At 39.7% G+C, this 57,671-nt stretch carries 42 protein-coding genes (1 of these 42 running past the window's edge); 16 read left to right on the forward strand and 26 right to left on the reverse strand.

From position 1 onward, the window contains the following. The first annotated feature begins 83 nt into the window (after positions 1-83). Genes AC1EU0_RS00005 through AC1EU0_RS00015 form a run of 3 tightly spaced genes read left to right on the forward strand, consistent with a single transcriptional unit; the run spans position 84 to position 3,375 of the window. Positions 84-893, forward strand: a complete 810-nt coding sequence (locus AC1EU0_RS00005; protein ID WP_480299833.1) for a metal-dependent hydrolase — start codon at positions 84-86, stop codon at positions 891-893. Positions 894-914: 21 nt separating this feature from the next. Further along, complete coding sequence (locus tag AC1EU0_RS00010) at positions 915-2,072, forward strand: ATP-grasp domain-containing protein (protein WP_480299834.1); 1,158 nt, start codon at positions 915-917, stop codon at positions 2,070-2,072. Then, complete coding sequence (locus AC1EU0_RS00015; RefSeq protein WP_480299835.1) at positions 2,041-3,375, forward strand: NAD(P)/FAD-dependent oxidoreductase; 1,335 nt, start codon at positions 2,041-2,043, stop codon at positions 3,373-3,375. Before AC1EU0_RS00010 ends, AC1EU0_RS00015 begins: the two co-directional genes overlap by 32 nt. A 94-nt stretch (positions 3,376-3,469) precedes the next feature. Here AC1EU0_RS00015 and AC1EU0_RS00020 read toward each other — a convergent pair whose 3' ends face one another. The 10 genes from AC1EU0_RS00020 to AC1EU0_RS00065 all read right to left on the reverse strand — a co-directional run bounded on the left by AC1EU0_RS00020 (position 3,470) and on the right by AC1EU0_RS00065 (position 17,297). Beyond that, positions 3,470-4,261, reverse strand: coding sequence for a hypothetical protein (locus AC1EU0_RS00020; RefSeq protein WP_480299836.1), 792 nt, complete (start codon positions 4,259-4,261; stop codon positions 3,470-3,472). 313 nt (positions 4,262-4,574) lie between these two features. Further along, complete coding sequence (locus AC1EU0_RS00025; RefSeq protein WP_480299837.1) at positions 4,575-7,175, reverse strand: hypothetical protein; 2,601 nt, start codon at positions 7,173-7,175, stop codon at positions 4,575-4,577. A 682-nt stretch (positions 7,176-7,857) separates the two neighbouring features. Then, positions 7,858-9,108, reverse strand: a complete 1,251-nt coding sequence (locus tag AC1EU0_RS00030) for a phenylacetate--CoA ligase family protein (RefSeq protein ID WP_480299838.1) — start codon at positions 9,106-9,108, stop codon at positions 7,858-7,860. A gap of 9 nt (positions 9,109-9,117) precedes the next feature. Beyond that, positions 9,118-9,939 (reverse strand): ABC transporter ATP-binding protein, encoded by an 822-nt coding sequence (locus AC1EU0_RS00035; protein ID WP_133406114.1) that lies wholly within the window; start codon positions 9,937-9,939, stop codon positions 9,118-9,120. A gap of 219 nt (positions 9,940-10,158) precedes the next feature. Then, the gene (locus AC1EU0_RS00040) at positions 10,159-11,409 is read right to left on the reverse strand and encodes an ABC transporter substrate-binding protein (RefSeq protein WP_480299839.1); all 1,251 of its coding nucleotides are present in this window, start codon (positions 11,407-11,409) and stop codon (positions 10,159-10,161) included. A 48-nt stretch (positions 11,410-11,457) separates the two neighbouring features. Further along, positions 11,458-12,534 (reverse strand): branched-chain amino acid ABC transporter permease, encoded by a 1,077-nt coding sequence (locus AC1EU0_RS00045; protein ID WP_480299840.1) that lies wholly within the window; start codon positions 12,532-12,534, stop codon positions 11,458-11,460. A gap of 11 nt (positions 12,535-12,545) precedes the next feature. Continuing rightward, positions 12,546-13,439, reverse strand: coding sequence for a branched-chain amino acid ABC transporter permease (locus AC1EU0_RS00050; protein ID WP_480299841.1), 894 nt, complete (start codon positions 13,437-13,439; stop codon positions 12,546-12,548). After that, positions 13,436-15,394, reverse strand: coding sequence for an AMP-binding protein (locus AC1EU0_RS00055; protein ID WP_480299842.1), 1,959 nt, complete (start codon positions 15,392-15,394; stop codon positions 13,436-13,438). Before AC1EU0_RS00055 ends, AC1EU0_RS00050 begins: the two co-directional genes overlap by 4 nt. Further along, on the reverse strand, positions 15,394-16,185 hold the full coding sequence (locus tag AC1EU0_RS00060) for an ABC transporter ATP-binding protein (protein ID WP_480299843.1): 792 nt from the start codon (positions 16,183-16,185) through the stop codon (positions 15,394-15,396). Before AC1EU0_RS00060 ends, AC1EU0_RS00055 begins: the two co-directional genes overlap by 1 nt. 71 nt (positions 16,186-16,256) lie before the next feature. Next, positions 16,257-17,297 carry a DcaP family trimeric outer membrane transporter gene (locus tag AC1EU0_RS00065; protein ID WP_480299844.1) on the reverse strand — a complete coding sequence of 347 codons (1,041 nt, stop codon included), beginning with the start codon at positions 17,295-17,297 and terminating at the stop codon, positions 16,257-16,259. A 427-nt stretch (positions 17,298-17,724) separates the two neighbouring features. On the opposite strand from AC1EU0_RS00065, the gene AC1EU0_RS00070 reads away from it, so the two are divergent. Continuing rightward, a complete protein-coding gene (locus AC1EU0_RS00070; RefSeq protein ID WP_480299845.1) occupies positions 17,725-21,174 on the forward strand; it encodes a hybrid sensor histidine kinase/response regulator in 3,450 nt (1,149 codons plus the stop codon). A gap of 17 nt (positions 21,175-21,191) precedes the next feature. Here AC1EU0_RS00070 and AC1EU0_RS00075 read toward each other — a convergent pair whose 3' ends face one another. The 6 genes from AC1EU0_RS00075 to metH form a co-directional block, all read right to left on the reverse strand. Further along, positions 21,192-21,827, reverse strand: coding sequence for a response regulator (locus AC1EU0_RS00075; protein WP_480299846.1), 636 nt, complete (start codon positions 21,825-21,827; stop codon positions 21,192-21,194). A 65-nt stretch (positions 21,828-21,892) separates the two neighbouring features. Next, on the reverse strand, positions 21,893-22,726 hold the full coding sequence (locus tag AC1EU0_RS00080; protein ID WP_480299847.1) for a DNA ligase: 834 nt from the start codon (positions 22,724-22,726) through the stop codon (positions 21,893-21,895). Between the two features lie 84 nt (positions 22,727-22,810). Beyond that, positions 22,811-23,218: a MerC domain-containing protein gene (locus AC1EU0_RS00085; protein ID WP_480299848.1), complete on the reverse strand. Its 408-nt coding sequence runs from the start codon at positions 23,216-23,218 to the stop codon at positions 22,811-22,813. 169 nt (positions 23,219-23,387) lie between these two features. Continuing rightward, positions 23,388-24,098: a glutathione S-transferase family protein gene (locus AC1EU0_RS00090; protein ID WP_480299849.1), complete on the reverse strand. Its 711-nt coding sequence runs from the start codon at positions 24,096-24,098 to the stop codon at positions 23,388-23,390. Between the two features lie 138 nt (positions 24,099-24,236). After that, positions 24,237-25,817, reverse strand: a complete 1,581-nt coding sequence (locus AC1EU0_RS00095) for an AbgT family transporter (protein WP_480299850.1) — start codon at positions 25,815-25,817, stop codon at positions 24,237-24,239. A 148-nt stretch (positions 25,818-25,965) separates the two neighbouring features. Next, a complete protein-coding gene (gene metH / locus AC1EU0_RS00100; protein WP_480299851.1) occupies positions 25,966-29,703 on the reverse strand; it encodes a methionine synthase in 3,738 nt (1,245 codons plus the stop codon). A 181-nt stretch (positions 29,704-29,884) separates the two neighbouring features. Here metH and AC1EU0_RS00105 point away from each other — a divergent pair, with 181 nt between their 5' ends. After that, positions 29,885-30,727, forward strand: a complete 843-nt coding sequence (locus AC1EU0_RS00105) for a sulfurtransferase (protein ID WP_480299852.1) — start codon at positions 29,885-29,887, stop codon at positions 30,725-30,727. A 68-nt stretch (positions 30,728-30,795) separates the two neighbouring features. Next, positions 30,796-31,275, forward strand: a complete 480-nt coding sequence (locus AC1EU0_RS00110) for a hypothetical protein (protein WP_480299853.1) — start codon at positions 30,796-30,798, stop codon at positions 31,273-31,275. 22 nt (positions 31,276-31,297) lie between these two features. On the opposite strand, the gene argH is transcribed toward AC1EU0_RS00110, so the two are convergent. The 5 genes from argH to argC are packed head-to-tail and all read right to left on the reverse strand — an operon-like array spanning position 31,298 to position 37,178. Continuing rightward, entirely contained in the window at positions 31,298-33,142 is a 1,845-nt protein-coding gene (gene argH / locus AC1EU0_RS00115) for an argininosuccinate lyase (RefSeq protein WP_480299854.1), read from the reverse strand. A 1-nt stretch (position 33,143) separates the two neighbouring features. Further along, a complete protein-coding gene (locus AC1EU0_RS00120) occupies positions 33,144-34,382 on the reverse strand; it encodes an argininosuccinate synthase (RefSeq protein ID WP_480299855.1) in 1,239 nt (412 codons plus the stop codon). A 17-nt stretch (positions 34,383-34,399) separates the two neighbouring features. Further along, positions 34,400-35,326, reverse strand: a complete 927-nt coding sequence (locus tag AC1EU0_RS00125) for an ornithine carbamoyltransferase (RefSeq protein ID WP_480299856.1) — start codon at positions 35,324-35,326, stop codon at positions 34,400-34,402. A 36-nt stretch (positions 35,327-35,362) separates the two neighbouring features. Next, positions 35,363-36,133: an acetylglutamate kinase gene (gene argB, locus AC1EU0_RS00130; RefSeq protein WP_480299857.1), complete on the reverse strand. Its 771-nt coding sequence runs from the start codon at positions 36,131-36,133 to the stop codon at positions 35,363-35,365. Then, on the reverse strand, positions 36,126-37,178 hold the full coding sequence (gene argC, locus AC1EU0_RS00135) for an N-acetyl-gamma-glutamyl-phosphate reductase (protein ID WP_480299858.1): 1,053 nt from the start codon (positions 37,176-37,178) through the stop codon (positions 36,126-36,128). Before argC ends, argB begins: the two co-directional genes overlap by 8 nt. A 160-nt stretch (positions 37,179-37,338) precedes the next feature. On the opposite strand from argC, the gene argE reads away from it, so the two are divergent. From argE to AC1EU0_RS00155, 4 genes are all read left to right on the forward strand, one after another. Beyond that, entirely contained in the window at positions 37,339-38,484 is a 1,146-nt protein-coding gene (argE, locus tag AC1EU0_RS00140) for an acetylornithine deacetylase (RefSeq protein WP_480299859.1), read from the forward strand. A gap of 97 nt (positions 38,485-38,581) precedes the next feature. After that, positions 38,582-39,187 (forward strand): peptidylprolyl isomerase, encoded by a 606-nt coding sequence (locus AC1EU0_RS00145; RefSeq protein WP_480299860.1) that lies wholly within the window; start codon positions 38,582-38,584, stop codon positions 39,185-39,187. 268 nt (positions 39,188-39,455) lie between these two features. Beyond that, positions 39,456-40,382 (forward strand): branched-chain amino acid transaminase, encoded by a 927-nt coding sequence (locus AC1EU0_RS00150; protein ID WP_480299861.1) that lies wholly within the window; start codon positions 39,456-39,458, stop codon positions 40,380-40,382. A gap of 122 nt (positions 40,383-40,504) precedes the next feature. Further along, positions 40,505-41,923 (forward strand): patatin-like phospholipase family protein, encoded by a 1,419-nt coding sequence (locus AC1EU0_RS00155; RefSeq protein ID WP_480299862.1) that lies wholly within the window; start codon positions 40,505-40,507, stop codon positions 41,921-41,923. 64 nt (positions 41,924-41,987) lie between these two features. On the opposite strand, the gene mazG is transcribed toward AC1EU0_RS00155, so the two are convergent. Beyond that, positions 41,988-42,770 (reverse strand): nucleoside triphosphate pyrophosphohydrolase, encoded by a 783-nt coding sequence (gene mazG, locus AC1EU0_RS00160; RefSeq protein ID WP_480299863.1) that lies wholly within the window; start codon positions 42,768-42,770, stop codon positions 41,988-41,990. Positions 42,771-42,877: 107 nt separating this feature from the next. Between mazG and AC1EU0_RS00165 the strand changes: the two genes are divergently transcribed. Beyond that, on the forward strand, positions 42,878-44,329 hold the full coding sequence (locus AC1EU0_RS00165; protein WP_480299864.1) for a hypothetical protein: 1,452 nt from the start codon (positions 42,878-42,880) through the stop codon (positions 44,327-44,329). Positions 44,330-44,555: 226 nt separating this feature from the next. Then, positions 44,556-46,064, forward strand: coding sequence for a hypothetical protein (locus AC1EU0_RS00170; protein ID WP_480299865.1), 1,509 nt, complete (start codon positions 44,556-44,558; stop codon positions 46,062-46,064). Between the two features lie 4 nt (positions 46,065-46,068). On the opposite strand, the gene relA is transcribed toward AC1EU0_RS00170, so the two are convergent. Further along, positions 46,069-48,285 (reverse strand): GTP diphosphokinase, encoded by a 2,217-nt coding sequence (relA, locus tag AC1EU0_RS00175; protein WP_480299866.1) that lies wholly within the window; start codon positions 48,283-48,285, stop codon positions 46,069-46,071. 36 nt (positions 48,286-48,321) lie between these two features. Beyond that, positions 48,322-49,647, reverse strand: coding sequence for a 23S rRNA (uracil(1939)-C(5))-methyltransferase RlmD (gene rlmD / locus AC1EU0_RS00180; RefSeq protein WP_480299867.1), 1,326 nt, complete (start codon positions 49,645-49,647; stop codon positions 48,322-48,324). Positions 49,648-49,718: 71 nt separating this feature from the next. On the opposite strand from rlmD, the gene barA reads away from it, so the two are divergent. The 3 genes from barA to AC1EU0_RS00195 all read left to right on the forward strand — a co-directional run bounded on the left by barA (position 49,719) and on the right by AC1EU0_RS00195 (position 53,741). Continuing rightward, positions 49,719-52,517 carry a two-component sensor histidine kinase BarA gene (gene barA / locus AC1EU0_RS00185; RefSeq protein WP_480299868.1) on the forward strand — a complete coding sequence of 933 codons (2,799 nt, stop codon included), beginning with the start codon at positions 49,719-49,721 and terminating at the stop codon, positions 52,515-52,517. 97 nt (positions 52,518-52,614) lie between these two features. Continuing rightward, positions 52,615-53,211, forward strand: a complete 597-nt coding sequence (locus AC1EU0_RS00190) for a YjaG family protein (protein WP_480299869.1) — start codon at positions 52,615-52,617, stop codon at positions 53,209-53,211. Between the two features lie 62 nt (positions 53,212-53,273). After that, on the forward strand, positions 53,274-53,741 hold the full coding sequence (locus AC1EU0_RS00195) for a DM13 domain-containing protein (protein WP_480299870.1): 468 nt from the start codon (positions 53,274-53,276) through the stop codon (positions 53,739-53,741). Positions 53,742-53,804: 63 nt separating this feature from the next. Here AC1EU0_RS00195 and AC1EU0_RS00200 read toward each other — a convergent pair whose 3' ends face one another. After that, positions 53,805-55,871, reverse strand: a complete 2,067-nt coding sequence (locus tag AC1EU0_RS00200; protein WP_480299871.1) for a hypothetical protein — start codon at positions 55,869-55,871, stop codon at positions 53,805-53,807. Positions 55,872-56,000: 129 nt separating this feature from the next. On the opposite strand from AC1EU0_RS00200, the gene recN reads away from it, so the two are divergent. Beyond that, the gene (gene recN, locus AC1EU0_RS00205; RefSeq protein WP_480299872.1) at positions 56,001-57,656 is read left to right on the forward strand and encodes a DNA repair protein RecN; all 1,656 of its coding nucleotides are present in this window, start codon (positions 56,001-56,003) and stop codon (positions 57,654-57,656) included. A gap of 14 nt (positions 57,657-57,670) precedes the next feature. Here recN and AC1EU0_RS00210 read toward each other — a convergent pair whose 3' ends face one another. Then, position 57,671: a 1-nt sliver of a hypothetical protein gene (locus tag AC1EU0_RS00210; RefSeq protein ID WP_480299873.1), read on the reverse strand. The gene runs 581 nt beyond the window's last position; a 1-nt sliver of its 582-nt coding sequence is all that appears in the window; its start codon lies beyond the right edge, outside the window; only part of the stop codon is in view: it crosses the right edge, with 1 base visible at position 57,671.

A 57,671-nucleotide genomic window follows, 5' to 3' on the forward strand; every position in this document is an offset into this window, starting at 1 on the left:
CATCATAACCTATTACAAATATGTATATGACTATCCCTTCATTAAAACATATGATGCTTAAACAATCTCTTTCAATTGAATAAATGACAGTGATTATTAATGTAAGAAGTCCATGCTTTAAGTTAGATACTGAGAACATTAGTACTTGGGTAAATGGCTCGACTATTCACAGCCACTTTTATAATTCAATATGTTCAAACTTCCCGTTGGGGGAGCAGTACTTTGTCGACTCCATTGTTAATTTCGCAAAAAACTTTGAAGGCGAAGATAAAGCTAAAATAATTAACTTTTCTCATCAAGAAGCCTGTCATATGCGACTTCATGTCGAGTGGAATAATATATTAAAAGAGTCAGGCTTTAGGATCGGGTTTACTGAAAAAATACTTCAATTTGAAGTCAAATTTATAAAACGGTTTTGTTCAAAGAAAACCCAATTAGCGTTTACTGTGGTCTATGAGTTTATAACTACGATTATGGCCAAGCATGAGCTATCAACTTACGAAATAACCGGAGGTAAGCAAAACCAATATAAGGCCTTGTTAAGGTGGCATTGTATGGAGGAATATGAACATAAAGAAGTTGCTATGAATGTATATAATGCTGTAAATGGTGGATATTTTCGTCGAATATTAGCAATGATGATAGTATCCGTTTTTTTTACAACTAGAATACTCATTCAGTTTTTAATACTCTCATTTAACCATGATAAACTGTTCTTTTTAAAAGCACACAAAATTTTAAATTTTTTATTGTTTAAACCAGGAGTTTTACCACGAGTTTTCATGCAATCTCTTCAATTCTATCGTTATGATTTCCATCCCTCAAAAGTCAATATTAGCGATAAAAATTACCAAAAGGTGTATTCAGAGTTCGAACGGTTTCTTAAACATTAAATAGCAGTCACATAAGCAACTATGACAAAAATTTTAATTACTGGAGCAAGACTACCTGCATCGCTTTCTCTTGCAAGAACATTAAGCTCTGCTGGGCATCATGTTTACGCAACTGACAGTATTTCATGGTCTTTATTAAAGAAAAGTAATTCAATTAATAGTTATTATCAAACCCATTCGTGTAAATTCAATTGTGATTTATATATACAAGAAATATCCGAAATTTGCACCTTGAATGCAATTGAGTTAATCATCCCCTCTTCTGAAGAAATTTTCTATCTTGCAAAATTCATCAATAAACTTCCAGCAAATACTAAGCTTTTTTCTGATAAATACTTAAAAATAACAATGCTTCATAATAAATATCAGTTCATTCAAACTTTAAAATACTTTGGTTTTAAAACGCCCAAAACATGCCTTTTAGAAAATTCAGATATGTCTAATAAGCATATATTTACCAATGACGTAGTTTTAAAAAAAGTATATTCAAGGTTTTCCGATACTGTAATCATTAAGCCAAGGCAAGAATCAGATCTGTTAAAAGTAAATCCGACTAAAGAGCAACCATGGGTATATCAAGAGTTTATTAAAGGAAGACCGCTTTGTACATACAGCATTGTAAACAATGGTCTTCTCCTCGCTCATGTTACCTATACGAGTGATTTAACATATGGAAAGGGAGCCTCTGTTGCGTTCACTAACATTGAACATAGACCAATATTCTTGTGGGTTAAAAAGTTTGTTAAATGCATTGAATTTACAGGACAAATTGCATTCGATTTTATTGAAAATGAGAATGGTGAATTATTTCCAATCGAATGCAACCCTAGAGCTACCAGTGGGATCTTCTTTTTCCAAAACAATTTTGACTTCACCCACAGCTTACTTAACAACTATTCTTTAAGAACTGTTCTCCCTCAGAAAAACACATCAATCATGCTCGGATTTAGAGTGTTACTTATGTTCTTTGAATCAAAGAAACACAACAAATCCCAAACAAAAAACATTAAAAAAATCCTTAAAAATCATACGGACATAATTTTTGAGAAAAGTGATCTCTTTTTATTTCTTTGGTATATCAGATGTATTTTAATGCTAAGGAAATACGCAAGAAAGTTAAATTTAAATTACTCAGAAGCAGCTACCTATGACATGTCGTACGATGAGTTACTTCAATAAAAATCGCATAAAGCATAACTTTTCATCACTAAATTATTGGAATAATAATTCGAATAATAGAACCTTCGATACGGTTCAAAGTAGTGGGCTATACGATGCCGTTATTGTCGGATGTGGATTTACAGGTATAGCTATCGCTAAACAATTACAAAAGCAGAAGCCAACATGGAATATTGCTCTGATTGATATGCAAAATATCGGGCAAGGCGCATCTGGTGCGAACTCTGGAATTATAGGTACTCCGCCCAGCTCTGAACTGTATAAAGATAAGCAACGGTTTTCATATGAAAATCAGATAACTCTATTCGGGTATGCTCTACTAAAACAATGGATAACGACAACATCTATAGATTGTGAGTTATCAGATAGACATATCTTTATTGGCTCGAGAGCTGAGCCTAACAATACTGAACTCTATCATTATTTCAAAAAAATTAAACATCTTGGAATTGAGTGTGATTATCTCGATAGCGGAAAGAAAATAATCCCGCACTCATTGTCTCATCAAGCATTTTATCGGCAGGCGATTGAGCTATACAACTCAGGAATGCTTAATCCATTTAAATTAATTCACGGATTATTAAACTCATTAGATGAAAAGGTAAGAATTTTTGAAAATTCAAGAGTAAGTCATATCACCACTATAAATGGTCATTATCAACTTGGAGTCAATGGTTACACCATAAACACACCACTCGTGTTTTATGCAACTAATGCTTACGGCTTTCCAAGAGCTAATGAAACAATCCCCCTTCATGCTTACGCCAGTGCCTCGATTCCCATCACTAAACTAGGACTACCTCAATTAGATGAACAGTTTGGAATTATCCCCTTTCGCGCTATAGCGCCAACGATACGTACAACACTCGACAACCGCATTATTGTGAGATACTTTGCACATTTTTTCAGGAGTACGATTAATGACAAATTACGTGAAAAAGTTATCAAAACTCACCTAAAAATTTTAAGTGCCAGATTTGACAACATTAGGTCATTAGAACTTGAATACCTATGGAGAGGTGCGATAAGTTGCTCGGTAAAAGGTGGACATAAAATCAGGCAATTAGGTCCACATGAATATACCGCGTACAACTATAATGGTGTAGGCATTTGTGCAGCAATTACCTATGGAACACTTTTAGTTCAACTTGCCTTAGGTAGTCCCTCATCCATTTTAGGTATTGCACAAAGCTTAAAAACTCATCCTCTATATAGTCCTAAACTACTTCGCCCCTATTTGGTTAGTGCCTATATAAAACAAAAAACCATTTGCAATTTGGGTGAAATTTTTGGTCAACAATGACATAAAGAACAATAATAGGTAAAGGTTGGTGATCTGATCACCATTTTCTAAGAAAGTTTACTTAAATTTCAGAGTATGCTCCTGCCCTAACAACCTATGTACCCGATTGAGTTTGGTAAACACTAAATTCCCGAGTTCTTAATGTATCTCTTTTCAAGTGAAGATCTGACGCAACTCTAATATCCGACTCTTCTAGATTTTGTAGAGCTATAATCAATGGTTCTAAATTTGTACCTTTAAAATTATCAGCATTTAGCAAAACCAATCTTAGCCCTGTACGAGAAATGGTTAGCCAATCTATCGGTATCCTATCAAAAAGCGCCCCTTTAAAATTAACTTGAATAGCATTTAATGGCGTCAACTCTTTGTTTGTAAACGGGCAAACATAAGATGAAATAGCAAACCCCAAATCACCATTAAGGGCTAATGTATTGGTTTCTCTTGGGGCAATTCGGGTGTTCGCGGCCCAACCAATAATCTTCGAAGCTTTTTGTCCATTAAGTGTATCCAAAAACAATTGAACATTGGTTGTGTATCCTAATAGTGATTCGTCAGCATATTCAGAAGTTGACACTTCTTCACTACATAAGTCTTTTACCGGATAAATGCACTCTTCTTTTAACGCAGCTTTTATTTCAGATTTTATCGTAAAAGGGATTTTTCCAAACCTATATGCAAGAGGGAATTTTCGCTGACAACAACTGAAAAACCTACTAGTTGTGTCGGTAATCTCAACTTTCCACTTTTGATTAGAGGTAGGAGTCCAGCGGTAAGAAAATTGACCGAAAGTGACTTCATTAGGAGTTATAGTCTCATTCTTTGACCAGTAATTAGTTGCGATTTGCTCTCTAATAGATTGCCTTGGCTCTTGAAGAAATAAGCTCACAATGCCCTCCTTATTACTGGTGAAAGAACAATCAGGCTAATGAGATCCCCTGAACTTTGTTCGATAAACATTAGGTCATGAATTTTAAATACAAAATCTGTTTATTTGGTGAAGTTAATGTGTTGCATCGGAAGTTGTACCATATTATCTAGAAATGAATAGGAACAATTCACAATATGATATTCATATAGGTTGTTTAATATAATTTTTTGACTCGATTAATCAAAATTAATTGAGTATTTGTAACTCACACGATGAATAATAAATGAAGATGCTACTACAAGTAGCTCTCATAACATCAAAAGCCCAAAGGTTACTTCAATAAATCAAACAAATTTCCGTATCTGTCTTTGACACCTTTCAAGCGCAATTCATTTTTTTCGTGCTGCATTTTCTGACCTAATTGAGCAGTAAGCCCATGTTTTTGTCTTAAACACGGTAATAAAATTGAAGCTTGGCAATTGTAAAAAATTTCAGAGAGATGCTTAGGCGACATTTTATCAAATAGGCTATTCAATATGCGTGTATAGCCTTCATTCATTTGGGAGTTCATCGCCATTTGACACCATGTTTCAACTTGAATTGCTTGATCTTTTATCGATAATGATGGGAGTAGACTTACAGTCATTTCTAAGCCTTTGTAACCATCAGTTCGTGTGTAGTTAGACTCACTTTTAGCTTCATGCATTTGAAGATACTTTAACCTTTCATCACTCGGCATTTCATCTAATAATATTTTTTTAATGACACAATCGACTGATAATGAAGTAAAAATAGCTTCGAGTTGCTCTTTAGAAATGCCTTTTATCAACCACCTGTTACTTAATAAATAACTCGTACTAAATTTAGTTAATAGAATAGTTAGCCTAATAGGAGTAATGCTGTGAATTATGTTTACCGTTTTACGCTTTGGCAAGCTATGGAATACCCTCACAATAATATGATAATCAGACGAGCACATTTTATTAATGATTTCAGCTGTCACTTCAGTTGTGGCATGTTCGAATATGGCTGATTGTAATGATAAACTGTCCATTTTCAATATTTCATTACTCTCTGCAGCCGTAAGCATTCGTATTGTTTTCTTAAATTTTTGATCAAATCTATTGCGAAGAAATAGAAGATAGCCTTCTAGACGATCGCGTGTTTCTATACTTATTAAGAAAATATTGGGGGGAAGCATTTCTTGAAATTCAGATTTCAATTCCATAGAAATACCATCCATGGCTTGCTTAAATCGGTAAGGTTTACTATCTGCGAGGAAAGTAATAAATGCGGTCAGTTCCTCGCTTTGCAGAATGTGATGGCACGTCATCATTAAAGCCACTTGTTCACTATTTGCAACCTCGCAATAAGCCAACTTAGCACTTTCTGGCAAGCTACAGAAATAAGTCAAAAAACTCTTGTAATTTTCGGTTAAGATCAATTCCTTTAAAAGGCATGTTGACGCTTTTACTGACAATTGATGTTTGAATTCCCCTTTATTAATGAGTCTACATATTTGAGGAAGTTCGCCCACAAACCATTTTTCATCAAAATACCAACCATAAGGCTCAATAATTTGCGGAGATACAAAGCGTGAATGTATGGCTCGCCTTTGGTTCTCTGTTAGTAATTCTATTCCTAAAAACCTAGTTTGATTATGAGAACTAGAACAAATAAGGTGATATTGAAATAGTACTTCGCTCAACAAATCGGAATCTAAAGCGGAAAGAACTCGAATTTGCTCTCTCATATGTAATCGACTTAAAAATGAAGCCAAAATCGAAGGCTCTATATGCTGCACTATAGGTAATAGCTCATTTCTTTCTATCAAAGCCAAAAGGTTTTGCGCAAGCACCGAACCGCTAATTGCTCCCATGATTCCATTAATAATGGATAACTTCTCAACCTCTGTACCGTTAATTATCAAAGTTTCAGCTAATCCTCTTGCACGAGAAGATTCAAACATTTGGTTGAATAGGTATCGCTCTTCTTGAGCATGTAATTCATCCGAGACTAGCTTCTGAATTTCACGAGAGTCGATAATTAGATTAATTTCGTCGGGAGTAGACGTTAAAATAATGTCCCAGAGACAATGGCCCCCTACAGTCGCTAAAACAGTTTTCAAAACCCCTGTCACATCTGCCTTGCATGTATTATCAGGATATTTGTTATCTTCACTTTTAACCAAGCATACCTTTGAAAACAGTAACGCTGTTATAGTCTTTTTTTGAACACTTTGGGGAGCCAGTCTCACCATGCTCTGTAGCTGTTCAGTTGGCAGTGATAAAACGAACTCTGCCACTACACTTCTAGGTGCACAATTATAAGTATCCTGAAAATCCGCGGTTGAAATAAAAGGCCATTCATCATTTTTAGAACAGTGATAGATCGTCGACAATATTTCTACTGTAAAAATGTGCTTATCATCAACACGCCCTAACGTATTGGCTATGCCACATATAAAGTGGCAACGCTCATTTAGACTTAATTTATTAATAGCTAAAGCTAGTTTTTTTGCCTCCCCAGAAGTCGTCCCACTCCTGCTCTCAGACTCTTCTAATCGATTCTTAGCTTGCCTTATTGCACCATTTAATAATATTGTCTTTTCCGTTATATCTTCACTCTGTTCAACCAACTCAAAAATTCTTGTAATTTGAAAATACTTTAGAAAAAATACATCATTGATTGGAGCGTCACTTAGAAAAAATATAACTTGTCTTAAATCGAGGTATTTGCAAGCGTCAGAGGCAGCATTAGGAAATGATGCCAGTAAGAAGGTCAAATCGTCATAATCAATGCTCAAACCAATTGCTCTGTCGCTACATTGAATCAACAATTGATAGATAGTTTCTGCTTTCCTAGTTTCACTCAAGGATTCCAAGACTTTGGTGGCTTCATCTAATTTCATATCAGATATGATTTTTGCCAATTCCTTAACAGGAAAGTCATCTGAGGTTATTATATGGAAAAAGAATAGACACGACACATTTCTGGCATCATATCTTTTCTTTGGTTCATAACAATCAAAGCTAGTTGTGGTAGACCGTATTAAACAACGACGAGTTCTCTGAGTTTCTCGATGCCATACATACAGACTGCGACTGTTTATGCCCTTTCCATTTATTTGGTAGGTTGTCTTGCCATCTCTATAATGGCAAGTTCGAACATCCTTAGCTCTCTTACCAGCGACTAGAGCATTGTGTTGAAACTCAGTTACATAAGCACCTAAAGCTGCGTGTGATAATCCTGCTGACATTCTTCAACAACCTAAAGATATTCTGCTTGAAAAGTATTTTTTAATTTAAAGAGTTAACTTTAGCGTTACAAGTTAATGTTCTTTAACATGAAATGTGAACTGCTTATAAAAATGCTTCGAAAGTGTGCTCAAGACTTATAGCAAATATCAGAATAATTGAAGCTCCCAGCCAATGACGAAATATTCAAAGCTGAACGAAATCGATTTTTCATTTTGAGGCTGGGTTAGAAATATTGTTTTTAGCTGCACTATAAATGTCAGTTATGCACTCTAAAATGTATCAAGCGACCCTAAAATTAAATATTCATAAAGTAGAGCCGCTTGTTTGCTCATCCCAACAATGAATTGCGTATGGTTATCTCAAATCCTCAATAACAACACCATCATTATTAAGCGAGTTTGGCGGGAAAAATTGTATATCTCCTGTAAGCTTGGTTATCCGTTTAATAGATTCAGCAATATACGTTGGTTCAGGTGCACTGCCGCTATATTCACAGTGTAATGACATCACATCATTGTGGTTTTCAGATTCTATGATCAACCTTGCTTTGGTTATCTCAGGGAATTCTGAAATGATCGCTTGTACTTGGCTTGGGTGCACAAATAAACCCTTCACTTTGACGGTTTGATCTGCTCTTCCCATCCAACCTTTGATGCGTACATTGCTTCTACCGCATGAAGTTGCCCCAGTATAAAACGCACTTAAATCTCCAGTAGCAAACCGAATCAATGGATACTTGTCGTTGAGAACAGTAACGACTAATTCACCCACCTCATTTGGCTCAGTAACTGGCAGTGACGTTCCCGGTTTAACTATTTCAACAATAATATCTTCGGCTACTACCCAGCCTTCGCCATAGTTTGCCTCATAAGCAATTAAGCCCACATCAGCCGTTGCATAGGCTTGATGAACTTTAATACCATTATCTAAGAGTTTTGCTCGTAACTCTCCTGATAATGCTTCTCCAGAAACGAGTGCTTTAGTGATGCTCCACTCTACGCCTTTTTCTTTGGCTTTATCCAGCAGGATATTTAGGAAGCTTGGCGTTCCACTGTATCCGGTAGGTTTTAATTGCGAGATAATTTGCAGTTGCTGTTCAGTTTGTCCAGGACCAGCGGGAATGACACTACAACCACAAGCACGAGCCCCAGAATCCATAATGAAACCACCGGGCGTCATGTGATAAGACAAGCAATTCAGCACCATGTCGCCCTTTCTAAATCCTGCCGCATGAAATGCGTGAGACATGCGCCACCAATCACCATTGTCCATTGCACCTTCGTAAATATTGCCCGGCGATTGGAAAATTCGATCTACAACAGCGCCGCCAACTGCTAAGCCGCCCAATGGAGGGTTTTCAGCTTGAAGTTGAGATATGGAGGACTTTCTCAATAGTGGTAAAATCGATAAGTTATCCCTTGAAAACTCAGTGTCAGAATCAATTTCTGTCATGGTTTGTTGATAATAATCGGAGTCTTGCTTCAAGGTTTTTAGTAAGTCGTTCAAACGCTTAAATAGCAATTGCTCACGCTTATCTTGTGGTAAAGACTCTTTTTCTAGATTAGGAAGTACACTACTATCTATATTCGATTCTGTTTTTGACATGTTAACCTCCTACAACCAACGCTTACGGCGTTTGTATGACTTCAGATTTTTAAAGCTCTTACGTTCTTCGTTGCCACCGCCTAGATAGAACTCTTTTACATCTTCATTGTTAAGTAATTGCTCACGGGTTCCGTCTAGAACAATCTTTCCTGATTCCATGATGTAGCCATAATGCGCCGCTTTTAAAGCATAGTTGGCGTTTTGCTCAACCAGCAACATAGTAATGCCCTGCTCACGGTTAATTTTTTCAATAATACCAAACACTTCTTTTACCAATAATGGAGATAATCCCATGGATGGTTCATCAAGGCAGATCATTTTTGGACGTGCCATTAATGCGCGACCAATCGCCAACATTTGCTGTTCACCACCAGAAAGATAACCAGCTAACCCCGTTCTTTCTTTTAATCGAGGAAAATAGCTAAACACCATTTCAATATCTTGGTTTATTTGATTGTCGCTACGAGTGTAAGCACCTAACCTTAGATTTTCAACGACGGTCATATCTTCAATAATGCGTCGACCTTCCATTACCTGAAACAGACCAGAACTTACGATTTCTGCGGCATTGGCATTATCAATTCTTTTTCCTAAAAAACTGATATCGCCTTTGGTTACTTCTCCATTTTCGGTTTTTAACAAACCCGAAATGGATTTCAGTGTTGTCGATTTACCCGCACCATTGGGACCAAGTAAGGTAACGATACTGCCTTTAGGCACATCAATACTTACTCCTCTTAACACCTGAATCACATCGTCATAAACCACTTCAATGTTATTGATGGACAGGACAACCTCTTCAGGATTGATCACTTCAGCAGCATTACTCATAACTCACCTTTATACGAAAAATTTGAGAGCCATACCCGATATGAATTTGATAGAGACTTGAAAAGGTAGATGAGAGTAATCGTTTATTAAGGCAACCGCCCGTTACAGGATGTAACGGACGTAAGCACATGGATGTGCGCTTCTGTTGCCGTATGAACTATTACTCGCTTCTCCATTTCATATAAGGTAATTTTTCTTTAGATTGGCTTTCAACCAATATTAATACCCTAACCAATCCGCTCGACGCTCAAGACTCACTGTATCCACTTGCTCGATTGATACATTACCTTTGTCGAAATTGCCTTTGTAGATATTCACTTCAGCAATACCGCGGTGATCATCATCTTTCCAAGTTGCAGGTAAACACACGCCTGCAAGTCCTTTTGGTACCCAGTTTTGAGTCGCGTACATGCCCTTCTTCACATTAGCGCCTGTAATGCCACCGTTATCTTTCGCCCATTCCATAGCTTCTTTCATGTAGTAAGCTGAACAAACACCACGAATGTAGTGATGCGGACGAGTTTTAGTGCCTGCTGAATCAGACATTTTTGAAATGTTTTTAACCAGCTTCATACCGTCAACATTCGAGTCCCAGAAAGGTGTCATTGTTGGGAAGATATAATCTTTCACGCCCTCACCAATCGCTTCAAAAATCTTGCGATCGCCACCCCAAATGTTCGACATAAACTGAATATTAGTGCCAACTGTGTTACAAGACTTGATTAATGACATTACCGAGCCACCTAAGTTGCCGATATAGCCATAGTGAGTGCCAGAACTTTTTAGGCTCAAACATTGAGCTTTAAAGTCACCTGGCTTCATTGAAATAACTACCGATGGCTGCACATCAAAACCTAACTCGGTAGCATATTCAGCACAGGCGGCTTTCGGTGCATTCGGGAAAGGATGGTTAGCCCCAATGTGAGTAAACTTGGGCTTTCCTTTACTGCCTTTGTCTTTCCAATCTTTCGCTGCCCACTGCACAAGTGCACGACATGAGTCTGAATATGAAGCGCCATAGAAGAAGTTATAAGGCGCAGGCTTTTTAGTGTGTGGGTTCTTACCTTTAGGATCAGTTAAATGACCAGAATAGGATGCTGAATAAACCGGAATTTTATCGCGTGCCACAAATGAAATCAGCGCTTCCGTATCTGCCGTTCCCCAACCTTGCATGGCGACCATCTTCTTACGACTCTTCCACTTTTTGTATGAAGCAATCGCTTGAGGAACCTTGTAAGCATAATCAACAGTTTCAAAATCTAGACCCGTTCCCTTAATACCACCGTTGGCATTGATATAGGCCATCGCATCTCTAACACCATCGGCATATTCTTTACCGACGAATGCCGTAGGGCCTGACATATCTGCAAGATGGCCAACAAATACTTTATCTTCTTTCGCTGCTGCAGAGTTTGCTGCCATTAGCGCAACCGCTGATAGTGTCGCTAATGTTAGTTTTGATAATTTCATAGTTTTATTCCTTGTTATTGATACTTATTTCAATTACGCAAAACGTCCTTAATATGCGAATGGGTAACTCTTCCAATAGTTTTTAATTTGGTTCCAACGGTGTGCTAATCCCTCTGGCTCAAAGATAAGGAATAGTATGATCACAAGACCAATCGCCATTTCCTTTATATAAGCCAAACCATCCACCAGCATAGGATGTGCACCAATCGAGGTGTCTTTTACTATCGACACACTGGCTTCCATCGCCTCTGGCAGTAGCACCATAAACACCACGCCCATTAACGTGCCTTTTATCGAACCGAGACCACCAATAATGACCATGGCGAGGAATTGAATCGACATGAAGATAGTGAAACCTTCAGCTGATACATAGCCAAGATAGTGAGCGTATAACGCACCGCCAATACCAGCGTAAAATGACGAAATACCAAATGAAAGTAGACGATACTTGTTCAGCTTCACGCCCATGATTTCAGCACTCAGATAATGGTCACGTACCGCAACAAACGCACGTCCATCACGCGTTCTCATTAGGTTACAGCCCCAAATGAACATGAACACGAGTGCAAACAAAGCGATGTAATAAAAGCTCTCATCAGTATCGAAAGTAAAACCAAAAATGTTGATTGGTTCAGCTAATGAACCCGATGAACCACCAGAGAACCACTCTGCTCGCCCAAAGAAATCTTCAATAATAAATTGAGCAGCAAGGGTTGCGATGGCTAAATACAAACCTTTAATTCTCGCAGCTGGCATACCAAACATCATGCCCACAGCCATAGTTAAAAAGCCTGCTAGCGGAATACAAAACACCACAGGAATATTGAATTGCGTGTTTAACCAAGCCGAGGCAAAGGCACCAAAACCAAAGAAAGCGCCATGCCCTAACGAAATTTGTCCTGTAAAACCAACCAGAATGTTTAAGCCTAATGCCGCAATTCCCAGATAAGACACTTGAATAAACAGTGTTAGGTAGTAAGCATCCAAAACAAATGTTGCAAAGCATGCAAAGACAATCGCTAATATTGCAAACCAACGAATGGTTTTAGTCTCAAATATGGTTGTGTCTTGCTTATAGCTGGTTCTAAAGTCACCACATGGGCGCATAGTTACACTTGTTGACATAGTAACTCTCCTTAAATCCTTTCGATGTCTTTAGTGCCAAATAAGCCGTATGGTTTAAACCAAAGGATGATCAGCAGTACATAAAATGGGGCAATGTCGTACATATTCCCTATGTGCAAATACTGGCTATCAAAGAACTCAGCTAAGTTTTCCAGCACACCAATAGTCAAGCCACCGACAATCGCACCGACAATCGAATCTAACCCACCTAAAATCACCGCTGGGAAAACTTTAATCCCCATGACCGATAGTGAGTCAGAAACACCATTCACCATACCCATTACCACACCTGCGGTTGCGGAAACGGTCGCGGCAATGCCCCAGCTCATAGCAAATACTTGCTTAACCGAAATCCCTAAGCTTTGCGCGGCTTGTTGATCAAACGCTGTCGCTCGCATCGCCAAGCCATGCTTTGAGTGTTTAAAGAACAGGTAGAAGCCAATCATAATAAGCACCGCAATCACCATACTCATAAGGTATGCAGGCTCGATACTCATGCCCATGATGTCGACGGAGTTAGCTTCGAATACTTTTGGATAACTCTGAGGTGCGACACCAAAAATCCATTTTGTAAGCGCTTGGAAGAAAATCGACAGACCGATGGTTACCATAATGACTGAGATGATCGGCTCACCAATCATTGGTCTTAGGACGATAAGCTGTAACAGCACACCGAATATCGCCATAAATATCATGGTAAAGATAAAGCCCAAGAAGAATGGGATTTGCATATAAACCAAAAACGCCCAGCACACCCAAGCCCCTAACAATAGGAACTCACCTTGAGCAAAGTTCACAATTTGGGTTGATTTATACACCAGCACAAAACACATGCCGACCACACCGTAAAGCAAACCAACAATCAGACCATTGGTAATAAGTTGAAGTAATAATTCTGTATTCATGATGCTTTCCTCGTTACTTCATCACTGTCAGTAGTCACAGGTTGCTCTTCCACATTGACCACATCAGCAACTTTTAACTGAGTTTGTACACGAGTTTTACTGCCGTCTTGGAAGGTGATCATGGTGTCGACATCAACATGCTCTGCACCGTCATAAATCGACTCAATGATCTCGTGATATTTCTCTGCAACGACGCCACGTCGAACTTTTCGAGTTCGTGTAAGCTCACCATCATCGGCATCCAACTCTTTATACAACAGCACAAACTTGCAGATTTTCTGTGCATCAGGCAGTGACTCATTCACCTTTTCAACTTCTTGCTGAAGTTTTTCGTACACTTCAGGTAAGGTTGAAAGATTGGTGTAATTGGTGAATGCATAACCTTGTTGCTCAGCCCATTTAGAAACGATGCTGTAGCGAATACACAAGATGGCAGATAGATATGGACGGTCCTTACCGAGGATCACCGCTTCACCAATAAAGGATGAGAATTTAAGTTTGTTTTCAATGTATTGCGGCGAGAACTGCAAGCCATGACTGGTTTTGGCTAAGTCTTTAATACGGTCGATAACCACTAAGTGACCGTTTTCTTTGATGTAGCCTGCATCACCCGTATGCATCCATCCATCTTTCACATCTTCTTCAAACGCGTCTTGATTCTCGAGGTAACCCGTGAACATGCCTGCCGTTTGAGAAATGACCTCACCCAAGCCTTGCTCGTCAGCGTTAATCACTTTGATTTTGGCGGTATCGAACGCCACACCTACGGAGTCATAGTCAATATCATCTCCTTTATGAATGGTGTAAGCGCCCGCCATTTCGGTTTGACCATAAAGTTGTCTTAACGGCACACCGATAGATTGGAAGAAGCGAAAGGTATCAGGCCCCATGGCTGCACCACCGGTTGCAGCAGAGGTTAAAAACGTAAAACCAAGTCTGTCACGTAACGCTTTATTTAAAATAAGCTCAGCCCAGAATGACTTTTTACCTTGATCTAACGCCTTACCAGAAAGCTTTAATGCAACTTCAAATAACCAACGCTTAAGTGGGGTCGAGTCCATCATTCTTGCTTGAACATCAGCTAAAATGCCTTCCCACACACGTGGTGCTAACAGTACAAAGCTAGGTCCAATTTCACGTAAATCCGCCATCATGGTTTCTTGTTCTTCCACAAAATTGACGATTTGACGAGAAATTAACGACTGACCAACGGCATAGACTTGCTCCATGATCCAAGGCATTGGCAGTACAGAGACGTAATTGTCACCAGGCTGTCGCGGATCAGCTCTGAGATACGAACAACAATGTTCAATAAAGCTACCGCTGTTCAGTAACACAATTTTTGGTTTAGACGTTGTACCTGAAGTCGTACAGTAGATCGAAGCATCAGCAGGATCGGTCTCATCTACCATCTTGTCGTAAACCTCATGATGCATAGATTCGTATTCACGCCCCATACGATAGAGGTCTTCAACATCAATTAAGCGTTTATCATCGTATTTACGCATCCCTTTCGGATCGCAATAAACGATAAACTCAACACTTGGGATTTGATCGCCAAGTTCAAGCAGCTTATCGCATTGCTCTTCATCTTCTGCGATGACCACTTTGGCTTTACTCAAATTCAATAAGTAAGCCACTTCTTCATGCATTGAGTCTTGATATATCCCTAATGAATGTCCGCTTAAAGCATGAGCCGCTACTTCACCCCAGATCCATTCAGGACGATTTTCACCTAACAGGGCAATGGTTTCATCTTTACCAATGCCAAGGTGAGTCAAACCAAGCGTCATCCATTGAACGCGATGCTGATAATCAAGCCATGTGAATTCATTCCAAATACCAAACTCTTTTTCACGCATGGCAATGTCACTCGGCCAATGCACGGCGTTATAGCGAAGGATTTTTGGAAACGTATTTAATGTGGTGATGAATTTATTATGTTCGGCTAACATTAGCAGGCCTCCTCTAAATCATCTTCAATACCAAGGTAAGCTTGCTTAACATGAGGATCGGCCATCACGGCGTCAGGTAAATCACAAATGAGCTTTTTACCAAAATCGAGCACCATGACTTGATGTGAAATGTCCATCACAACGCCCATATCATGCTCAATCATCACAATAGTAACGCCAAATTCTTCATTAAGATCGAGGATATAGCGTGCCATATCTTCTTTTTCTTCAAGGTTCATGCCTGCCATAGGCTCATCAAGAAGAATGAGTTTAGGGTTGAGAGCCATCGCTCTAGCAAGCTCTACTCGTTTACGTAAACCATAAGAAAGCGTCCCTGCAATAGATTTGCGAACATGAGTAATTTCAAGAAAATCGATAATTCGTTCAACTTCTTTACGGTGCTCTAGTTCTTCTTTTTGTGCTTTTGATGCCCAGTACAAAGGACCCGTAAACCAGTTGTTATTCATTAAGTGGTGTCTGCCCACCATGATGTTATCCAATACCGTCATGTGGCCAAACAAAGCGAGGTTTTGGAACGTTCTACCTATGCCTAAATCTGCACGATCATTAGGTTTTAAATGAGTAACACGCTTGCCATCAAAATGAATTTCACCTGCATTGGGTTGATAACGACCAGAAATACAATTGAGCATGGATGTTTTACCCGCCCCATTTGGGCCGATAATCGAAAAAACAGAACCTCTTGGCACATCAAAGCTGACATCGGTAAGTGCCTTAACACCGCCAAAAGCAAGAGAGATATTTTCGACTTTTAATATTGATTCGGACATAGGAACACCTTTTTCAAATCAAAAAAAGCAGTGGCGACAGCCGAGGAGATCTGGCTGTGCCACTGAAAAAGTTACAACATGTAGCGGAGGGAAAGTTGGCTGTAGAATGAATCAGCATCTGAAGTATTTTTCTGGTCCATGAGGAATTGACCAACCTCAAAACCAACAGCAAGGTTTTTAGTCAGATCTTTAAAGACGTTAACACCCCACTGGCTTCGCTCGACATCAGTCACTTCAGTTTGGATGTTTCCGTAGAAGACAGAGCTTCTTACTTTGTCATTCCAGAAGTGGCGATACGATACAAGATAAGAAGTCACTTCTTCTACTTCTTCACCCACCATATCTTGAGCAGCAGCAACACCAATGTAGCGTCCTAGTTCACCGTGATGAACTTGAAACTTAATGTCATCTTTATCAGACACTTTAATTTTACCAGCGACAGAAGCACCAAAGGCGCTATGCTTTTGACCGGTTTGTGAAACTAACTGGCGGCCAAGTGCTGAAACAGAAACCGTACCCCAATCACCTTTAAAGTCATAGCGACCAACAACATCTGGCATGGTTTCATCTTCGTTACCACCGCCAAAGGTTTCAGGGTTTTCTAGCGCTACTTTGAATCCGCCCATGCTATAACGAATTTGACCTTGACGAATAAAGGCTAGCCCCACAGTCGCACCAGCAAAGTCCGCAGTTTCAGGAATGGCAGAGGTATTCATAAACGTTGACCATGTTTGACCAACAGTAAAATCTTTATACTTAATGAATGCATGTCGAATTCGAGGGTGTGCAGAATTAGAAATGATTTGGTTACCGCCACCACCTAAGAAGTCCATTTCGACAAAACCTGTAACATCGCCATGGACATATTTAGTATTAAAGCGAGTTTCATTAGCAAAAATTTTGAATTGGCTTTGTGACTTAGGCAAAACTTGTCCCGTTCCAATCCAAAAATCTCGATAAGCGATATCACCACTTACCAAACGTCCATCGACCTTGATATAACCACCAAACGAGATACTACTTTTATCGTTGATATCAATTTTGTATGCGGCATTGGCGGTTCCTGCTGCCAAAATAGATGCCGATAGTAAGGCGAGTTTTAAGGTTTTCATTTTATGGTCTTCCTCTAACCTAAAAAAAGCAGTTAAACGCAAATTTTGCTATCACTGCGAAATGTAACTTAGAAAAAGCATTTAAAGATCTAGACATCCACAAGAATGCTAAACACTTATAAACTTGCCAAAATCCCCGCTAGCTACGTTATGAAATTCGTAGTTAGATTACTAACTACTTCAATTCAAGCCTTGCTATCTGCAATTTTTTCTTCGCCTAAAAGCGTTTTTAACTACTTTTTCTAGGTTTACTTAGTTGACCATACATTGAAGAATTTTAAAGTAACAAACAATTAACAATAAGTCGTACGACTTTAGTCGTAAGTGCAAAGGTAGGAGTACAACAGTGGTTTTATCTTTGTTTCAGATAACAGAAATAAAATGATATGGTATTGAAAAGTATAAGAATGTATCGGAAGAAAAAAGGATGTTTCCAAACGGGTTATTAATTGTCGTTTGTGCCTGCTACGCTGGTCTACTCTGCGCTTTCGCATTTATGGGATACCGATACAAGCATAAACTAACCACCTTCCATCAAAGATTAATTTATACCTTATCAATTGGTGTTTATTGCACCTCTTGGGGCTTTCTAGGGACAGCTGGCCAAGCTTCTGAAAATGCTTACTCTTTTTTGCCTGTCTATATCGCGCCATTCTTACTCATTTTATTTGGTTGGCCGTTTATCCAAAAAATCATTGCTATTAGTCTAAAACTTAACGTCACTTCTATCGCGGATTTGCTAGCAAACCGTTTCGGTAAATCCCGAAATTTAGCGATTCTTGTCACCCTGATGGTCTTAGTTGGCACCATGCCATACATGGCATTACAGATTAAAGCTATTGTCAGCTCATACACCTTACTCAGACAAGACACTATTTTACCAGTCGGTCTTATTGGGTTAATTGTCACCGTCATTCTAGCGGCTTTTAGTATCACTTTTGGTGTGCGAAATATCGATATTAATGAGCGTCACATAGGCTTGATCATTGCGATTGCGTTTGAATCATTGTTAAAACTGATAGCTTTCTTGTTGATTGGCTTATTCGTTAGTTTCTATTTGTATGACTCTCCAATCCAGTTATGGCAGCTCGCAGAGCAAAATCAGCCCAGCTCAACCGACTTTGAATCGGTAAACTTTCTAGGGTTAATGCTCATTACTTTTTCGGCTTTTCTATGTTTACCACGCCAATTTCAAACCATGATTGTAGAAGTGAGAGACATTAAAACCACACGGTATGCACGCTGGCTATTCCCACTCTACATTTTAATGTTTGCATTGTTCGCAATACCTCTCGGACAAGCCGGAAAATTGCTATTTAGTGATTCTTTAAGCTCTGACGCTTATGTGCTGTTTCTTCCAGCACTTTTGGGGCATGACTGGCTCAGTTTATTTGGATTTTTAGGTTCTATTTCTGCCGCTAGTGCGATGGTGATCATTACTTCAATCGCCATCAGCACTATGTTAAGCAATGAAATCATATTCCCTAGCTTATTCACACGAAAAGGATTAAAAGAAACTAACGTCAGCCAATTTAAGAAGACTTTCTTACAGGTAAGAAAACTGATTGTAGTCGTTATCTTTGGGTTAACTTTTTGGATGTTTTGTATCGCGCCACCAGATACCTTATCAGTATTAGGTGAAGTGTCATTTGGTGCCATTGCTCAAATTGGACCAGCCTTTTATGCAACGTTTTTCTGGCGTAGAGGTAACCTTAATGGCGCACTCTATGGCATGGCAACAGGCTTTTTTATTTGGCTTATCTTAAACTTTCTGCCAGCCCTTGGTGTCTACCAACATGCCTTTACTGAGCTTTCTTACAATCAAACAACCATTGCAACTTTGGTAGCCTTAAGCGCTAATATCATGGTTATGATTGCGCTGTCTTATTTCACAAGGCACTCCATTCAAGAGCAAATCCAGCTTGATCACTTCTTCGCTAGTTCAGTCGAAAGTAGTAACAATGAATCTCAAATTAAAAAAGTCGACCTGAGCGAATTACTCGCACTGATTAATCAATTTGTAGGTGATGAAAAGCGCAAACAATCTGAGCTTGAGTTTCAAATTCTGGCAAGCCAGATAAAGGACAAACAACAATTAAACCAAGCTTATATTGAGTTAACTGAAACACTGCTTGCCAGTGTTATGGGATCCAGTTCTGCTAAGTTAGTGTTGACACTCATGCTTCAAGACCGACATTTAAATTTCTCTGAAGTTGCCGAGTACGTACAACAAGCATCAGATCAACAGCAACAGTTCAGCCAAAATGTGCTTCAAGCTGCCATTGATAATGCCAATGATGGAATATCAGTGATAAACAAACGGCTTGAACTGGTGGCTTGGAATAAAGCCTATGTTGATCTTTTTAACTATCCCAATGAGCTTTTGTACATAGGCAGCCCAGTATCAGAACTGGTACGCTATAACTTGCTCCATCAAAGTAAAATCCCAGCTAGTGAAGTCGATAAACAAGTTGAAAAGCGGCTTAATTTTATCAAGCAAGGCTCGATGCATAATACCGAACGTACCCTGAATAATGGTAAAACCATTCGCATTCGAGGTAATGTTATCCCCAATGGTGGTTTTGTAATGTCATTTACCGACGTCACTTTCTATCGAGAAGCCGAAGCTCTGTTACGTGAAGAAAAACAAGATCTTCAATCCAGAATCATCGCTAGAACAGGCGAGCTTGAAGCATCAAATCAGGCCTTAGCTCAATCCAATACCGAATTGACAAAAGCTAATGAAAAAATTCATCATTCGCACATACAAAAAAGCCAGTTCTTAAAAGCCTGTAGTCATGACTTATTGCAACCTATTGCGGCTGCAAAGCTCTTTTGCGCTAGCTTACACAATCAGCAAAACCTCAGCTCAACTCAGCAACAAACCATTGAGCACATTGACGCATCATTAGAGCACGCGAACGATCTAATCAAAGATCTTAACGAAGTAACCTTGATTGAATCTGGTGGAATAACTCCAGAAAAAGCCTCTTTCGCCATTCAATCATTGTTTGATGAATTATTCATAGAGTTTGAACTTTTGTGCCAACAAGCCAATATCGACTTTCGAATTGTGCCATCTCAACTCTGGATAAATTCAGATAAAAAACTGCTACGACGTATCTTACAAAACTTTTTAAGTAATGCTTGTCGCTACGCACCAGACTCTCGATTGTTGCTTGGTTGTAGGCATCAAGGTACCCAAGTATCAATTCAAGTCATTGATACAGGCTGTGGGATCCCGATTGATAAGCAAGAGCTCATTTTTCAACAGTTTACCCAGCTAAAAATCAACAGCACATCATCAAAAGGATTAGGCTTAGGACTAAATATCGCCCAAAACCTTGCTCACTTGTTACAACATCCGCTGACGTTAGCATCTGAAGTTGGTAAAGGAGCTAACTTTAGTATTCTTGTCCCAAGAGCGGTTGAACAACTAGATTCAGCACCGATTTTTTCACCTGCAATGAATTTAGCAGGATTGCACGTATTATGTGTAGATAACGAAATCGAGCTTACAAACGCCATGAGCAAACTTCTGATAAGTTGGGGATGTAAAGTATATGTAGCAAACACGCCTAAACAAGCGTTATCTCAAGTTGAAACACATCGAGATTTTATCGACATTATGCTGGTGGATTACCAATTAGAGTCCGATATCAATGGGATAGAGTTAATGAGTAAAATACAGCAACAAGCGCAAATACCCGGAGTGCTCATTACCGCAACCTTAGATAAAGATTTAGATGCATTAGCCCGAACACATGGCTTTGGCTTTCTCACTAAAGCACTTAGACCATTACAGTTACAGACGATGATCAATACCATGATCACGCAAAGATTAGCGAAAGCCTATGCCGAAATTGATCGATGCTAGAGGGCGAATATGGCCTCTTAAGCCGTTATTCCTAGCTCATTTTGCATAATGATGACGGCTTGAGTCCGAGTATTCACCCCTAGTTTTTGATAAATCGCCGTAGCATGAGCTTTTACAGTCGCCTCCGAAAGCCCTAATTCAAACGCTACCTGCTTATTAAGCATCCCCTTTGCAAACATGGCTAAAATCTTATGTTGTCTTGGGGTTAGATTTGTAAGCTTACTGGCGCATGGCTCAGGTGATTGATACTGCTCAGGCAGCCATACTTTTCCATTAAGTACATCTTTAAGAGCCAGGACCATTTGCTCTACACTGGTTGATTTTGGCAGGAAACCAGATGCCCCTAATTGAACAGCTTGTTTTACTGTGGATGCATCCTCTTGCCCTGAAATCACCACAACAGCAATGGCTGGATAATCAAACTTAAGACTAATCAAAGTTTCAAAGCCTTGGCTATCGGGTAGGTTAAGATCGAGGAGAATTAGATCGGGTTGTGAGGTTTTAAGCTTAATAGATAGCTCTGCAATTGACTCTGCTTCATGGACAACAATATCAGATTGTTCATCACTGAGTTTTTGCACCAACACAGTAGACAATGCTTGCCTAAATAAAGGATGATCGTCCACCAAAATGCATGAATATGAGGAAGCCATCATTTCACCTTGTTATTATGATGTTACGATAGTATCTCAGTTGTAAATTTTTACAATAACTTGAATCAAAGTTTCGACTCTCTTTTTCTTAAAAAACTGGCAAATCTTGGTGTACCTTTTTGAGTGAATCCATAATATTTGTAAGTGATGATAGCCCCCACTGAAGGTGGATTTTTACGCTGTTGATTCGAAAAGCCAGTGCCTATCTTAAACCGCTTTCCATTCGGCATTTCCACCAGCATCGCTCCCAACATTCCTCTAAACTTACCCTTACCCTCAATATGAGCGATCACTTTGGCCTCGGCATCTGAATAGAGTTTAAGTTTCATTAAATCTGGATTTCGGCCACTCTGATACAAGCTTGCCTTTTTGTGGAGCATCAGTCCCTCTGCTCCATGACTGACAACAGCATTTAATGCATCATCAAGTTGCGCTTGGGTTTCAAATGATGTTTGCTCAATGACGATTAAGTTAGGGCTTAGATCTGATAGCTGGCTAACGGCGTACTGGTACCTTTCTTCAAATGTGCCTTTATGCGAAGGTACATCGAACACCATGAATCGTACATTTTTCCAATCTTCAACTGAAGTAACTTTCGTTCTAACTAAAGCTGAAATTTGCTCGAATTTCTCTCTCGCAATCCACAACTCACCGTCTAACGGTTCTTTAGGAAAATCTTGTGTAAATGATAATGGTAAATTGATCAAATTACCTGCCCGAGTCCACATTTTGTGCCCATCCCATCGACCTCTGACACCATCATATTTTTCACTCACAAGATATTCAGAGACAGGTTCGGTCAACTTGAATTTACTGGCAAGCTGAAGCTCTTTAGCAGATAAAAAAGCGCAAATTAAAAGAGCGGTAAAGAAAAGAAAGGCTTTGAATAAAAGTTTCATTGATAGCATCCATGCTCTGAATAAACCTTAACTAATTTGCTGATATTAATGGCTATTGTCAAGCAACTGCCTTATAGCTATATCTTATTGATTAACGGAGCATTCAACAGAAGACTTACAGTGACACTTACGGAAATTTGCAAGGTGAGAACCTGCGACAAGAATTGCACCACTAAGAGTAAATGCTTTCTCTAATGCTTCTGAGAATAAATCATGTCCGAAAAATGCAGTAAAAACTAATATCAAAATGCCAAACAGGCCAATTACAGGAATTACTTTATTACTGTGTGTCTTATACCCTCTGTATAGAGCAAAGATACTGAAAGGTACTACAGCAATTAACATCCATTCGTGAAACGCTTCATCTCCCATAGGTAATGCTATAAGTGTTGGAAATAGCACCAACAAAAAAGGTAAAAACAAGCAATGGCAGGCGCAGAGCAATGATAATGCAATAGAAGCTCTATCAGATATGGATTGAAAGTCATTCATTTAAGTGAACCTTTGATATTCGAAATTGAGTTGAACAAGTAAATACTTATTCAACTCACCGCAAAAATAACCAATCGGAATAATTATAGTTACGTTATAACATTTATAATTTCAGGTTTAAAGAGTTACTTTCACCTGGCAGCATCAGCTTTACTAAAATTCTAATTTGCTAACAGCAGCAATTAGGGCGCACCTTAGAATCACATCTATCAACTTTACTTTCACTCTCCACCTTGCCGGCTAAATAAGTATTAGTCAGATAAAAGTTTATAAATTTTGCTTCAAAATCTTCAGCTACCGTTTTTTCAACAATACCGGTTTCCATGATTGCAGTTTGCCAAGCTTGCACTTTAGGCAGTTCCGCAAGCAAATCATAACCTGTTTTCTGTTTAACAATATGAGCACGATGCAATAGTGGCAACCAAGCGATATCTACGTTGCTTACTTCATCTGATGTGAAAAATTGAGTGTTACCTGAAAGCTGTGCCTCTGCTTTTTTGAAAGCAGAAAGCAACTTGGAATTCCGTGTTTCGAATGTTTGTTTATCCCTACTGCTCATGGTGCCGCATTGAGAAAGATAATGTTTAGAGCCTAGATAGCTCCATGCTCGATCTAATGCCCGCTGCTCATTAGAGATATCAGGTTCAATTGCACCGTATTCATCTTCGATATATTCAATGATGGCATCAGATTCAAATAGAGGTGTTTGATTTTCAGTGATTAAAACAGGCACTTGACCATTAGGTGACATATCTAAAAACCATTGCGGTTTATCTTTCAAATTAATGTATTCAATTTCATACGGAATGTTTTTTACTTCAAGCGCAGCTGTGACACGTTGAACGAATGGACAGATTTTAAAGCTTACGATTTTGATCATTACGACCCTCTTATTAAGTTTGATTACTTTACCTATAAGACGGTGCTCGATTGAAAAAGACGAAATTTTTTAAAAATACATTTCAGGCAATAAAAAAGCGAACTCGAAAGTTCGCTTTTATTGTTCTATCCAATCAACTTATGGCGTATAGAAAGTTGGTGATTCTGGACCAACTGGTAGACCAAATGCGAATACCCAAATGTAGAAGAGTGCAATCCAACCCACCAAGAAAGTGATACTGTACGGCAACATAGTGGCAATCAAGGTGCCAATACCCATGTCTTTCTTATACTTAGTGGCAACCGCCAAAATCAAACCAAAATAACTCATCATTGGTGTGATCAAGTTAGTGACTGAATCACCAATACGGTAAGCCGCTTGAATGGTTTCTGGCGCATAGCCAATCAACATTAACATTGGTACAAAGATTGGCGCGGTAGCAGCCCACTGTGCAGAAGCAGAACCTAGACACAGGTTAATGAATGCACACATCAGAATAAACAATACGAATACTTCTGGACCAGTCATGTGCAGTGCTTGTAGCAATTCAGCTCCGTTGATTGCCAGAATTGTACCTAAGTTAGTCCATTTAAAGAACGCCACAAACTGCGCCGCAAAGAATACCAATACAATGTATAAACTCAATGAGCCCATGCTCTTGCTCATGGCATTGATCACATCAGTATCGCGCTTCATGGTACCAACCACTTTACCGTATACAAAACCTGGGATAGCAAACACGATAAAGATCATCACTACAATCCCTTTCAAGAAAGGAGACCCCGCAATCGCGCCCGTTTCAGGGTGACGTAAAATGCCGTTTTCAGGAATGATGGTGAGTGCCAATAGTGAAGCAATAGCTAGAATTGCCACACCAGCCCATTTAAGACCTTTAACTTCTAGAGCAGTCAAATGTTCAATGTTGGTTTCAAGTTTTTCGTTGGCTTCTGATTCGTCGTATTTACCCAATCTAGGCTCTACGACTTTCTCAGTAATAATGGTACCTAAACCAGCAATTAAGAACGTTGAAGCAATCATAAAGAACCAGTTAGCTTCTGGCCCCACTTCATACGTTGGGTCAATCAACTGAGCCGCAGCCGTTGTAATACCAGAAAGTAGTGGATCAATCGTACCTAAGAACAAGTTGGCACTATAACCACCAGAAACACCCGCAAATGCCGCAGCTAGACCAGCAAGTGGATGACGTCCAAGGCTGTGGAAAATCATCGCAGCTAATGGAATTAACACTACATAACCAAGTTCAGATGCGGTATTGGAAAGAATCGCAGCAAATACCACAGTGAAGGTAACTAAACGCTTTGATGCCCCCATTACCATGCCGCGAAGCGCTGCCGACAACATACCTGAATGTTCAGCAACACTCACACCTAGCAAGGCCACTAATACTGTGCCTAATGGAGCAAAGTTGGTGAAGTTAGTCACTAAACCTTGAAAGATTCGCTGTAACCCCTCAGCCGACATTAAACTCACTACGTGAATAACGCCATCAGGAGCACGTCCGGCTGAGCCAATCGGTCTTGGGTCAACAGCACTTAGTCCGAAGAAATCGGCTATGCCACTAAATACAATGATGAACAAACACAGCATTGCAAATAAAGTAACTGGATGTGGGAGAAGATTCCCTAAAAATTCAACCGCTGATAAGAATCGGTTAAACCATGAATTTTTTTGTATTGGTGGTTTAATATTCGATGTCATAATGATCTTTCTTGTAGTCGCAACCCTAAAATCGATGACTTTTGAACACAAAAGTATTGCCATCTAAAGGCGAATTATTATCAATTCTCGCAAGTATAACGTTACGCAATTATAACTTCATCAAATATTGCGTTAACAATTATCGACTCTAAGGTTCATAGTCTAAAACTGGCGCTAACCACTTTTCCGCTTCCTCAATGCTCATCTCTTTTCTTTGGGCGTAATCTTGCACCTGATCTTTGGCGATATTAGTAATACCAAAATATCGAGATCTAGGGTGAGAAAAATACCAACCACTCACGGCCGCTGTCGGATACATGGCAAAGTTTTCGGTAATATTCAGGCCAATGGTTTCATCAGGTTTTAATAAATTCCACAGGGTGGCTTTTTCAGTGTGATCCGGACAAGCAGGGTAGCCGGGAGCAGGACGAATACCTTGATACTTTTCTTTGATCAAAGCTTCATTTTCAAAAGTTTCATCAGCCGAATAGCCCCAGAACTCCTTACGAACACGTTCGTGCATTCTTTCCGCCAAGGCTTCAGCAAGACGATCCGCCAAGCATTTAATCATGATGGAGCTATAGTCATCGTTTTCAGCTTCAAACCTTTCAATATGTTCGTCAATGCCATGGCCTGCGGTTACTGCGAATGCTCCCATATAATCTTCTAGTTGGGTTTCTTTTGGTGCCACAAAATCACTTAAACAGAAATTATGATTACCGAGCCTCTCTAATTGCATGCGCAAATGATGGCATTTGGCTAATACTTCTGAGCGCTCATCATTGGTATAAAGCTCAACATCATCATGATCAACGCTATTGGCCGGGAATAACCCAATTACGGCTTTAGCCGTAAGCCACTTTTCTTCAATTATGGTAACCAGCATGGCTTTTGCATCGGCATACAGTTTTCTAGCTTCCTCCCCTACCACTTCATCCTCTAATATTCGAGGGAAATGTCCATGAAGCTCCCAACTTCTAAAAAACGGCGTCCAGTCGATACGGTGTACTAAGTCTTCCAACGGATAATCATCAAATACGGTAATGCCCGTTTTTGCAGGCTTTACAGGTTGATAATCAGTCCAATCAATGTCGGTTTTGTTTTTTCTGGCTTTCTCAATAGATACCAATACCTTGCGTTTACCTTGTGCAAGGCGTTTTTCTCGTAACACTTGGTATTCTTGATAAGTTGTCTCTACTTCATTTTGACGAGTCTCTTGGCTAATAAGCTTACTCACCATAGGTACAGCTCTTGAAGCGTCAGTAATATAAATAGCGCCGTGCGGATAATTAGGGGCGATTTTAACTGCTGTGTGAATTTTCGAGGTAGTCGCACCGCCAATGATCGCTGGAATGGTTAACCCTGCTTTTTCAAATTCTTTGACGTTATGCACCATTTCATCAAGACTTGGGGTGATCAAACCTGACATTCCGATGATGTCGACGCTTTCTTCTTTTGCGACTTGAATGATTTTTTCAACGGGCACCATTACCCCAAGGTCAATCACTTCGAATCCATTACACGCCAGAACAACGCCAACAATGTTTTTACCTATGTCGTGAACATCACCTTTCACCGTCACCATTAAAATCTTGCCGTTAGACTTCCCCTCTACTTTTTCGGTTTCAATAAATGGATTTAAGTAAGCCACAGCTTTTTTCATCACCCTTGCCGACTTAACGACTTGGGGCAGAAACATTTTACCGCTACCGAATAAATCGCCGACGATATTCATGCCGTCCATCAGTGGCCCTTCGATCACATTCAGCGGCTTGTCTGCATTTTGTCTGGCTTCTTCGGTATCTTCATCAATAAATTCGGTAATGCCTTTTACTAATGCTTGCGCGAGACGTTCATTCACTGGCAGGTTTCGCCATTCAGCTTGAGCTGAGTCCACCTCATCGGTTTTTCCGCCCCTGAATTTTTCAGCGACTACAAGCAATTGCTCCGTATTGGTTGAGTCAGCAACAGGGCAAGGGAGGTTAAGCACTACCCTTTCAACGTGTTCTTTTAACTTAGGGTCGATATCATCATAAATCGCCAACTGACCAGCATTTACAATCCCCATATCCATGCCAGCGTTAATGGCATGGTATAAAAACACCGCATGAATGGCTTCACGAACAGGGTTATTACCTCTAAATGAAAACGATACATTGGACACCCCACCGGAAATCATAGCGTGAGGGCAAGTTTCTTTGATAATGCGAGTCGCTTCGATGAAGTCCACCGCATAGTTGTCATGCTCTTCAATCCCTGTAGCTATAGCAAAAATATTAGGGTCGAATACGATGTCTTCTGGTGGGAAATCGACTTTGTTTACCAAGACATCATAAGCGCGCTGGCAGATCTCAACTTTCCTATCTTGAGTATCAGCTTGCCCTGTTTCATCAAACGCCATCACGATAACGGCAGCACCATAACGTTTGATTAACTGTGCCTGACGAATGAAGATTTCCTCTCCTTCTTTTAAAGAGATAGAATTCACTACGCCTTTTCCTTGCACACATTTAAGGCCAGCTTCTAATACTTCCCATTTTGAAGAGTCAATCATGATCGGGACTTTGCTGATCTCAGGCTCTGAGGCAATCAGGTTCAAAAATTTCTGCATTGCGGCAACGCCATCTAACATACCTTCGTCCATATTGACGTCGATAATTTGCGCGCCGTTATCGACTTGATCACGAGCGACATCGAGTGCTGTTTCGTAATCTTCTTCTTTGATCAAACGCAGAAAGCGAGCCGAGCCAGTGACATTCGTTCGTTCACCCACGTTCAAAAACAAGGAATCAGGTTGGATAGTAATTGGCTCTAATCCTGAAAGTCGGCAATGGGGCGCATAATCAGGCGCTTGTCTGGGTTGGTATTTACTCGCGGATTGTGCAAAGGCTTTGATGTGTTCAGGAGTGGTTCCGCAGCAGCCCCCCACAATATTTAAATAACCAGCCTCAGCCCATTGTTCGATAAACTCCGCCATTTGCTCTGGTGTTTCATCATAGCCACCAAACTCATTGGGAAGCCCTGCATTAGGGTGAACTGAAATATGACATTCACAGATTCGAGTCAACTCCTGAACATAAGGGACTAACTCTTTCGGCCCTAAAGCGCAGTTCAAACCAATAGAAACAGGCTTGATGTGGCGTAACGAATGATAAAAGGCTTGAGTCGTTTGCCCAGTTAACGTTCGGCCAGATGCATCAGTGATTGTACCTGAGATCATCACAGGTAAACGCTGTTCAGCAAGGTGAGAAAAGCGCTCAGTCAAAACCTCATCAATGGCATACAAAGCTGCTTTGGCATTCAAAGTATCAAAGATAGTTTCAACCATCAGGATATCTGCACCACCATCAATTAATCCATTAATGGCTTCAGTGTAGGATTCAACCAACTCATCAAAACTGACGTTACGGAAACTCGGGTCATTAACATCAGGGCTGATAGAACAAGTTCGATTAGTGGGTCCTAACACACCAGCAACATAGCGCCTTATTCCCGTTTGTTCCATCACACTCTCAGCAGCTTCTCTCGCTAGCTTAGCTGCTTCAACGTTGATCTCGTACACCAACTCTTCCATTTGATAGTCGGCCATCGCAATACTAGTAGCGTTGAAAGTGTTGGTTTCAATAATATCAGCGCCAGCATTAAGGTATTCAACATGAATTTGGCGAATAAGATCTGGTTGAGTAAGCACTAACAAATCATTATTGCCTTTTACCGCACATGACCAATTAGCAAAACGTTCGCCCCGATAGTCTTCTTCTTCCAGCCTATGTTGCTGGATCATGGTTCCCATTGCACCGTCTAGCACCAAGATCCGATCTGATAGCCTTTCTACTAAGTCAGAATACGCAGAATTTGAAGGAGTTTGCTCAGAAGAAAATGCCATTTCGTTGAATACCAAATACTTAACCCTTTGGTTAAACTACACCATAGACATCTAGAAGTCCATTACCATTTTTTATTAATCGAGTTTTCTAACCCTTTGAGGAAAATACAAAATAAGGTTTTGCTCTGGTTACGTTTTTTATTTAAATTGGATAATCCAATAGAAAGGGATTGAGGAAACGATGTCGCAAATATTAGTATCTACCCAGTGGCTAGTAGAGCATTTAAATCAAGAAAATGTGGTATTACTTGATGCAAGTATGAACAAGGTAGTAGGGAAAACACCAATTGAATATGATGAAAAAACCTACCTCCCAAATGCTCAAGATTTAGAGCTTGAAACACAACTTTGTAATCTTGACTCCGATATACCAAATGCGTTTCCGACTGAATCTCAATTTACTCAAATGTGTCAAAAGCACGGAATCAATTCAGATAGCCTAGTCGTGCTTTACGATAATCAAGGCATATACTCTGCTCCACGCGCGTGGTGGATTTTTAAAGTAATGGGGTTCGACAATGTTCTCGTATTGGATGGTGGTCTACCAAAATGGTTAGCCGAAAATCGACCAAGCATAAACAAACCAGCTACCCCGACTCGTTCAGGAACATTTCAAGCACAGTTTCGAACAAATTTGATATGTGATGCGCAACTCGTTCTAGATAATATAGAGAATTCAAACTCTCAAGTGTTAGACGCACGAGGCAAAACTCGATTCTATGGCGAAACACCAGAACCAAGAGCTGGAATGAGAGCTGGAATGAGAGCTGGTCATATTCCTAACGCCATCAATTTACCTTTTCCACAAGTACTTGATGGTGATGTTTTTAAGTCTGAATCCGAATTAACAGTCCTATTTGCAGAAGTCATTAACGAAAATCAGCAATTAGTCTTTTCCTGCGGCTCTGGGATCACTGCTTGTATCATTTTGATGGCCGCGAGAATTGCTGGCTACGGAGATACTTCCCTGTACGACGGCTCATGGGCAGAATGGGGAGCTAATCCAGGCTTTCCAGTAGCGTAATAATTGTAAAATCACGGTGTGGAGTTCATCATCTATACTCAATGAAAATCAATGTATAGATGAACCTCATGCCAAAAGATTTTCAATATCTTCAACAAAACTGCAAACTTACTCTACGAGAAGGAGTCGAAGAGTACACATCGGGCTATAGCCACCTAAATAAAAACGATGGTAAAACAGAAGAAAGCCGTTGGTTTTTCTGCCACGACTGTACTCATGTACTTTTTGGCACTATTCCTTTTCAACTAAAAGGCGAAAGTATCAACGATGTGTGGACGTTATTTGGCTCTGATATGAGCCTCAAAAATTATTTAAAGTTTTTCCAATTTGTTGATTATGACATTGTGTTTAACAGTTACGTCAAAAAGTACGGCAGTAAATGGCGAGTGTATTCAGCCTTGATTGGCCTAATACCAACTTGTATCAAGCCCATGATTCGAGGTTGGCGGATGAACAAAAAATGGAATTGGTTTAATCCAGAGCCTTACTTAGATATGCCACTGGCTGATATTAGGAAAGAATTTGGGGTTAAGGTGATAACCCCATAACTTTTCAAAAAAATTCGAAACTCTAAATAATCCGATTTACATAATAAATCAAAGCTGTTTCATCACAGGCATGTTTCTTCGGACATGGTTCGCAATCTTTCATCACTTTTTCAGGTAAATGATGTTTATCAGACAGGCTAAAACCTAGGCGACTAAAGAACTCAGGCTTTCGAGTCAGTGCTAACACTTTATTCAACGCTAGCGTTTCTGCACGTTTTAATAAGTGTTCTACTAATGCCTTACCATAACCATGACCTTGATGATTCACCGACACACCTAATGATCGAATTTCAGCAAGCCCAGTACTGTACATATACAAGGCGGCACAACCACAGATCTGTCCTTCACTTTCTACGACCGCAAAGTCTCGAATAAATTGGATAAGCTCTTGCTCTGAACGTGGTAGATTTTCTTCTTTATCCGCCCAGTAGTTCACTAATTTACTGATCCCACGCAAATCAGTCAGCTTGGCATCTCGAATCGTAAAGTTAGCCATGCCAAGCTCATGGCGGAAGCTCTCAATGGCCTGATTGACGGCTTCTATGCCTGTTCCACCAATAGTGCTCCGCTTATCGACAAGGTGCTCTAGATCTAATACTGGATATACATCATCTTCAATGAGAGCAGAAAACTGCTGTAGTTCCTCTAGCCTTAGCCGCTCAATCGGCTCTTGCTGACCAATGGCATAGAGCACAACTTGGCCAGAGATTTCATGGGCGGTTCTAAACGGAACACCTTTAGCCACGAGATAATCAGCCAGCTCTGTCGCATTGGAATAACCTTCTGCAGCGGCTTTTTTGCATTGATCGCTTTTTACTTCAATAGAGTTTACAACTTCATTTGCCATCAATAAGCATTGCTGCCACTGATTAACTGCATCAAATATGCCTTCCTTATCTTCCTGCATGTCTTTGTTGTACGCTAAAGGCAGCCCTTTTAGCGTTACCAATAATGCTTGCAAAGATCCAAACACACGACCGCATTTGCCACGGATAAGCTCTAATGCATCAGGGTTCTTCTTTTGTGGCATAAGTGACGAGCCAGACGTCACTTGATCACCTAAAGTAATAAAACTGGCTTCACCTGAGTTAAAGAAAATCAGATCTTCAGCCATGCGAGATAAATGCATCATGCTGGTACTTGCTGCAAACAGTAATTCCAGCACAAAGTCACGATCTGATACCGCATCAAGACTATTTAAACACGGTGAATCAAAGCCTAAATCTTGCGCTAATTGCTCACGATTAATGTCATACACCACGCCCGCTAATGCTCCGCTACCTAGAGGGCATTGATTAATATGCTGATTAGCCGCAATCAAGCGTTTTTCGTCGCGTTTTAGCATTTCTACATACGCCAAACACCAATGAGCAAAACGCACTGGTTGTGCTCGTTGTAAATGAGTATAACCGGGGAAAATATTCTGTTTATTGGTTTCAGCCAATGCGACTAAGCTTTGCTGACAAGTGCGTATTAATTCCTGTAATTGACTATTTTGCTGTTTACACCATAAACGTAAATCAGTCGCCACTTGATCATTACGGCTGCGACCTGTGTGCAGTTTTTTAGCCACATCACCTAACTTTTCAGTCAGCTTAGCTTCGACATAGCTGTGAATGTCCTCAGCATTAGAGTTGATGATATCCAACTCACCTGATTGTGCTAATTCTGCCAGTTCATATAAGGCTTGCTCTAACGCTTGTTGTTCTTCAAATGTTAGAACGCCCGCTTGGTGAATCGCTTTAGACCAAGCGATTGAGCCTTCGATATCTTGCAAAATTAAGGCTTGGTCAAAATGCAATGAGTCATTAAAGGTTTTAAAGTACTCACTACTACCTGATTGAAACCGTCCTCCCCATAGTGCCATGTTAAGACTCCTCTGCGTTAGCTTGTTGCTTCATCGCATTAATGCGACTTGGTAAACTGAACAAACGAATAAAGCCTTCAGCATGCTTTTGATCGTAAACATCATCGGCACCAAAAGTCGCAAACGCTTCAGAATATAAGCTGTTAGGTGAGCGACGCTGAGTCACTGTAGCTTGCCCTTTATAAAGCTTAACAATCACATCACCCGTGACACTTTTTGCAAAAGTCGCTGATGCCGCTAATAGTGCTTCTGCTAAGGGTGTAAACCAGCGACCATCATAAAGCACATGGGAAAATTCAAGTGCAATAGATTCTCGGTATTTAAGTGATTCTTTATCCAGTACTAAGGTTTCCAACCCTTTATATGCCGCCATTAACACAGTGCCACCGGGCGTTTCATAACAACCACGAGACTTCATTCCCACAAGGCGGTTTTCCACGATATCAATTCGCCCAACACCATGTTTACCCGCTAGAATATTCAGTACTTCAAGCAACTTATCAGCTTTCAGCTCTTGGCCGTTAACCGCCAGTAACTTGCCTTGCTCAAAAGATAGTTTTACGTATTCAGGTGTGTTAGGCGCTTCTTCGGGTGATACCGTCATGGTCCACACTTGCTTTGATGGTTCACACCAAGGATCTTCAAGCTCTCCACCTTCATGGGAAATGTGCCATAAGTTGGCGTCGCGACTGTAGATTTTAGTCAGAGATGCTGAGCAAGGAATATTTCTCTCAGCCAAATAACTGAGCAAGTCTTCTCTAGATACCATATCCCACTCTCGCCAAGGGGCGATAACCGTTAACTCTGGTGCAAGAGCAGCAAAACAAGATTCAAACCGAACTTGATCGTTACCTTTACCAGTACAGCCGTGACATACCGCATCAGCACCTACTTGTAATGCCACTTCAACTTGTGCTTTAGCAATAATAGGACGAGCAACTGAAGTGCCCAGTAAATATTGCCCCTCATAAACCGCGCCAGTGCTTAAGGTGGGATAAATGTAATCCGTCACTAGCTGCTCTTTTAGATCCACGACGTGGCATTCGCTTGCACCAGAGGCCAAAGCTTTAGCTTCAATGCCCTCAAGCTCTTCGTGTCCTTGACCTACATCAGCACAAAAAGCCACAACCTCACAGTTGTCATAGTTTTCTTTCAACCAAGGAATAATGGCTGAAGTATCCAGTCCGCCTGAATAAGCTAATACCACCTTTTTTATGTTTTTGTTATTTACGATTGTCATGTTGTCACCACCAAAAATTATGCTTGTTCTGTTTGTTTAAATAGAGTTAGTAAAATTGCACATTGCGCCCACATACGGTTTTCGGCTTGCAGATCCGCTAGCGATTGCTCACCGTCAAATACTTCTGTGGTGACTTCCTGTTCTAAATGGGCAGGCTGGCAGTGCATAAAATAATTCGCATCCGCTTTTGTCATCAACGTACTGTTCACTTGATAAGGCATAAAGGTTTGCAACACTTGTTGTGGGTCTTTGTCTTCCCCCATAGAAATCCAAGTGTCGGTATAAATAGCCGTCTGTGAACCTATATCGTTGATGTCATTACTCAGTGTCAGCTTGGCTCCCGATAAAGCTTCGATAGTATGGGCTTTATCCAGCATCTCTTTTGAAGCTTCGAAACCTTTTGGCGAAATTAAGGTGAAATCTATTCCTAACGTCAGAGCCATCAACATCAATGAATTAGAGACATTATTAGCGTCTCCAACATAAGCCAGCTTTGCCTGACTGAGATCGTCAACTTTTTCAGATAACGCCATCATGTCAGCTAAGGCTTGGCATGGATGATAAAGGTCACTCAACGCATTGATTACGGGAACACCTGCATGCTCTGATAATTCAGTAAGGGATTCGTGGCTAAAGACTCGAGCGACAATGGCATCGCTCCAACAGGCGAGGTTTTTAGCCACATCGACAACGCGTTCACGCTCGCCTAATTTTCCATTTTGTTGGCCGATATAAACAGAGTGCCCACCAAGCTTTTGAATCCCGATATCAAAGCTAATGTGAGTACGTAATGACGGCTTTTCGAATAACATTACTACTGACTTTCCAGCTAAAGCATGTTGATAATCTTGTGGTGATTGTTTAATTGATTTAGCCAAAGCAATTAAATCTAATAGTTGCTGCTGATCGAGCTGTTCATCAGCTAAATAATGTGAGAATGACATAAGTATCTTCCTAAAATGGTTTAAAAATGTGCTTGTTTAATCAGGAATAATGCGAGTACCGATTGGCTGACCTACAAACAACTCAGCGAGTTGTTGTGGTTGTTGCCAACTGGCAATCGCGATACTTCGTCGTAATTGTCGGGCTGCGTTGAAAGCGGCATTCACTTTAGCCACCATGCCGCCATTAATGATTTGTTGTTGAATTAGAGCTTGGGCTTGGGTGTGCGCTAACGATTTTAATATTTTTCCCTGTGCATTTTTTACACCTGCCACATCAGTCAACAGTAATAAGTCACCGTCCACCAGCTGAGTAATGGCTACCGCGGCATCATCGGCATTAACATTGACCAAATTGCCATTATTTAAAGCACCTATAGAAGCAATAACAGGCATAACTGATTGCGAAAGCAATAGCTCAAGCACACTGGCATTGTTAGGCGTTGGTACTCCAACTTCACCTAGATTCTCAGGATGCTTGCTACAAGTAACCATTGCCGTATCAGCAAGCGATAGTCCTAAACTGATTAAACCAAGATGGTTGGCTGTTGCGACAATTTTTTTATTGACCGTTCCTGCTAATACGCCACTAATAATGGGGATTTGAGCCTTAGGCGTAACACGTAATCCATTTTTCTTCTTAGTAGTGAATCCAGCTTGCAGCAACATTTGATCGACGGTGCTTCCTCCCCCGTGGACTAGAATGATTTTTCTATCCAAATTGGACTTAAAAACCAACAATAATGCAGTCAATGCCGATTCTTGCTCTAAGATCGCACCACCGATTTTGATCACTAAAGGCTTAGTCATTATGGTTTACCTCAATGTTACTTAGTAAACCAAACTCGCTTGAAAGCCCTAAACGTAAATTAAGACATTGCACCGCTTGTGAAGCGGCACCTTTCAGTAAGTTATCAATCGCACAGCTTATGACCAGCACACGTTGACTCTCATCAAACTGCCAATGGATATCGGCAAAGGGAGTACCTGAAACATTATCTACTTTAGGCCAAGCTTTTTGCATTCTAACAAGTGGCTGTGACTGATAGGCATTTTTGTAAACAGCATCAATATCAGCCGTAGTGATCCCCTCTTTGATTTTAAGCGTCGTTGTCGCTAGTAACCCACGTTTGAATGGCGCAAGGTGTGGATTGAAGATGACATCAGCCTGTACGGCTTGGGAGATTTCAGGCTGATGTCGATGCTTCAAAATATTGTATGGCGTTAAACTCACCTCGTTAAAACTGGTCGCTAAGTTCGCTTGACGGCCAGCACCGCTGACTCCGCTTATGCCATTAACAATGATCAAAGAGTCTTCATCATGAAAATGATTAGACGTAATCGGTTTAAGCCCTAATAAACTTGCCGTAGGGTAGCAACCCGGCACTGCAATCAAATTAGCCTCTTTTAGGGCTTTTGCGTCCCACTCAGGAGAGCCATAGACCGCTTCTTGTAATAACTCGGGCTGTTGATGAGTAAAACCATAATATTGATCATAAAGTTTGGGTTGTTTAAGCCTAAAACCACCTGAAAGGTCAAAAATAATGACTTGATGTGCAGAAAAAGCTTCAACTAACTTCACACTGGCTTCGTGAGGCGTGGCCAAAAAAACCACATCAAATTCAGCGGCATTTTTATCTATCCAATCAGCATTAACGGCTTGAAAAGCGTTATCACAAACTCCCTTCCAACGAGGAAAAACATCACTAAAACACTGCCCCAACACTTGGCTGCTCTCAGACACTAACAACTCAATAGAATTAATCCATTGATGACGAACAAGCAGAGAGACCAACTCAGCTCCAGCGTATCCACTTGCTCCCACAACAGCAGCTTTAACATCCTTAATTTGCAAAACTATTCACCACCAAATAAAGCTATAAAATTAAATATCTGTATTACTAATGAGATAAATTACAATCTCTTTATCAATAAATGCGAAGTTACACACAATTGACTTCTTATGCAATATTTATAAATATATATCTACAGAATATTGTTAACTATATTTAAAAATGACATTACCTAATTTCGAACAATCACTTACTCAACTCATTTCCTTGTCTTCCATCAGTTCAAATATTGAAAGTGAAGATCAAAGCAATCAGCAAGTTATTTCATTGCTTGCAACTTGGTTCGAAATGATAGGTTTTAAGATTCAAATTGTTCCTGTACCAAACACACGTAATAAATTTAATCTATTAGCCAAACTGGGCAGTGGTGAAGGTGGGTTATTATTAGCGGGTCACAGCGACACAGTATCGTTCGATGAAGTCGGATGGGATAGCGATCCTCATAAAGTAGAAAATAAAGACGGCCGCTTTTATGGATTAGGCACTTGTGACATGAAGGGTTTCTTTGCCTTCATTTTACAAGCTTGCCAAGGTTTATCTGCCAAGCACCTACAAAAACCGTTATATGTACTGGCTACCGCCGATGAAGAAACCAGTATGGCAGGGGCTCGATTCTTTGCTCAATCTCAAGATATTCGACCTGATGCAGCCGTTATTGGTGAACCTACCAACTTAATTCCAGTGGTCATGCACAAGGGCTATATGTCTCATAAAATTACTGTGACAGGAAAGTCTGGACATTCAAGTCGACCTTCCGCTGGAATAAACGCAATTGAAGTGATGCATCAAATTATTGGCAAACTGATCGAACTTAAATCTAAACTTGCCCTCAATTATCGAAATCAAGCATTTGACGTACAAGAGCCAACCCTCAATTTAGGCGCGATCCGTGGTGGCGACAGCGTTAATCGCATTTGCGGTCATTGTGAGCTTGATATTGATATTCGCTCTCTGCCGGGCATGCGAGATGATGAAGTCACTCATTTGCTAACTGAAACGTTAAAAACGGTTGTAGAGCAATATCCCGGACGAGTCCGCTTTGAAGAGCTTGAACCAAGCTCTCCAAGTTTTATAGAGCAAGAAAATAGCGAATTAGTAAAATTCGTTGAGCAATTAAGTCATCAAAGTTGCTGTGCCGTTAATTACTCAACAGAGGCTCCATTTGTCCAAAAGATTGCTTCTCAGACAATAGTATTGGGCCCGGGCAGCATAGACCAAGCCCACCAACCAAATGAGTTTTTAGCCGAAGATCAAATTGATGGAACATTAAATATATTGGCAAATTTAATTCAGAAATATTGTTTTTAAATGTAAAACAGTAAAATCAAAAATTCATCAATGCTAATTATTTGTTAAAAACATATAATGCTGCCGTTGTAATCAAATAATAAAAAAAGGAAGTACCATGAAGCATTCACTGGCAGCTGTTACAGTGTTATTGGTTTTATCAGGCTGCGGCGGCAGCGATGACACATCAGCACCTCAACCAACCCCTCCACCAACAATGAAAGCAGACAAATGTTATACCTTTGATACCACAAAGGGAAAATTTAACATTGCTATTGACACTACAAATACCCCCATCACAGGTAAAAACTTTGCTGATTACGTCGACTCAGGCTTTTATGACAACACCATTTTTCACCGTGTTATAAATAATTTTGTAATCCAAGGTGGTGGATTCGAATCAGGCTTAAAGCCTAAAGAAACAAAAGCACCAATTAAAAACGAAGCCAGTGTTGGCTTTACTAATGCTCGTGGCACCATAGCAATGGCCAGAACACTCCTACCTGATTCAGCCACAAGTCAGTTTTTTATCAATACTCTCAATAACCCACAGCTGGATCATTCTGCATCTAGAGTTGGCTATGCAGTATTTGGAAAAGTGACATCGGGAATTGAAGTGGTTGATCAAATTAGCATTGTTGCAGTTCATAATACAGGCGGTCACCAAAGCGTTCCTGTACAAGATGTTACTTTGAATTCAGTAAAAGCCATTAATTGCCAATAATTGCTCTTGCCACTTGCTCATGCCTAATTTATTAGGCATGGCATTATCTTCACAATACTTACCCAAAATGCATCTGCTAGCTCTCCCTCAAATTTGCAAATCACTCCCCTTTAGCAACCTAGCCGAACAATCAACCACAAACTCACATAAAGCAGGGTAATTATCTTTTATTTGAAATTTTATGTTGCAATTACAGTTTTTTATTCTGTAAATTAACCACGCAACGAATCTTTATTCACTTTTATCACATGTTAATACAGGAACAATAATGACACCTCCTACCGCTGATTTTATTTGGTTTAACGGCGAACTCGTCCCATGGCATCAGGCTCAAGTTCATGTGATGAGTCATGCGTTACATTATGGATCATCGGTATTTGAAGGAATTCGAGCCTATAAAACACATAAAGGCGTTTGCATATTTAAGCTTAAAGAGCATGTTTCACGTTTATTCGATTCAGCCAAAATTTATCAACTGGAGATTCCTTTCACACAAGATCAAGTCACCCAAGCCTGTATAGATTCAGTGGTGAAAAACGGTTTTGAATCGGCCTACATCAGACCGTTAGCTTTTATTGGTGAAATTGGGATGGGAATGAGAACGCCTGAAACCTCAAAAGCAGAAGTCATGGTTGCCGCATTTAAATGGGAAAAATATTTAGGAGAAAACGCCAAGTCACAAGGGGTTGATGTGTGCGTATCAAGTTGGAATCGTGTTGCACCCAATACTCTTCCAGCATCGGCTAAAGCGGGTGGCAATTATCTTTCTTCGCAACTTATCACATTAGAAGCCAAACGAAATGGTTATGACGAGGGTATTGGGTTAGACGTGAACGGTATGGTCAGTGAAGGCGCACTACAAAACCTATTTATCGTAAAAAACAACGTAATTTATACACCACAAACATCAAGCTCGATTCTTGTAGGTTTAACTCGAGATACGGTGATAACTCTAGCCAAAAATTTAGCCTACGAAGTGAAGGAACAACCGATTTCAAGAGAATCACTCTACCTTGCTGATGAGTTTTTTATGACAGGAACCGCCTCAGAGATTGTGCCTGTTCGGTCTGTTGATGGTGTCAAAGTTGGTAATGGTGAAAGAGGGCCAATTACTGCCGCCATGCAGCAAGCTTTCTTTGGTATTTTTGAGGGCACAACGCCGAATACGGATGAATGGTTAACGCCAGTTGCATAAATGTCGAGCATTTACTTGGCGACTTATGGTTGGTTGCATTAATCATATTTAATTTCTACTTACTCAATTTTTGACAAATGGGTACTAGTATTAATTTACTCGTATCCGTTTTAGTTTTTTTTATGGCAATAGCCCACTTAGTAGCATCTGAATCTTATCTAGAAACATACCTTAAGAGCCTAAATCTAGAAAGATCTGGCACTCAAATCATATCGGTAAATGGAACAAGCTATCAGGCAAGCTTCAATGACAGTGGCTGGTGCAAAACGGTATCCAAACAATATATGAGCAAAATTTCAGTTCATGACTTTTTTCAAACCAATGAAGATGAAATACCCTCAAACATCATAAGAAGCGCTTTGAATTCAGAGAATTTATTAATCGCTCACGATGCAAAAGTTACCACTCGTTGCAACTCAAAAAGAGATATTCACGAATATCAATCATTATGCTTAGCAGGAGGAGGAGCTAAAGGTATCGCTCACTTAGGCGTACTACAAGCATTAGGAGCGACAAGACTTAATAACATTAAAGAAGTTACCGGAACTTCAGCCGGAGCGATTATGTCTGCTTGCCTCTCAATTGGTATGAATGAACATGAAGTCACCAATGCAATGATAAATGCTAAAACACAATTTGATAGAGAACTTATTTTAGCTGAAATGCGAACCATCATCGTTAATTTTTTGGGAACTCATGTAACCAAAATAGCCATATTTCTATCTAGGCATAATGAGTTTCTAAAAGATGACGAAGGCAAAATCATTTTACCTGAAAACGCAAAAGGTAAAGACATAGGTAGAATAACATTCCATCAGCAAGAGCTGATTCGAAATAGTAGTGATAGAGCTGAATTAGAATTTCTTCACCATCGAAGCTGGAAACGATTAGTACTAGCTGCATCAAATGGAAACAAAGAGATTGAATTATCAGCAGCTAACTCTCCACACATCGAAATTGCACTTGCTGTAACAGCAAGTTCGGCTGTACCTCTTGTCGTAAAACCGGTAGAAATTAAAGCCTCTTTCATTCTAAGTGAAGCAGCACACGGGCCAAAAGTGTTGGCTTTGAGTGATGGTGGATTAACCAACAACATTCCCTTTTGCTACTTCACCACTAACAAAATATTGGTTGTTGGATTCGGTTTCATAGAGCCGTTGTTATCAATAAATAAGGAAACTAAGCTTTCCAAAGGTAAATTATCAAAAAGTACTGTTGAGTTAGCCACAAAGGTATCTCGTACCGTTGAGCTTGCTGCTTTTGACATAACAAAAGCAGAAGGTGATCCAAGAGTATCATTATGTATTTTGCACCCTAAAGTAGGGTTCACAGCCCTAACTTCAGCGTCAAGCACCCGCGAGGTATATAAGCACAAGTGGCGTGCAGTAAAGGAGTTTGAACAATTTGAAGCTACTCGAGAAACAAAAGGCAAACTTCCCAGTTATATTTTCCCTTTTTCTTTAGAGCAATATATACAAGAAAAGTATCGGAAACAAAAAACTCAACCCAAAAGCTCTATTGATGGAAAACTGAAGCGGTAGTGATAAATCTTTAATCGAAAGTAATTAAACCTTTGTACCGCTCTAATGGCAAATAGAATCGCTATCACTTGGTTTTGGCTTGGTTCCAATACTCATCAAGTACTTCTAAACTTAGTAGCTTCATTTCTTGTCCATTGGCTTCCACTGACTTTTCAACTTCACGAAAACGTCGTTCAAATTTATTCGTTGCCAATCGAAGTGCTTGCTCAGGATTGACCTTAAGGTGGCGAGATAAATTTACAACTGAAAATAATAAATCGCCAAGCTCTTCCTCTAATCGAGCTTGAGAGGTTTTCTCCTCGTTAACTTCTTCCATTACTTCATTTAATTCTTCAGTCACTTTATCGGCGACATCATTAAGGTTATCCCAATCAAAACCCACCAATGCAGCACGCTTTTGTACTTTATGAGCACGAGATAAACTCGGAAAACTGACAGGAATATCATCCAGCACTGAGTTTTGTTGCCGCTGCTGACGCTCTTGATGTTTTAAAGCTTCCCATTGGCTCAATTCATCCCCTGATAATTTGGCATCGGTAAACACATGAGGGTGGCGAGATACCAATTTTTCATTTAATTCTGCAACAATATCGTTAAAATCAAAGCGACCGTCTTCGTTTGCCAACTGGCAATAAAATACAACTTGAAATAATAAGTCACCTAATTCCGCTGGCAATTCATCCCAAGCTCTACGTTCAATCACATCGGCAACTTCATACGCTTCTTCTAAAGTATGAGGAACTATGGTTTGATAGCTTTGTTTAAGATCCCACTCGCAGCCTTGCTCTGGGTTTCTCAGTTGCGCCATTATTGCCAGAAGTTTTTCTATCTCACTATGCTTTTTCACTTTTCTATTACCTAAACATAAAGCTTGAATTAATCTCATTTAACCTAAACATTTTGCCAACAGCTCACTTCTATAATCAATAGTAATATCAATTTAAGCTTGTAAATATGGCCACAGCAGTTAGTTCGTTAGAAGCAATTACCCCGATTTCAGATTCAAGTAATAACTTCGATCATTTGCTTGAATATGTTACGGCCGAAGAGCGTCAGTATTTCGTTAAGGTATCTCAAAACCATACTGAATATCGAAGAGAAGCGAAAATGATGCACACCTCCATCATGAAAGGTTTTTGGTCTAGCCCTATTTTTCATACAAGCCGCTCCTATGATCTGCTGTTTTATCTATATGCTAATAAAAAAATCACCAAAGAAACGTTTGTTGATGTGCAAACGAGCTGGCTTCAACCTCTTACCCAGTGGCACCCAGACGCAGAAATTGAAGAGTCGCTTCATTTAAAAAAGTTTGAATCAAGCCAAATATATCGCACTGACGCTTCACATGTCTTGCCATTCTTGGACGGAATTGATGATGAAGTGAAAAAGGAGGTTGAGCAGCTTGAGTCACCTCAACGTAAATATACAGTAGTAGTATTTAATGAAGATAAAAAAGCTTTCCGGTTTCTTAAAAAGACTTGGGTTCAGGAGAACGGCAAATCCACTAAAGCTAATGAAAAAGAGTTGTGCGGTTTTATTAATTTTCTAAAGTCTAGATTACCTTGCTTTGGAACTCAGTACAGAAGCTGTAATAGTAAAGAATACCGAGTGAAAGTATTTTTACCTTCTTACTGGATAATGCAGTGTTTTTTTAAGCATATAAAAACAGCAGACTCCTATCATTTTACTCCATTGCCATGTTATTCAGCACCAGACTTATTACAATACTACCGATTACATCAATGTCGGATTCACCCTGTTGCTCTTTATCACCCAAGAGTTGCTAATAATATATTATCTCCAGATGGCACTCATTCCGGTTGCTCACTAACCTCCATGCATGATCATTATCACATCTCTAGATGTTTGACGCTCATAAAGCGGATAGCAGATCACTCTTTGGGCTTTTTTGAGCATGCGAATCAACTGTACAAAATCATGCAGGCTAACAACAGCGATACCGCTTTTATCGTGGATCGAATTAGAAAATGCTACTCAACCCTAATCGAGCAGGACGTTATTCCACATAATTATGGTGCATATGTAACTGTAGATGCTTACTCAGGAAAAAGTAGAGAACAAAAGCTCAATGAAAGAATATTAGATTGGTCGAAGTCTTTTAATATTGAAGACTTTGGTAGCCTCGCTGACATAGATTATTCGAACGATACCATTACACTATCGGTAATTAAGAAGTATTTTTTCTTTGCAGGTCAGCCCCATGAACTAATATCGTCGAGAGCCTTGTGTACTTGCATTTTAATGTTGATATCAATCCCCCCTGAATCAGCCAAGTATTACTATCTTAATGTCGGAGATTTCTATCATATTGACGTGGGCATACGTAAGAAAATTTTAAGCCATACCCATCAATATAAAATTAAGTTAGTAGCAGTAAATTCATAGTTAATGGAAGTGTGTTTTGAGAGTTTGTTCAGGAAAACATTCGAACAAGTAAAACAGTGCTAAATTGATTTTTTGACGCGAATAATAAGCCATGTCAGTAATAATCTCAGCATACTGACCATACTTTTCCTTAACGAAACCTTAACAAGACTTTTTCAGTATTAACTATCTAAGCTGGCTCTACTTTATAATTAAGGCATGACATTCCGGTACAAATAACCAACTGATGGCGACAGCAATCTCCTCTAACCAAACTCCTTTGTCAACGGATGTTGATTCAACTCATTATTCTCACTTACTGACTTATCTAGAATCAGATGAGAAAACACGATTTCAAAAAATTGCACTTAACCATCAAGAGTATGCTGAAGAAGCAGTGCAAATGCTTAGAAGCATAAACACTTTCGATTGGCATAACCCAATTTTCAAAAAAAGTCGCTCATTTGATATTCTGTTTTATCTTTATGCCAAAAAATTGATTACCCAGAATGAATTTGTTGATATACAAGTTAATTGGCTTCAGCCTCTTGTTCAGTGGGATCCTGACACTCAAATGGAGCCAACTCCCTGCCTAAAAAAATTTAAAGCCAGTCATATATACCGCACAGACGCCAATGGTGCGCTGAACCTTTATACCAAATTAAATGAGTTTTTTATCGGATTCGTAAGAACGCTACCAGAAAACCAACGACAATTTACTGTCATAGAGTTCAATAAGGGTACAACGGCGTATGAGCGTTTTTTGAAAAATGAGTTTCGAGTAATAAGAAAACAACCACACGAAACACCTAGCGAATACGAGCTATGTAATTGGTTCACGCTTGTCAAAGACAATATGCCTTGCTTTCATATCGATTGCCCACCTAAACGCGATAAAATAAGACAAACTAGGACTGACTCAGAGTTAAAGGTTAAGTTAGTCCTACCTTCTTATTGGGCTACTTCTGAATATTTAGAGAGTGCAGCGTATAAAGATTCATATCGTTTTTCTCATTTTTTCAGCTATGGAGCCCCAAATTTAGGTCAGTTTCATTATTTGCATTTAAACTTGAAGCACCCCATCACTTTGTATCACCCCAAAATAAAAGAAAACGTCTATGCACCTGACGGTAATCATGCTGGTACAATGGCTGCGTTTCATGACTTTCGTCATGTTTCTCTACTCCAAGAATTTGCTAAATCTTTCATAAATGAATCTCTTGAGACTTTCTCTCTAATCCAGAAATTAGAATTGATATTAAAGTTTGAAAACGGTTACCGAGCTGGATTGCTAAAAAAAATCGAGGAATTTTACTTAGAGATTCTAAGGCAAAATATCATCCCCAAAGGACATGGTGCTCGAAAGGCTGAATACGACCAAACACCTATAACTGACAAGGCGTTTGTTGAGCGTGAATTAACTAAATGGATTGGTGCATTTAACGCTGAAAATTTCGCAAATCTTACTGATTGTGAGTTCACTGAAACACCGATTCCAGAAGACTCTTCATATTCAAAACATGTCTTTAGTGGCTATAATGATAATGAATTTAACTCTGCGTTTGCGCTTTGTAGTTGCTTAGCCATACTTATCGCCTTTCCATGGGATATGAGCCTTAATTATTCACCATCTGATTACAGTCCCGCTCCTTGGGACAAATACGGCCGTGAGCATGCAAGAAGTCGTATTTTGAATATGCTGAGTAACTACAAGCTATCCATAGACATACGTGAGCTTGCACTCGTACCAAGTTAGGAGTTTAATATCGCTTCGCTTCAAACACACCTTCAATTTGCAATAACTTAGCAATCAAACGTGTCAACGCATCTCGATTATATAGCTCTAGCTCTAAATCTATCGAAGCAACTAATTTTTTAGTATCTACCTTGGTAGACATATTCATTACACTGGATTTTTCAGAAGCTAAAATGCTGGTAATGTCTCGAAGTAATGCGGTGCGATCATTCGCCATCACTCTAAGTTTGACTCTAAATCCACCCTTATAGTTCTCTCCCCACACTACATCGACTTCACGCTCAGGAGCATTAGAAATAAGCTCTTTAAGCTGCTCACAATCATCACGGTGAACAGAAATTCCTCGCCCTTTAGTGATAAAACCTACTATCTCATCACCTGAAACTGGCTGACAGCAACGTGCTAAGTGACTCATTAAGTTACCAACGCCGTTCACTTCAACTTTATCACCACGGCGGTTGGTCGATTTATGAATTTGGCCCTTTTTCAGCAGGTCTTCAACAGCACCGGTGGCATCGCCTTTTTCTTTTGGTGCGTAATAACCTTGAATGTAATTGGTTACTTGGTTTAATCGAACATCACCGCCACCTATGCCAGCCAATAAATCATCAAGACTGAGCATGTTAAATCGCTTAACTGCAGGTTCAGCGTCTTTAATTGAATAACCTAGAGGGTTTAATTCCGCATCAAGCATTTCTCGGCCAGCTTGAGTATTTTTTTCTTTATCTTGATGCTTAAACCAACTTTGAATTTTAGAACGTGAACGTGATGAACGTATGTAACCTAAATTTGGGTTCAGCCAATCACGCTTAGGGTTCGGGTGCTTGGCAGTAATAATTTCAACCTGCTCACCCGTTTGAACTTGATAAGTAAATGGCACAATACGACCATCGACTTTAGCGCCAATACACTTATGGCCAACATGGGAGTGAACATAGTAGGCAAAGTCCAAAACAGTACAGCCAGAGGGTAAATCAATTACATCGCCTTTAGGGCTGAATACATATACTCTGTCTTCAAAAACCTGACTACGTACTTCATCAACCAAGTTACCACTTTCGGTAACATCTTCTTGCCATTGCAGAATTTTACGCAGCCAATTGATTTTTTCTTCGTAACCACTTTGTTTGCCTGATTGATTGCCTTCTTTGTACTTCCAGTGAGCAGCTACTCCTAGCTCAGCATCTTCATGCATTTGTTCAGTTCGGATCTGAATTTCAACGGTTTTACCTTCAGGCCCCACAACAATGGTATGGATAGATTGATAACCATTAGGTTTAGGGTTAGCTACATAATCATCAAACTCTTTTGGAATATGATGCCAAAGAGTATGCACAACTCCTAAGGCGCTATAACAATCTTGTAGGCGATCTGTAACAATTCGAATGGCACGCACATCAAATAGCTCATCAAATTTTAGATCTTTGCCTTGCATCTTTTTCCAGATGCTAAAGATATGTTTAGGTCTCCCGTACACTTTAGCCTTTATGCCCTCTTCATCTAATTTAGATTGCAAGTGCTCTACAAAGTGAACAATATAAGATTCACGATCTAAACGCTTTCCATCGAGTTGTTTAGCAATGTCTTTGTAGATCTGAGGGTGTAGATAGCGAAACGAGATATCCTCAAGCTCCCACTTTAATTGCCCTATCCCAAGACGGTTCGCTAAAGGCGCATAAATATCCCTGATTTCTCTAGCTAAAAGCACACGAGTTTCTTCATCTGCATTTTTGACTTCACGCAATATACAAATGCGATCCGCTAATTTAATTACCACGGCACGTACATCTTCCACCATGGCTAATAACATTTTACGAATGTTATCAATTTGAGATTCTGGCGATTTATTATGGGGCGAGCTTTTTAACGCACCGATGGCGTTCATGGTAACTGCACTTTTCACCAGTAACTCAAGCTTTTTACCGTACTTTTCTTCGATTTGCTCTTCTGTTAACTTCTCAGAATTCAACAAAATATACAACACAGAAGCTTGAAGTGTCTCTAAGTCCATGTGCAGCGGTGCGAGAATTTCCACCATTTCTCGAGCACGAGTAAACTCGTCTGCAGATAATGTTGCAGTTTTGCCCTCTTGCGCGGTCAATAATTCACTAAGGAAGTCTTGCAAACCTTTAGCTTCTTGCTCATTTGGCAAGTAACGTTTAGTCCACTCTTCTAATTGGAATTGATCGTGCTGAAAATGGGTTTCACGAACCGATACCATAGCCCAATTACCTTTTTAATGATTAAATGCTTATGACTACTTCTTTAAGAATAGTGCCATTGCTTCAATATGATGTGTCTGAGGAAACATATCAATCATAGCCAACTTCTGCAATTGATATCCATGATCTAAAAGCACTTTTGTGTCACGAGACAAGCTTGAGGGATCGCAAGACACATATAGCACTTGATTAGGGCTTAGTTTCTTGAGCCATTGTAAGCACTCAAATGCGCCGGCTCTGGCGGGGTCTAATAATAATTTATCAATTTTCCCTAACCATGACTCTGCAGATAAATCAGCACTGAGATCACAATCGTAAAACTCGACATTTTCAAGCCTATTAATTGACGCATTTAATTGTGCTTGTTTTACCGCCGATTTTACACCTTCAACACCAATGACATGAGCGCCAGATTGTGCAAGTGGCAAACTGAAGTTACCCATACCGCAAAATAAATCCAATATGCGCTCACCCGATTGTGGCTGTAGCCACTCTATGGCTTGAGCCACCATTTTTTCGTTTATGCCAGCATTGACTTGAACAAAGCTCCCGGGTGAGAACTGTAAGCGTGAATTGGCAACCTGATAACTAGGAAGTAACTCATCGCCATGGATACTTTCAAATTGATTGTCATTCAATTGCAGGATCATGTTTAAGTCATGTTCTAAAGCAAATTCTTTAAGTACATTTTTATCGGATGATGATAAAGCTTCCGGGGTTCGAATGGCCACAAAAGGGAGCTTATCTCCTTGTATCAACTCTATATGCCCTAAACGCTTAACGCCTTTAAGTTGATTTAATGTACTCGTCAGCGGCTTAATTAATCTATCTAAGGCTTCAGGCAATACTTTACAGCGCTCAATATCAATCACATCACGACTGGCCGATTTTCTAAAACCAACGTTCAGACGATTGGTTGTTTTATCGAAGCTGGTTGCCAGTTTGGCACGACGTCGATATCGCCACGCCTCACCACAGAGTAACTCTGGCTGTGGCGGAGTCACCTTCGCAAGCTTTTCCATTAATTGACTCAATGTATTGAGCTTATGTTGACGCTGCGCATCGACGTCTAAATGCTGTAAATCGCATCCCCCACATTCATCATAATATTGGCAGTCTGGCTCAACACGATCCATAGAGGGCGTTAGCACCTTAATCAACTTACCTTTTGCAAATTTTTTCTTTTGTTCTACTAATTGCAGCTCTACCGTTTCCCCTCCTAGAGCCTTAGGAGTAAAAACGACTTTTCCCTGATGATGTGCAACGCCAGCGCCTAAGTGATCTAATTGGTTCATAGTCAAGGTCATTCTAGGTGACATTTTTTTTGATCTTTTAGGTTTATTTGTAAAAAATTGCGCCATATTTGCCTCAAAATTGATAAAGTAGCGGAGATAACAAAAATAATTCTAAAAAGGGAAATAAATAAAAGATCATGAGAGGTGCTGAAACCCCACCCAAGCATAACTTACGCACTTGGGTATTGATGCTGGCTTTAGTCCCGACGGTGGTAATCTCTATTTTACTCGCGGTTTTTTTCACGGTAAACCGAACAATCGAGTTAGAGCAAAATATTTTATTGAAAACGCGACAAGTTGCAGAACCTGTAGCACTCGCAATGGGATTAGCACTTAATACTAAAAACCGAGATGAAGCCAAACATTTGCTCACCAACCTACAAATGAGTGAGCCTAACTTAGTCGAGTCCGTCGCGGTATTTGATAGCAATAACCGTCGCTTCGTTTCATCACATTACAATAAAGCGTTTATTGGGCTCAGGCATAAAGGCTCATTATTTACCCTTAATCAAATTGAACAAGAAATTCACGACAATAAGCTGGTTATCAAAGTGCCTATATTTGCTATTTCAGCGCAAGAAAAGCAGGCATATCAGCAATCTGAACTACCAATAGAAAAACCAGAGCAAGGTCCACTACTCGGATATATTTCCGTATTAATGGACATCTCTAACATCATTGAAGCACAACACAGGAATATCATTATTTCCTTCGTCATCATTCTGATTGGTATACAGCTCAACTTGATGTTCACCATTCGTTTGGTCAAGTTTGTTTCAGGGCCTATTGACGAGCTATCCATGTTTGTTAGTCGCATCAATAACAATCAAGAAACCAACAAACTAAGCACTCAGTACATCAGTGAACTCGATTATCTTAAACGACAAATCGTTACCATGTCGAAAACTCTGCAAGCCTCACAAGATGAAATGCAAACTAATGTTGAGCAAGCAACGTCTGACTTAGTAAAGACATTGGAACAGATTGAAATTCAAAACGTTGAGCTAGATATCGCTAAAAAACGCGCTCAAGATGCCAACCAAACCAAATCAGAATTCTTGGCAAATATGTCGCACGAATTACGAACACCACTCAATGGCGTCATAGGCTTTGCTAAACAATTAGCAAAAACGCCACTACACAGCAGTCAACTGGAATATATCCATACCATTGAACGTAGCGCGAATAACTTACTCAGTATCATTAATGATATTTTGGATTTTTCTAAACTCGAAGCTGGAAAAATGGTTATAGAAACCATCCCGTTCAGTATCAGAGATATGATGAATGACACGCTTGAGTTGATTGCCCCAAGCGCACACGAAAAGCAACTAGAATTGCTCATTGATATCCATAGTGACGTTCCCGACGATGTCATTGGCGATATGCTTCATTTAAGTCAAATTCTTACCAACCTAGTGGGTAATGCAATTAAGTTTACAGACACAGGAAGTGTCATCGTAAAAGTAAAAGTTGAATCCAGTCACCTTGAGCGAATGTTATTGCGCTTTGAGGTTCAAGATACAGGAATTGGTATCAACCCAGAGCATCAAAAGTTGTTATTTCAAGCTTTTAAACAAGCTGACTCCTCTATCTCTAGACGTTTTGGTGGAACGGGTTTAGGACTTATCATTACTCAAAAACTCGTTGAGGCTTTGGGAGGAGAAGTACAATTTTGCTCAGAGTTAGGAAATGGCTCAACATTCTGGTGCACTTTACCCTTTGAGCGTTGCCAGCTTCGCTTAGGTGATTCATTACCCATCGCCAATTTAAAAGATAAATCTGTACTCTTGTTTGAGCCTAGAACGCTTTCAACAAAAACGACTACAGATATATTATCAAGTTGGAATATGTTGTATCGGGTCGCAACCTCAGCTGAAGATATCCCCAGTAAGTTGGCTACAAGTCAGAAATTTAATTATTTATTACTGAGCATTTGTGATACTTGCGATAAAACAGAAGTACTTAAAGTGTTGAAGTTAGCCAAAGCTAAAGTTGAACGCATAATTTTGCTCTACAACAGTTCAAAACACGAAAGACTACTTGGTGACTTAATCAACTACACTGATGCTGTGATAAAAACCCCTTTCACCAGCTTATCACTGGCGCGGCAAATGATTTATGCCCAAAAAACAGCCGAGCCAGCTCTTCTCAATACACCTGAACCAAGAGTGCAACAAAAGAAAAAGCTGAATGTTCTTGCCGTTGATGACAACCCAGCTAACCTAATGCTCATTAATGCATTACTCAATGAGCTGGTTACCAACGTCACGACGGCAACAAACGGTCAAAAAGCCATTGAGTTAGCTCAAAGCCATCATTATGATTTAATTTTGATGGATATTCAGATGCCTGGTATAGACGGGATTCAGGCAACAAAGAGCATCAGAAAAGACTCACTGAATCGCAATACCCCTATTGTGGCAGTTACTGCTCACTCCATGTCAGAGGAAAAAGAGCGAATTCTAGCTAGCGGTATGGAAGATCATTTACAAAAGCCAATTGATGTAGAAGACTTACGAGAAACCATTGACCGTTGGGTCTCTACACTACATTTTTCTCAATTTGATCTTCGAACCTTAGATTGGGACCTGTGCCTCTCTCAAGCAGGCCATAAAACCGACTTAGCCTTAGAGATGCTACAAATGTTTATCAACTCTATACCAAGTACCTGCGAGGACATTGAATCCGCGTTAAACAAACAAGATGTAGAAACCATGGTAAAAGTAATACATAAACTTCATGGTGCATGTTGTTACAGTGGCGTGCCTACTACCCAAAATTTGTGTAAACAAATTGAATCAAGCTTAAAAACACAGGCTTCTGTTGACATGGTAGAGCCTGAAATACTTGAATTGTTAGATGAGTTAATCAAGGTTAAATCCGCAGCGGAACAAGTGATTGTTCAGATGTCACCCGAACCAACTCATCTATAGCTAAATGAGCATTGGCGGTGTAGAATTCCCACATCATTTGAGGCTAGTATCATTCTTGATTCGGCCTCATATCTACTCTCCATAGATGAAAAATTTCATGACTAAAAAAATTGGCTTTTTCAAACGTTTGAAATCCCTAAATCTCCATCAAAAGCAAGTTTTTGCAATCGCATTATGCCAGCGTATGTACCCTAACTACGCGCTTTTTTCTCAAGTATGCGAATTTGGTAACCCTCAAGTTCTAAAGACCACATTAGATTTACTGTGGCAAAAACAATACGATAGAAAACTGAAGTTCAATCTTGAGCTTTATTTAGAACGATTAGATGAAGTGGTCCCAGAACCAGAAGATTATGATGTTTATGGTGTATACCCTGCCGTTGATGCAGTCGTTGCTTTAACATCACTACTGAGCGCGATTCAAAGTAAAATTGAAGACGATATCACCAACATTAGTAAAATTTCTTCTAGCACCGTAGCAAGCTATATCGAAGCGACTTGCGAGCAAGAATTCGAAACTGAAGAACAAATTGAAGATTACGTCTTTGCTCACCCAGTCATGGATGAAGAAAGAGAAGTTCAAGCTATGCTGCTGGACGTTATTGAGTCTAACTTCTTGAGCCCTGAGTTTATTAAAGAGCTAAGATCTGAAATCGTAGAAAGTGGCATTTCTAATATTGGAATTTCTGTTTAGTTTTTTGATTTAAGACGGTCTACTAGTAGTATATCTTCGATTTTTCTACTTAGGCCGTTATTATGAAGTACCTTCTCCTTATTATCTCTCACGTTGCCATTGGCATTATTGGATTCGCTATCGGCATCTATACGCTTCCCATTTTAACTGCCCCCACCAGTCCAAGTTCAGCCGTTATCGAAAAGATGTCTGAAAACTCAATGTATCATTCGGTATTTGTTAAGGACTTAAAGGACAGCGATGCATTTCACTGGGGAGAGGGTGATATTTCAATAGGGAGGAAGCATATTGTCTTTAATGGGAAGCTAGCTCCTGGGCCAGATTATAGGCTCTACCTTTCACCCACATTTGTCGAAACCGAAGCGGATTTCAAACGTTTAAAATCACAAATGGTTTTGGTTGGAGATGTAAAAACCTTTAATAACTTTGTGGTTAACGTCCCTGAGAGTGTAGATCCAAGTAATTACCAAGCCGTAATTGTGTGGTGTGAAACTTTTGGTGAGTTTATTACTGCGGCAAAATATCAATAATGATAAGCAATCAATAACATGATGGTTTAAGTTATTCACCATCATGTTATTGAACTAAAACACCTATTGATGTAGTGCTTCGAGTATCGATTGGTGAACTGAATTATTTACACCAGCTTTTTCATCAAAAATCGTATCCCCTATTTCGTACAGTGAACCAACGCGAATTTTTCCATTTTTTACTATCACCGCCATCTTGTTAGTCAATTTTGGTGCTTTCGCTATAACACTGTTTGGTACAGTAAATACATAGATTTCTTTAGTGCCAAAGGTTTGCTTTTTCCAATTTGAATGGCCAATGGTTCCGGTATTAGGAATTTCAATCAAACTAATCATATCATCTGAATGATAAAAACCCTGAGTAACCTTTATCCTATTTAAGTCTGTATCTTGAAGATTATTTATTATGTAATTAAGATTGAATGGAGAAATGCCCAAGTAATCATAAGGTTCAAAATTAACTTCAAATTTATCTCTATTTTGTAACAAGATAAACTGTATTTTCCCATCATCTAATAGTTGAATCATTATGGTATTACTCCCATTGTCGTAGATTGAAATGAAAATGGGCTTAAAAATGTGTTGGTTGGTAACTGTAACTAATTCACTTAAACGCGTGTTGATATTTATTTCATCTAATGTTCCAGGAGTCTTTAAGGGGTTAGGGAAAGGAATATCGGCATAGGTAGAATCCATTCTTCTCTTTAATTCAAAAGATGATACGACACCACAACCACTTTCCTCCGTTATAGATGTACAATCACCTTTATTGATATCAATAAAGTCAATTAAAGGCATCAGACCCGTTTGGTATCCTGTAATGTCGCTGTTAAAAAATGCGTTATCATCATTTGTGGAAATTGGAGATGTCCTACTTGCCCAATCATTCAGATTAGGGAATGAATTAAAAAAGCTACTTACTTGAACTTGCTCACTACCCGTTTTCACAGCAAAAGATTTCGCTGTCCAGATAAATTTTAACTCTGGTGCATTAAGGTTAGTAAGCAAAATACTTTGAGGATTTTTAAAAACCTCAGTCGATACTACTGCTTGTTGTTGACTTGTAAAAGTTTGGCTAGCCGTCTCAAGTAAGTCAAAGTCGTACTCATTACCTAAACTATAAGTAGCTTCTTCAAAAACTAATTGACCATTAGAAATAAAACCTCTGTTAACTGCATCTGAAGGAGTAACACCATTAATTTTTTTCTCAGTGAGTTCTAGTTTATCCTGCACTACCTGAAAATGGCTAAAAGCTAATTGTGGCTTGTCTTTATAGGTATTCAACACTCCTTGAACTGAATTGGCTTTTTCAAAAATACTAATGAAATTAGCAGGGGTAGAGTTTTGTCTAGCCTCAAGAAGGACAGCTTCTTCGAAGTAGTTTCTAAGATGAGGCTTACTATCAGACAACTCAATTTGTTGAGGTGCCTGAATCTGATTTTCAACCTCGTTAATTTGAGATGTTTGATTTAAAGTGTTAATCGTGTTGTGCATCGCAAGGTGGTGTTTTTGCTTATAAGTTAGCGTTTGCGATTCGCTCAAGCTTTCATTGATTAAAGACAACTCAGAGTGAAGCCGTTCCATCATTCGCACTGAGATATTTTGTAATCTTTTTCTTTCGATACTTTGGTCTATATTAAACTCAGTGCTATTCGGTAAGTTGTCACTTATATAATCAAAACAGGGTTCCACATCGATTAACAAAGCACGCTGAGCTTTATTGGCAGCTTCAACATCAGAAACTCCAAAGCTACTATAATGATGCGCTGCAGAGGTTTTTGTAGAAACAATTGAACACCCCGCATTAGCAACTAACTTAAGTGACTTATTAACAAGTTTGCCATTACTAGCAAAAGTTGAATCCGGATTTATTTCAGCCAAAAGTGAACATTGCTGTAAGCTTGTCTGATCAAAGCCATTAATATCGAACACCCCATTTTTGATTGTGTAACTGGTATCTTCATCACTTCCACATACTAAGTCACCATTACAATCTAAACAGACTTTGGCATTTTCTACATAGCTATCAGCCAGCAACACTCTATGAGCTGAACGTTTTTTAGAGTCCGTTCCACAACCGGAGATTGAAAGCATTAAAGTTAGGGACAAAAGTAAATAGCGGCAAATCATGTGAGTACTCCATCACATCAAACACTAAACAATCTTAGCTAATGAGCAAAAAAACACCAATAATCACTTTACTGTATATAAAACCAGTGTATACTGTTTATCAATACAGTACTTTTGACTGGAGTTAGGATGCTCTGCCAACTAAACATTCAAAACTTTGCCATTGTAAAATTTCTAGAATTAGACTTTCAGCAAGGAATGACCAGCATTACTGGTGAAACTGGAGCTGGTAAATCTATTGCAATTGATGCCTTAGGATTATGTTTAGGTAATCGGGCTGACTCTGGCAGTGTTCGCAATGGTGCAAGTAAAGCTGAATTATGCGCTAGCTTTAATATTTCCAACCTTCCCCAAGCAAAAAAGTGGTTGTCTGATCACGACCTTAACTTAGAAGATGACTGTATCTTACGCCGTACTATCGGTAATGATGGTCGCTCAAGAGCTTATGTTAATGGAAACCCTGTTCCTCTCTCACAATTAAAAAGTCTAGGCCAGCTTTTAGTGGCAATTCATGGTCAGCATGCTCACCATGCCATGCTAAAAAACGAACACCAGCTTACTTTATTAGATAGTTATGCTAATCATCAGGGATTAATTTATAAAGTTCAGCAACAATTCCGTAATTTCAAAAATGTACAGACTGAACTCAAACAGTTAAAAGCAAGCCAAGATGAGCGCAATGCTAGAAAACAATTGGTTGAGTACCAAGTCGATGAACTAAATGAGTTTGATTTAAAACAGGGTGAATTTGAACAAATTGAACAAGAGCATAAGCGCCAAGCTAATAGCGCTGAGCTGCTTCAAAGCTGTCAACAAAGCCTATCACTTTTAAGTGAAGATGAAACCAATATAGAATCAATGTTGAACCAATCAGTTCAGCTAGCTTCAGAGTTAGAAGGCTTAGATCCCAAACTCAAAACCATTACAGAAATGCTTAATGAAGCTTTAATCCAAGTGCAGGAGAGCAGCGGCGAAATTCAGCATTATGTGAATGGGCTTGAGCAAGATCCTGAACAATTTGCTCAACTCGAAGAGCGTTTAACCAAAGCAATGCAATTAGCACGTAAACACTTAGTCAGCCCAAACGAATTATTCGAGCATCATCAACTTCTCAAACAAGAACTTGAATCTCTTTCCCAAGCAGAAGGTAAACTTGACGATATTCAAACAGTGCTAGAACAAGCTCGTACAAATTATCAAGCTGCAGCGAAAAAGCTCAGCCTAAGCCGTTTAAGATTCGCGAAAGAGCTGAACAAGTTAGTCACAACTTCGATTAAAGAGCTAAACATGCCAAATGCTAAGTTCTGCATTGAAGTCAATCACACAGAACAAGCCATGACTGATTTAGGCTCAGATCATATTGATTTCAAAGTGACAACTAACCCAGGTCAGCCATTAGAACCTCTTTCTAAAGTCGCATCAGGCGGTGAGTTATCGCGAATTGGGCTTGGTATACAAGTAATTACTGCCCAAAAAGTTTCTACGCCAACACTCATTTTCGATGAAGTCGATGTGGGTATATCCGGTCCGACAGCAGCTGTGGTTGGCCGAATGCTAAGAAGCCTTGGAGAGTCTACTCAAGTCTTTTGCGTCACCCATTTACCTCAAGTTGCAGGTAATGGCCATCAACAAATGTTTGTGAATAAAAAAGTGGTCAAAGGTGGAACTGAAACCTCAATGGTACCTTTATCTGAAGCAGAACGCATTGAAGAGCTAGCTCGATTACTGGCAAGCGATAAAATCACAGAGCATGCCATTGCGAATGCAAAAGAACTGTTAATCTGAAAAGGTGGAACATAT

It is taken from the genome of Parashewanella sp. 2210YD4-3, assembly GCF_056591735.1.

Coding starts and splice junctions, on each gene's coding strand:
- AC1EU0_RS00040 (WP_480299839.1), bottom strand. CDS start 11,409: ATGAAATTATCAAAACTAACATTAGCGACACTATCAGCGGTTGCGCTA.
- AC1EU0_RS00095 (WP_480299850.1), bottom strand. CDS start 25,817: ATGACATCGAATATTAAACCACCAATACAAAAAAATTCATGGTTTAAC.
- argB (WP_480299857.1), bottom strand. CDS start 36,133: ATGACTAAGCCTTTAGTGATCAAAATCGGTGGTGCGATCTTAGAGCAA.
- AC1EU0_RS00035 (WP_133406114.1), bottom strand. CDS start 9,939: ATGAGTAATGCTGCTGAAGTGATCAATCCTGAAGAGGTTGTCCTGTCC.
- AC1EU0_RS00015 (WP_480299835.1), top strand. CDS start 2,041: ATGACATGTCGTACGATGAGTTACTTCAATAAAAATCGCATAAAGCAT.
- AC1EU0_RS00070 (WP_480299845.1), top strand. CDS start 17,725: ATGTTTCCAAACGGGTTATTAATTGTCGTTTGTGCCTGCTACGCTGGT.
- AC1EU0_RS00150 (WP_480299861.1), top strand. CDS start 39,456: ATGACACCTCCTACCGCTGATTTTATTTGGTTTAACGGCGAACTCGTC.
- AC1EU0_RS00080 (WP_480299847.1), bottom strand. CDS start 22,726: ATGAAACTTTTATTCAAAGCCTTTCTTTTCTTTACCGCTCTTTTAATT.
- AC1EU0_RS00105 (WP_480299852.1), top strand. CDS start 29,885: ATGTCGCAAATATTAGTATCTACCCAGTGGCTAGTAGAGCATTTAAAT.
- metH (WP_480299851.1), bottom strand. CDS start 29,703: ATGGCATTTTCTTCTGAGCAAACTCCTTCAAATTCTGCGTATTCTGAC.
- AC1EU0_RS00190 (WP_480299869.1), top strand. CDS start 52,615: ATGACTAAAAAAATTGGCTTTTTCAAACGTTTGAAATCCCTAAATCTC.
- AC1EU0_RS00060 (WP_480299843.1), bottom strand. CDS start 16,185: ATGTCCGAATCAATATTAAAAGTCGAAAATATCTCTCTTGCTTTTGGC.
- barA (WP_480299868.1), top strand. CDS start 49,719: ATGAGAGGTGCTGAAACCCCACCCAAGCATAACTTACGCACTTGGGTA.
- AC1EU0_RS00110 (WP_480299853.1), top strand. CDS start 30,796: ATGCCAAAAGATTTTCAATATCTTCAACAAAACTGCAAACTTACTCTA.
- AC1EU0_RS00045 (WP_480299840.1), bottom strand. CDS start 12,534: ATGTCAACAAGTGTAACTATGCGCCCATGTGGTGACTTTAGAACCAGC.
- AC1EU0_RS00145 (WP_480299860.1), top strand. CDS start 38,582: ATGAAGCATTCACTGGCAGCTGTTACAGTGTTATTGGTTTTATCAGGC.
- AC1EU0_RS00200 (WP_480299871.1), bottom strand. CDS start 55,871: ATGATTTGCCGCTATTTACTTTTGTCCCTAACTTTAATGCTTTCAATC.
- AC1EU0_RS00005 (WP_480299833.1), top strand. CDS start 84: ATGACAGTGATTATTAATGTAAGAAGTCCATGCTTTAAGTTAGATACT.
- argE (WP_480299859.1), top strand. CDS start 37,339: ATGACATTACCTAATTTCGAACAATCACTTACTCAACTCATTTCCTTG.
- AC1EU0_RS00065 (WP_480299844.1), bottom strand. CDS start 17,297: ATGAAAACCTTAAAACTCGCCTTACTATCGGCATCTATTTTGGCAGCA.
- AC1EU0_RS00155 (WP_480299862.1), top strand. CDS start 40,505: ATGGCAATAGCCCACTTAGTAGCATCTGAATCTTATCTAGAAACATAC.
- AC1EU0_RS00085 (WP_480299848.1), bottom strand. CDS start 23,218: ATGAATGACTTTCAATCCATATCTGATAGAGCTTCTATTGCATTATCA.
- AC1EU0_RS00055 (WP_480299842.1), bottom strand. CDS start 15,394: ATGTTAGCCGAACATAATAAATTCATCACCACATTAAATACGTTTCCA.
- relA (WP_480299866.1), bottom strand. CDS start 48,285: ATGGTATCGGTTCGTGAAACCCATTTTCAGCACGATCAATTCCAATTA.
- AC1EU0_RS00090 (WP_480299849.1), bottom strand. CDS start 24,098: ATGATCAAAATCGTAAGCTTTAAAATCTGTCCATTCGTTCAACGTGTC.
- AC1EU0_RS00195 (WP_480299870.1), top strand. CDS start 53,274: ATGAAGTACCTTCTCCTTATTATCTCTCACGTTGCCATTGGCATTATT.
- rlmD (WP_480299867.1), bottom strand. CDS start 49,647: ATGGCGCAATTTTTTACAAATAAACCTAAAAGATCAAAAAAAATGTCA.
- AC1EU0_RS00030 (WP_480299838.1), bottom strand. CDS start 9,108: ATGTCAAAAACAGAATCGAATATAGATAGTAGTGTACTTCCTAATCTA.
- AC1EU0_RS00170 (WP_480299865.1), top strand. CDS start 44,556: ATGGCGACAGCAATCTCCTCTAACCAAACTCCTTTGTCAACGGATGTT.
- AC1EU0_RS00075 (WP_480299846.1), bottom strand. CDS start 21,827: ATGGCTTCCTCATATTCATGCATTTTGGTGGACGATCATCCTTTATTT.
- recN (WP_480299872.1), top strand. CDS start 56,001: ATGCTCTGCCAACTAAACATTCAAAACTTTGCCATTGTAAAATTTCTA.
- AC1EU0_RS00050 (WP_480299841.1), bottom strand. CDS start 13,439: ATGAATACAGAATTATTACTTCAACTTATTACCAATGGTCTGATTGTT.
- AC1EU0_RS00125 (WP_480299856.1), bottom strand. CDS start 35,326: ATGTCATTCTCACATTATTTAGCTGATGAACAGCTCGATCAGCAGCAA.
- AC1EU0_RS00120 (WP_480299855.1), bottom strand. CDS start 34,382: ATGACAATCGTAAATAACAAAAACATAAAAAAGGTGGTATTAGCTTAT.
- AC1EU0_RS00010 (WP_480299834.1), top strand. CDS start 915: ATGACAAAAATTTTAATTACTGGAGCAAGACTACCTGCATCGCTTTCT.
- argH (WP_480299854.1), bottom strand. CDS start 33,142: ATGGCACTATGGGGAGGACGGTTTCAATCAGGTAGTAGTGAGTACTTT.
- AC1EU0_RS00165 (WP_480299864.1), top strand. CDS start 42,878: ATGGCCACAGCAGTTAGTTCGTTAGAAGCAATTACCCCGATTTCAGAT.